Genomic DNA, 42,688 nt, shown 5'->3' with positions numbered 1-42,688 from the left:
TCCTTCAAGTGACGGACTCTACTCAAATCTGGAGGAAGTTCAGGGGCTCAGGTCATGTCGGTTGACGAAATCGTCGTAGCTCTGCCTTCTCGACAATTCGTATTTTCGTATTTGCTCCGGAATTAAGGTTTGCTTCGAAAAATCTGCGCAGGTACGACATAGGTCTTTAATCATACGCTCCGGCAAATTGAATGCGGTGCGCCCTTCGTTTACGCGTGCGTCCAGATATTCTCCGGAAACGCATCCGTGAAAGAAAAGTCCCTCCTCGCCGTTCCGATCTATTCCGGATAGTCCCAGTAGATTGTCTATCTTGCGCGACTCTACTGTGCGCCCGTTTGCAAGCAGGTGTAGTTGATGGTCGCCGTCAAGCCCGGTGCTTGCCTCAGGTTTGCAAGTAAAACCAACAACGGACAACGTGCCGAAATCATCAGTCTCAAAAGCCGCAGCTTTAAGTGAATCTCCGACCACAAGATCGGAGATTTCTTTGGGGTAGCTCGTCAGCGATCCATCAATGTCGACTAAGACCTGCGGGCTGTTTCCAACCAAGAAATCTGCAATGAAATGCGCGCTGAAGTGACGGAGGAAAGTGTCGATGCGCTTCGGGAAGTGAATGGCGTATTCATTGGGGTAAATTGCTTTGAAGCTTACGGTTGTACCAATCTCCGGCTTTCCACTGCTATGCTCCTGTGCGTGAGGAGTGATCTGGTCCTTATTGCTTAGCGCAAATGAGAATGCGCGATGAGAGACATCACCTTCTGTCAAGAAATAGCTGTCGACGTCAATTTTTTGAAAAGCGTCTAACCAGAATAGCCTTCCGATGCCTTTGCCACCCTTCGCGCTCTTAAAGTCAGTGTCGATTTCGCAGAAGGCATTATAGCGATCCTCGTCCATCCCTATGCCATTGTCGCGCACCTCTAGTTCGATCTTCTCCGGATCGCTCAGATTCTCAATGCGGATTGTTACCGAGCCTTTTTTGATTTGGTCTGACCCGAATCGATCTTCAATGGCATAGAACGCATTGCTCACGGCTTCGAACAAAGGCTGAAGCGCTTGTGTCGCGGTTGCCGGCTTGGGTAACTTGTGAACCCTGTTTTTGATATTCGGCGTAAGCGATGGCACGATTCCCCCCTATACTGCCCGGACCGAAATACTCCGCTGTCGCTTTGATTTGGGCATTTTGTAGACCTTAGCTTTCCACCTCCAAGATAGTCGTCTAGTTCCTTGTCATAAGTCTACCTACAATCAAAAACGGCGTCTTGATAGAGCGTCGTTCCAATCCGTGCCTTCGCATGATCACCTTCTCTGCGGCTCGGGGGCCGTCCACATATGTCCTCGGGATCGCCGAAGGCGATACCCGTGGGCGTGAAAATAAAAAAGCGGCAAGCACAGGGCTTGCCGCTTCTGGATTGCTTCGCTTCGCGCACAATGACGAATGCGCGTGAAGCCCGCGCGAACCTAATGCTGGCTCTTCGGCATCGACACGCGCATCCCGTCGAGTGCCGGCGCCGCCTTGATCTGGCACGACAGCCGCGAATTTGCCTCGGCGTTCTCGGCGAATTCCAGCATCGTCTCTTCCATGTCTTCCTTGGGCGGAATCTTGTCCCACCATTCTTCCGGCACGAACACCATGCAGGTGGCGCAGGCGCAGGCGCCGCCGCAATCGCCGTCGATGCCGGGCACGCTGGCCTTCACCGCCGCTTCCATCAGCGTCGTGCCGTCGGCCACCTCCAGCGTGTGTTCCTTGCCGTCATGTTCGATATAGGTGATCTTCGCCATGCGCCTCGCGCCTCCACTTGCTCTTGTTGTTGCTTGTTGTCGGGCCGTTTCCCGGCCGGTTCCCCCGCGCCGGTTCAGCCGGCGATCTCCTTGACCGCGATGCTTTCGTCGGCAATGCGCGCCGGGTCGAGCACCGCCTTTCGGGCGGTCAGCATTTTCGCCATCATGAATTCGGGCGCGCGGTTGATCGCATCGACGGCGATCAGCACGCCCTCCTTCAGATAGAACACCGCGAAGCTGCGCCCCGTCGTCGGGTCGCCGCGCACCACGGCTTGCGTGTAGCCGTTGGAAAGCCCGGTGATCTGCAGCTTGAGGTCGTACTGGTCCGACCAGAACCACGGCACCTGGTTGTAGGGCTTTTCCTTGCCCGCCAGCGTCGCCGCCGCGGTCTTGCCCTGTTCGATGGCGTTGTGCACGCTTTCGAGCCTGAGCCTGGTCCCGTAGATCCCGTTGGGATGGCTGGTGCAGTCGCCGGCGGCGCAGATATCGGGATCGCTCGTGCGGCAGAATTCGTCGACCGCGATGCCGTTCTCGACATGAAGCCCGGCCTCGGCCGCAAGCTCCGTGTTCGGAAGAATGCCGATCCCGACCACCACCACGTCGCAAGGATAGCGCCCGCCTTCGCCCGAAACCACGGCCTCGACTTTCGTATCGCCTTCGAAGCCAGCCACCGTCACGCCGGTCTCGATCTTGACGCCTTCTTCGGCATGCACGCGCTCGTAGAAATGCGAGACGATCGGATCGACGACGCGGGCCATCACCCGGTCGGCCGCCTCGAGCACCGTCACCTCGATGCCGCGTTTGGCTGCGACCGCCGCCACTTCAAGGCCGATATAGCCGCCGCCGACAACGACCATCTTGGCGCCGGGGCGGAAATGCGCCTGGATCGATTTGACGTCGTCGATATTGCGCAGGTAATGCACGCCCTCGAGGTCGAAGCCCGGCACGTTGATCTCGCGCACCCGGCTGCCGGTCGCTAGCAGCAGCTTGCCATAGGCGAATTCCTGCCCGTCGCCGGTCAGCAGCCGCTTGTTGCGGCGGTCGATTTCGGTGACCCGGGTCGACCAATGCGTGGCGACGCCCGATTGCGCATAGAAATCCTCGGCCTTGAGTTCGACCCGGTCATAGCCGATCTCGCCGGCCAGAAATTTCTTGCTGAGCGGCGGCCGCTGATAGGGCGCGTAAGGCTCGTCGCCGAACAGCCGGATCGGCCCCGCAAAACCTTCGGCGCGCAAACTCTGCACCGCCTGCGCCGCCGCCTGTCCCGCCCCGATAATGATGATCTCGTCCGTCATCGGCCTCCCGTTCCTCCGCCCACGGACCGTCTCGCGGCCCTTCTCCCTCGGGCAAAGCCCAAAAACTCAGTGTCACCCCGGCGAAAGCCGGGGTCCATGGGCGGCGCGTCGTATTCCGCCCCTTCATCTTCCTTCCCACCCGCCCCTGGGGGGTGAGGGTCGTTTTGCGTCTCGCAAACGAAAAGGTCCAGTGGACCTTTTCGAGACCCGAACGCCCGTAGCGCAGCGAAGGGCCAGTCAAACCGCTGAAAGCGGTTTGGGGAGGGGTGCTGCATTCCCCCAAAAACTCAGTGTCACCCCGGCGAAAGCCGGGGTCCATGGGCGGCGCGTCGCACTCCGCCCTTGCGTCTTCCTTCCCACCCTCCCCTCGGGGAGGGTCAAAATTCGCCAGGCGAATTTTGGGGCGGGGGCGCGGCCCCTCGAAACCGCACCACACCCCAGTTTTTACGGACTTTTACTACGCGATAAGCCGCCTGTCCCGCCCTTTATAAGGCAAAACAGCCCACAGCCGCGCGACCCGTCGCCGCGCCTCCAGCACGCCAAAAAATGACGCCTGCGTCAACTTTCTTGTGCAAGCATTTCCCGACATACTCGGCTTGATTTTATGGAGAATTCATATGAAGCTTATTTATGTCAGGTATTAACAAGGTCAGAATTTAGATGCTTGATAGTGCTGCCCTTTAATAGCATTCGAAAGTCGCTCCATATTATCGGTTGCCGTTAGCAACAAAGAAGTTTTTATTCTTATTAATGATAGTCGATAATATAAGAAGGGTAGCTTCCTATGGCCATCGATAAAGCAGATAAGGCTGAAGGTCGCGCGGGCAGATATGTCAAACAACCGACCGGCTACAAAGCCTTCATTCCGGCCGCGTTGCCGCCTGTCCCACCTGTCCGTATCGATTTGGAAATGCAGCAGCTTCTTTCCGATGCGGACAGGGCGTTGGGACGGCTCGATGGCTCCATCCAGACCCTGCCCAATCCCGACCTGTTTGTTTTCATGTATGTGAGAAAGGAGGCGGTGCTTTCGAGCCAGATCGAAGGAACGCAAGCATCGATCAACGATCTCATCAAGGCGGAGGCCGAGATTTTCGATTCACAAGGTCCGGCTGATGTTTTCGAGGTCGTCAACTACGTGGATGCTATGAACCACGGCATTGAGCGCTTGGCGGAGTTGCCGCTCTCAAGGCGTCTCATCCAGGAAATCCATGCCCGCCTTCTGAAAAATGCGCGCGGGGGTCAAATGAACCCTGGCGAACTGAGAACCAGCCAGAACTGGATTGGCCCGGCAAACTGCACACTGTCGGAGGCGACATTCATCCCGCCGCCTCATCATGTCGCGGCAGAATGCTTGGGAGATTTGGAAAAATTCCTCCATGCGGACGACCCCATTCCGCCACTCATAAAAATAGGTTTGGCTCACGCCCAGTTCGAGACCATCCATCCATTCCTGGACGGGAACGGGCGAGTTGGGAGACTTCTGATAACGTTCTTTCTGTTCAACCGCGAGCTTTTACAGAAACCCGTCCTTTATCTATCGTACTACTTCAAGCAGCATCGCGAGGAGTACTACGACAGACTGCAAAATATTCGCGACAACGGCGATTGGGAAAGCTGGCTGAAATTTTTTCTGCGCGGCGTCGCCGAAGTCTCGAATCAGGCAACCCAGACCTCCCGAGATATTGTTGCATTGAGAGAAGCGCATCGGCATCTCATTGCGGAAAGCTTCGGCAATCATGCGGGCAAGGCAATGCGTCTGCTGGAAAGATTGTACGAACGGCCGACTGTGACCGTGAACAATGTGCGGGACCTACTTGATATAAGCTTTCCAAACGCAAATCATCTGGTCGAAAAGTTTGTGGACTCGCACATGCTCTTTGAAGTGACGGGTCAGGCAAGAAACCGCGTGTTCATGTACACGCCTTATACGAGCTTGTTCTCGAGCATCTGATCTCCTGTTCCCTTCTTCGCCCTATTCCACGATCGTGCTGTCGATCTCGCCGAGAAACCGCACCGAAATCCGCACCCGCTCGCCGGGCTGCAGATAATGGCCCGCCGCCTCTTCCTGCGCGATATGCCGCTCCACCACATGCGCGCTCAGCTTGCGGTCCCAGCCGCCGGCGATCCAGTCCCAGGCCCCCAGCGCCATGGCCGATCTGTTGACGCCCTTGAAGACCGTCCCGTCCGGCGTGCCGGCCAGGATCATGGCACGTTCGGGCAGCGCGCCCGCCGTCACCGGCAGTCCCACCATCCGTCCGTCATATTCCCATTCGGTCGCCGCCCGCGCCCGGGTCTGACGCAGCAATTCGTCGAAGTCCCAGATCGCTTCGGACTGCACCGCCGACTGCTTCAATTCGCCATTGCGCCACAGCCGCAATTCGATTGCCGCCGCGAAGCCGCGCAAGTCGCGCGGAATGACGAAGAGATTGCCCACCGGCAGAAAGCCCGGCGCGCTCTTCCCCGTCGTGAAACCCTTGCCCGAGGTCACATCGTCCGGATCGATATGGCGCATCAGCGCCGCCCGGTCGGTCACATCGTTGCAGAGCACCAGCCCCATATGTGCAGGCGCCGCATCGAGGGCGAATGTTTCGAGCGCGACGAAACAGAGTTCGACCTCGTAATCGAGCAGCGCCGCGCCGGCCGGCACCGGCGCATTGAAAGCCGTCGGCGCCACTTCCTTGGGGAAGAGGAAAGGACCGTCGGTCACGGTCGCTTCCTTGCCATGCTCGGGAAAATTGGTCCCGGCCGCCACATGCGAGGCGCCGAGCCGCGCCGGCAGGGTGAGGTCGGCAAGCGCCACCTCGATCGGCGTGCCTGTCAGCGCCGCCAGCCCGTCATAGCCATGGGTGCCATAAGCCGTGATCGGATCGTCGCTGCCGGCCGCCGCCGTCACGTCGATGCCGCTGACCTTGCCGTCGGCATAGGCCGACACAAGGATCAGCCGCGCCCCGTCGCCCGCGCCCGCCCGCGCGAAAGTCAGCGCCGCGCCGGCCGGCGCGATCTCGACCGTCCCGAAATCGGCGCGTGCCGCCGTCGCTGCCGCAAGTGTCATCAGCAGAACCCCGGCAAATCGTGCAATCCGCATGTCGTGTTCCTCATTGGATCAGCAGCACCGCGCCGATCGTGTTGACGATCGTCAGCACACTGGCGCCGAAGAGATTGGTATCGACCAGATAGACCGTGCCGAGAATGTTGAACCGGAACGGCTTGATGCCGTTGACGTCCTTCAGCGCCCCGCCATAGAGCGGCATCGTCGCCAGTGTCGCAAAGAAGCTGGCGATCCAGATATAATTGAGCACCGCCGCGATCCAGATATGGACCATGTAATCGGCCGCATCGTTCCACAGCAGATAGAGAATGACCAGCGAAACGCCGGTCTGGCTCAGCACCTGCCACACCACATGAAAGCGCGCATGCGGCGTCCACAGCGGGTTGGTCGCATGCGTCTTGTTGAAGTCGGCGAAGATCGGCCCGACGCTGATCATCACCGCAACCAGCGTGAAGAGCAGCCTCGATACCAGCGTTTGATCGAATAATGTTTCCATCTTCTCGTTTCCTCAGATGAGACCGGGGTAGGAGCCCCCGTCGAGCTGCAGGTTCTGTCCGGAAATGAAGCCCGCTTGCGCGCTGCACAGAAAGGCGCAGGCATCGCCGAACTCCGAAGGCTGCCCCATGCGCCTGGCCGCAATCGACGCCTCGATCTCGGCGCGCGCTTCGGCATAGGTGATCTTCTTGAATTGCATCAGGAGCTTTGCCATCTGCTGCTGCCGCTCGGTGTCGAAGCGTTCGGGCAGCATGTTGTTGATCGTCACGTTGAAGGGCGCGACATCGACCGACAGCGCCTTCGACATGGCGGTCAGGCCCGAGCGTGCCGCCGTCGAAAGCCCCATCGCGCTGCGCGGCGCCTTGACCATCGCCGAGGTGATATTGACGATGCGGCCGAAGCGCCGTTTCTTCATGCCCTCGATCAGCGCCTTGATCATGAACACCGGCGCCAGCAGGTTGGCGTCCAGCGCCGCCTGCCAGTGGCTTTCCTCCCATTGCTGAAAGGCGCCGGGCGGCGGTCCGTCATTGTTGTTGACGAGAATGTCGGCATCGGGACAGGCGGCGACAAGCGCCGCGCGTCCCGAGGCCGTGTTGATGTCGGCGGCCACCGCCGCCACCTTGCCCGTCGCCACGCGCGAAATCTCGGCCACTGCCACGGCCAGCGTTTCTTCGTTGCGCCCGTTGATGGTCACATCGGCGCCCTCGCGCGCCAGCGCCAGCGCGCAGGCCTTGCCGAGCCCGCGCGACGACGCGCAGACAATCGCCTTGCGTCCGTCCAGTCCGAGATCCATCAGCCGTTTCCTCTGATCGTCACCACGATTTCTCCAACCTCGTCATTGCGAGAAGCGAAGCGACGAAGCAATCAACCCAACCTTGCCGTCATGGCCCGGCTTGTCCGGGCCATCCACGTCTTCCTTTCGGATGTAGCCGCAAAGACGTGGATGACCCGCATGAAGCGGGTCATGACGATCTGGAATGATCCCCAATGCCTCGATCGCACAACACCCTCACGCAACCTCGACACGCGCGCCGTCCAGCGCCAGAACCTGCGCCAGTCTCTGTCCGAGAAGCGCCGCCGGTTCGTCCGCCATGCCCGCGAAGCGGCAGGCGATATGCCGGTCGGGGCGCACCAGCAGCGCCCCGTCATCCGGCAGGCCGGTCAATCGTCCCCAGTCGGTTTCCATGTCGCTGAAATCCTGTTCGGCCAGATGCACCGCGACGCCCGCCGCTTCCGCCGCCGCGCGCCAGCCCGTTCCGGCCGGGCCGGCGATCAGCGTGAAGCGGGTCGGGTCGAGCAGCGTCAGCAGCGAGACGCGGTCGCTGCGATGGATCACCCAGCGATGCGGCAGATGCGCGCCCGCTTCCCATGACGGCACGTAATGGCTGATATCGACCTCGGGCGCCGCCGTCAGTTCGGGCGCGCCGATGGTCGCGGCCGAGGCATAGCGATAGCCGAGCTGCAGGTTGAAACTGTCGAAATGCGGCCGCTGCGCCTCGATGATTTCGGCCGGCACCGCGGCGGCCGGATCGGCCGCTGCCGCCGCATAATGCGCCGCCGCCTTGTCGGCTTCGACGCCCTGCAGCGCGAACAGCAGGTCGAAGAGCTTGGCCGAATTGGCGAGGCTCTGTTCGCAATTGACCTGCGCCACCGGCCGTCTTTCGACCTCGTAACTGTCGAGCAGCGCCGCGCCGGCCGCGCCCTTCAGCACGGCAGCGAGCTTCCAGGCCAGGTTCTGTGCATCGACCGCGCCGGTATTGAGACCGAGCCCGCCGGTCGGCGGAAAGCGATGCGCCGCGTCGCCGGCGAGGAACACCCGGCCCTTGCGATACTGCGCGGCGACCTGCGCCGACATCGTCCAGGGGCTGACATGGCGGATCGCGAGTTCGGGCGGCGTCGCGCCGATCGCGGCGGCGATCAGCCTGCGGCAACGCGCATCGTCGAAATCGTCGCGCGTTTCCCGTTCGGGATTGTAGGGATGCATCAGCACCCAGGTCGATCCGCGGTCATAGGCGATCAGCACGCCGCTGGTGGCCGGATCGAACAGGAAATAGAGCACGCCCGGCCGCGCCGCGGTCAGCGCCCTGAGATCGGCCTCGAAATGGATCATCACGTAATGCTGCAGCGCCTCGGGGCCTTCCATTTCGATGCCGAGCATTTCGCGCAGCGGCGAGGCGGCGCCGTCGGCGGCAATCGCATAGGCGCAATCGAGCGTCGAGCGCGTGCCGTCGGCGCTTTCGAGCGTGGCACGCAACCCGCCGGCCACCTCCGCAATGCCGGTGCAGGCGACGCCGCGCGTGAAGCTGATGAGCGGCGCCTCGGCAATCGCCGCCGTCAGCGCCGCCTCGAAGACAGGCTGCGGGATGTTGGTGAGCGGGTAGGGCGTGTCGGCGAGCGCCTTGTCGTCCTGGCGCTCATAGGGCAGTGCGCCGAATTCGGGGCCGGTCAGCGTGCCGACGAAACGCACCCAGCCCGCATCGTTGGCGCTGGCACCCGCTGCGCGCAGCGCCTCGGCCGGAACGCCCGCGCTCTCGCAGATTTCGAGCGTCCGCGGATTGACCGCATGGGCCTTCGGCGCCAGCAGCGGCGCGCGCCGCCGCTCGATCAGCCGCACCGCGATGCCGGCCCGCGCCAGCAGCAGCGCCGCGATCTGGCCCACAGGGCCGGCGCCGGCGATCAGGACGGGGATGCGGGAGGGGGTCAAGCGGGCCTGCTCCTGAAAATGAGAATAGTCTCATATTTGAGATACACCTCATAAACAGCTTTTGTCAAGCCGCCGGCCGCGCTATCCTCGCGCCATGCGGCAGGGACATTTCCAGGATCAGGCGACCGGCCAGGGCAAGCGCGCGCGCACCCGCGCGGCCCTGCTCGATGCCACCGTGGCCGTCGTCGCCGAAAAGGGCATGGAAGCGGCGAAGATCAGCGACATCACCACGGCCGCCGGCCTTGCCAACGGCACCTTCTACAATCACTTCACCGACAAGGACGAGATCCTGCGCGAGGCGGCCTATGGCCTCGGCCTCGAGGTCGCCCGCCAGCTCGACGCCGAGATGGTGGGCATCGACGACGCCGCCAGGCGCGTCGTCACCGCCACCTCGCGTTTCATCGCCATCTTGATGATCGAACCCGATTGGGCGGCCGTCCTTCTCGGCAGCGCCGACCATCTGCCCGGCATGCGCGAAGAGATGTTCCGCTATCTGCGCGGCGACATCGAGCTGGGTGTCGCGCAGGGGCGCTTCAATGCCGAGGTGACCGCCTTCCTGCTCGACCAGGTGGCGGCCCTGATCGCCGTCGCGATCCGCGTTCAGCTCCAGGAGGGGGCCGATCCCGCGGTCACGCGGCAGGTCTGCGAAAGTATCCTCCGCCTCCTCGGCATGCCCCCGGCCAGGGCCCGCAAGACGATCGAGAGCCTCGGACCGGCCTGACCGGCTGCAACAGGGACAGCCGGGACCGGCGCGTCCGGTCCGTCAGTCCTCTTCCTTGAGCCGCGCGAAGCAGTCCTCGCAGAAGCCATGCGAGATCAGGGCAATCTCGCTGCCGCCGCGCTGGTAATAATCGGCGGGCTCGATCCATTCCTGTGCCCCCCGCGGCGCACCGATCGGCCAGGCCACACGGGCGCAGATCGCGCAGAGCGTCAGAATGTCGTCATCGTCCTGATCCGCAACCGGTACCCCGAACAGCGGGATCGCCGGTCGCTGTTGGGCCCAGAGCAGAACCGACTGATAGAGCAGGTGGCGGACCTCGCCATCGGCGGTGACCGGCCGGACCGACAGGCGCATGTCGCGTCGCTGTGTCGGCGCATCGCAGCGATAATCGATCCGGACGACCGCACGCGTCCCGCCGAGCACGCTGTTGAAAAGTTCCGCGAACGTCGCGCGTACCGCCTCGCCGGCGATGAACTCGGTCACCGGACGGCCGAGCACGCTCTGTTTCGCCCGCGCGCGCGCGGCCGGGTCCGGCGGCGGATTGTCGTCGAGGAATTTCTGCCAGTTCGGTTCGCCGATCTGAACAATGCGCAATTCGCGGTCGAGGATCATGGCGATCCCGTCCATGGCGTCGAGCAGGCGCTGCTGCGTGACCGGCATGCCGTTCGCTCCTTCTGTCGCGGTCAAAAAGCTGGCGCATGCCCGACATTACCGCAGATCCAGGCGGCGGCAAGAACAGCGGCCGGCATTCGGGCAGGTCGAGAGTGAGGCAAAATCCACCGTAGACGGACGGAAGCGCCGGCGGAGCGTTTCGCGTGAGCGAACGCCCGGCGCGATGCGGAGGGCCGCGCGCGCCATATTATGGGAACAAAACGTCCAGAACCGGGGACAAGTTTATTTTCGGGCGGGGATAAGTGGCCTGTCGATCCGTACACGGAGCATGGTTATCCCCGGTTTGTGACAGTTTCGTGACAGTTCCGTGACAGAGGGGGGGGTCCGCTGTCGTTTTCGCTGTCGCAAACCGCCTAGGGCAGCATCGATTCGCTCGAGGCCCGGACCGACGAATAGTCGAAAACGAAGGCCGACAGGATCATGTTGCAGTTCGCGCCGTCATCGGACAGCGGCAGGTAGAGCGAATCGAAATAGTCGAACCCCTCGGCCAGCCACGCGGCCTCGCCGCGTGCCTGCACGGGCACGCAATCGCGCGCCGCCTTGCGATGCACCGCCTGCACGCCCTTGATCGCAGCATCGCCAAACGGGCGGAAAGCCGCGGAAATCGTCCGTCCGGTCGCCTCGGCGCCGAAATAGCGCGCCACCTTGGTGCCGATCAGCCGGTAGCGGAAATCGGCCAGATCCGGCAGCACATCGACCAGAATGATCCAGCCCAGATGTTCGCGCAGTTCGGGCGGGTTGATCTCGCTCCGCGCCGGCATCGCCCGCGCGCCGCGCTTGTCGTTCCAATAGGAATAAATGGCGGAAAGCGTCGGATTTTCGATGTCGGCCGGACAGATATCGACCGTCGTTTTCTGCAGCAAGGCGGTCATGATCTGTAGCTCCCCTCCATCCCGGCGGGAGTCTGGGCGCCCCGCGTTAAGATGCGCCTAAAGTCAGTTCAAATTACTATTCGGCGCCGCCGAGCCGCGCTAGAAAACCCCATGGACGCAAGCTTTTCCCGCGATTTCGACCTCCCCGATGCGGCCGCCACCGCGCGCCTTGGCGCCGCGCTGGCGCCGCTGCTGGCGGTCGGCGACCTGATCCTGCTCCGCGGCGATCTCGGTGCCGGAAAAACCGCGCTGGCCCGCGCCTTGATCGGTGCCCATCTGGCCGCCCACGGGCTTTCCGAGGACGTGCCCTCGCCGACCTTCACGCTGGTCCAGACCTATGAGAGTCCGGCCCTGCTGATCGCCCATGTCGACCTCTATCGCATTGAAAATGCAGATGAATTGCGCGAACTCGGCCTCGCCGAGATGCTCGACGAAGGCGCCGCCATTGTCGAATGGCCCGAACGCGCCGCGGCCGAACTGGCCCGTCTGGCATCGGCCCGTCTCGACATCGCCCTCGCTCTCGTGCCAGAAGGCGGGCGCCGCGCCCGCCTGACCGCCTCGGGAAGCTGGGCCGCGCGGCTGGAGGGGCTGACGATTTGACGAGCAAGCGCGAGGAGACGATCCGCGCCTTTCTGGCGGGCGCCGGCTGGGGCAAGGCAACGCGCCGCCCGCTGGCCGGCGACGCCTCGACGCGCCGCTACGAGCGCCTCGCGCTGGATGGCCGGCCGGCCGTGCTGATGGACTGGCCCTCCGGCCCCGACGCGCCGGCCGCGCCCGGCCGCGCCGCCTACAGCCGCATCGCCCATCTGGCAGAGGATGTCCGCGCTTTCGTGGCCGTCGGCACGCATCTGCGCGGCCTCGGCCTTTCGGCGCCCGAAATCCATGCCGCCGATATCGGACAGGGCCTGCTGCTGCTCGAGGATCTCGGCGACGAGGTCTATGGCACGCTGATCGAGCAGGGCAGGGGCCCGGCCGGCGAACCGCTCGACGAGCTCTACCGCGCCGGTATCGAAACCCTGCTGCGCCTGCAATCGGCGCCGGCGCCGGCGGCGCTTCCCGTCGGCAATGGCGAGGTCCATGCCGTGCCGCATTTCGATGACGGCGTCTTCCGCGCCGAGCTCGACGTCCTGCTCGACTGGCATTTTCCGGTCGTGCTGGGCCATGAGGCGACGGCGCAGCAGCGCGCCGATTTCCATGGTTTATGGAGCGATCTGCGGCCGTTGATCGACGCCGGCCCGCGAACGCTCTTCCTGCGCGACTATCACTCGCCCAACATGCTCTGGCTCGGCGCGCGGCAAGGCGTCGCCCGGGTCGGCCTGATCGACTATCAGGATGCGCTGATCGGTTCGCGCGCCTATGACGTCGTCTCCTTCCTGCAGGATGCCCGCCGCGACGTGCCGCTGGCCCGCGAGCAGGCCATGCGCGCGCTCTATGTCGACCGTGCCGCGGTCGAGCTGCCGGACTTCGATGCCGAAGGGTTTCTGGCCGCCTATGCGGCGCTGGGGGCCGAGCGCGCGCTGCGCCTGATGGGGCTCTGGCCACGCCTGCTGAAACGCGATGGCAAGCCGCACTACATGGCGCATATGCCGCGCACCGTCGATTATCTGCGCCGCAATCTCGCCCATCCCGCACTCGGGTCGCTGAAGACATGGCTCGAACGGCATCTCCTGCAGGCGCATCCATGAAGATTCGCAAGGCCATGGTGATGGCGGCCGGCCACGGCACACGCATGCGGCCCCTGACCGAGACGATACCGAAACCGTTGGTGCGGCTCGCCGGCAGGCCGCTGATCGATCATGTACTCGACCGTCTGGCTGCGGCCGGCATCGAGGAGGCGGTCGTCAATATCCATCATTTCGCCGATCTGCTTGTCGACCATCTGGCAACCCGCACGCATCCGCGCATCGTGATTTCCGACGAGCGAGCCGAACTGCTCGACACGGGCGGGGGCACGAAAAAGGCACTGTCGTTGCTGGGCACCGATCCGATCCTGACCTTCAATTCCGATTCGATCTGGGTCGAGGGCCTCGGCGCCAATCTCGCGGCCCTGATGGCCGCCTTCGATCCCGGGCGTATGGATGCCCTGCTGATGATTGCCGATGCGACCCGCACCATTGGCTATGTCGGCCGCGGCGATTTCATGATGGATCCGGACGGAAGGCTCGAGCGGCGCCTCGAATGCACGACGGCGCCCTACATGTATGCCGGCGTCCAGGTCATCAAGCCGGAACTCTTCGCCGATGGCCCCGAGGGGGCTTTCTCGACCAATCTGGTCTGGGACCGGCTGATCGGGGAGGGCCGGCTCTTTGGCCAGCGCATGGGCGGCACCTGGATGCATGTCGGTACGCCGGACGATCTGGCCGCGGCGGAGGCCTTCCTGCGGGATTTGTAGGGCCTGACCGGCTACGATGGATGCCATGCCTGTCGATTCCCGTGCCCTTTTCACCATGCCGCCCGGCTCGCCCTTTCTGGAGCGGCTCGCCGCCGCCTTGCTGGCCGATCCGTCGCTCGATGGCCGTTTCGCTGGCACCCCCGAATTGGCTGATATCACGATCCTGCTGCCGACGCGTCGCGCGGCGCGGGCGCTCGGCGAAGCTTTTCTGCGGGTCGGTGGCGGCGCGGCGTTGATCCTGCCGACCATCCGGACGCTCGGCGATGTCGACGAAGATGATCTGATTCTCGATCCGAAGGGCATGGCCGGCGATGCACTCGACCTGCCGCCTGCCATGCCGGCGCTCGAGCGGCAGTTGCGTCTGGCGCGGATGATCGTCGGCGGCCGGGGCGAGGATGAGGCCCGCGCCCTGGCGCTGGCCGCCGATCTCGGCCGTTTTCTCGACATGGGCCTGACTGAAGGGGTCGATCTCGGGGCCCTCGCCAATCTGGTGCCCGACGAATTTGCCGATCACTGGCAGATCACGCTCGAATTCCTGAAAGTTCTGACGGCCGCATGGCCGACCGAAATGGACCGTCTGGGATTCATGGAGCAGGCCGAGCGCCGCAACCGCCTGATCCGCGCGCAGGCGGATCTCTGGCGGCAAGACCCACCCCTGAAACCGGTGATCGCAGCAGGTTCCACCGGTTCGATCCCCGCGACCGCCGATCTGCTGCGGGTCGTTGCATCGCTGCCGGCCGGCGCCGTGGTGCTGCCGGGTCTCGACCTCGATCTGGACGAGGAAAGCTGGGCGGCCATCGGCGAACCGGGCACCGCCTCCCATCCGCAATACGGCATGTCGAAATTGCTGCGTCATCTGGAGGCGGGACGCGCCGATGTCGCCTTCTGGCCGGGCAGCGAGACGTCGCCGAAAATAGCCGCGCGCGGGCGCATTCTGTCGGAGGCCATGCGGCCGGCCGAGACGACCGAACGCTGGCGCACGCGCCTTGCGGAGATGAGGAAACTGGCGCCGGAGGCACTGGACGGGCTGACGCTGATTGAAGCGGCGAGCGAGCGTGACGAAGCTGGTGCGGTGGCGCTGCTGATGCGCGAAGTGCTCGAGACGCCGGCGAAGACCGCGGCGCTCGTGACGCCCGACCGCAAGCTGGCGCGCCGTGTTGCAATGGAACTGCGCCGCTGGAAAGTCGAGGTCGACGACTCGGGTGGCGAGCCGCTGGCCAGAACGCCGCCCATGGCCTTTCTGCGCCTCGTCACCGCCATGATCGCCGAAGCTTTTGCGCCGGTGCCATTGCTGGCCTGTCTGAAGCATCCGCTGGCCGCGGCGGGCGAGGATCCGGCGCGTTTCCGCGCCCGCCTACGCGCGATGGAACGTCTGATTCTTCGCGGTCCGCGTCCGGCACCGGGCATTGCGGGCCTGCGCGCGGCCTGCGAGGTCGAAAGCCGGACCCGCAGCGAATTCGGGCGGATGACCGCCGCATTCGAACGGGATGTCGCCGACACCCTCGAACTGCTCGACAGGATCGAGAAAATCACCGCACCGATGCTCGATGCCTGGCAGGCCGACATGTCGCTCGCCGGGCTGGTTGCCGCGCATGTCGAAACGGCGGAGAGACTGTCGGCGACAGCAGCCGAAGCCGGTGCCGAGCGCCTCTGGGCGCGCGAGGAAGGCGAGGCGGCGGCCGGTTTCATCCGTGAGCTGATCGAAGCGGCACCGGCTTTCGGCGTACTTGAGGCCGCTTCCTATCCGCGCTTTTTCGACCAGCTTGCGGAAGGGCGCGTGTTACGTCCACGCTGGGGGCGGCATCCGCGGCTTTTCATCTGGGGCCCGCTCGAGGCGCGGCTCCAACATGCCGACCGGATCGTTCTGGGAGGACTCAACGAAGGCACATGGCCGGCCGAAGCCGGTATCGACCCGTGGCTCAATCGCCCGATGCGCGCCGCACTCGGCATCGATCCACCGGAACGGCGGATTGGCCTTGCGGCGCATGACTTTGTCGAAGGCGCGAGCGCGCATGAGGCGGTGCTGACACGCGCGGCGAAAGTGGAAGGGGCGCCGACGGTTGCCTCGCGTTGGTGGCTGCGCCTGACAAGCGTGATCAACGGTCTTGGTGAGGGCGAGATGCCCCATGCGCCGCATTGGGCGGTTTGGGCACATGATCTCGACCGACCGGCCGCCAAGATCGATCCGATCCGCCCGCGACCGATGCCACCACTCGACGCCCGTCCCGATCGCTTCTCCGTCACCGAAATCGAAACGCTGATCCGCGATCCCTACGCGATCTATGCGAAGAAGATACTGAAACTGCGCGTGCTGGACCCGCTTGACGCCGACATTGCCGCCGCCGAACGCGGCACGATCGTTCACAAGGCACTCGAGAGATTTGTTGCGGCATTTCCCGACAATCTGCCGGAGCACGCATTGGAAAGGCTTGTCGAGATTGGCGAAGAGGTCTTCAGAAACGCCCTGGAGAGACCGGGTGTTGCGGCCTTCTGGTGGCCGCGCTTCCAGCGCCTCGCCCGCTGGATGATCGAATACGAGCGCGAACATCGTGACGATATCGTGCGCTCGCTGCCCGAAGTTGTCGGCGAAATCGAGATCGAGGGTCTTGACCGGCCCGTGCGGCTGACCGGCAAGGCCGACCGTATCGATGTGATGAGGGACGGGACGCTTGGCATTGCCGACTACAAGACGGGAAGCGTGCCGAGCAGGAAGCAGGTCGAGAGCGGGCTGGCACCGCAATTGCCGCTCGAAGCGGCGATGGCAGCACGTGGCGGCTTCGGCGATACGACCGGTCTGCCGCATGCGCATGCTTCACGTCTGGTCTATCTGCGGCTGACCGGCGGTGAGACGGCCGGCGAGGAACGGGTCATTCCCGATCCCGGCGGCGATCTTGCCGAGGAAATCTACGCCCTGCTGGTTGATCTGTTGAAACAATATGAGGATGAAGCGACTCCCTATCTTTCGCGGCCGCGCCCGATGTTCACCGGCCGCTATGGCGACTACGACCATCTGGCGCGCGTCAGGGAATGGTCGGGTTCGGGCGGCGAGGGCGAATGAGCGCGTCACCGACGAAGAATCACGGTGCCGACGAGGCACAGCGCCGCGCCTCCGATCCGCAAGCCTCGGTCTGGGTGTCGGCCAATGCCGGATCCGGCAAGACCCATGCACTGACGACGCGTGTCGCGCGTCTGCTGCTGGCCGGCAATGCGCCCGAGCATATTCTCTGTCTGACCTTCACCAAGGCGGCAGCGGCCGAAATGTCGGCGCGCCTCTACAAGCGCCTCGGCGACTGGGCCATGATGACCGACGGGGCGTTGGCTGACGAAATCGAGGGACTGGAAGGTGTTGCGCCTGATGCGGCGATGCTGCGGGAGGCGCGCAAGCTTTTCGCTCGCGCCATCGAAACGCCGGGTGGACTGAAGATCCAGACGATCCATGCTTTCTGCGAACGCCTGCTCGGACGGTTTCCGCTGGAAGCCGGCGTGCCGCCGCATTTTGATATTCTGGACGAACGCGCGGCAGCCGAACTGCTGGAGGAAGTCCGCGATGCGGTTCTGCGCCGCGCGGGCGCGGAAATCGGTACACCGTTGGCGACAGCATTGGCACATGTGGTGGCGCGCGTCGACGAGTTTGCCTTCGGCAAACTTCTGAAGGAAATTACCGCGCAGCGCGGCAATTTCGCCGAACTGATGGAAGGTCTGGGCGGTCTCGATGGAATCCGCAAGGCCCTTCGAGTGGCGCTTTCGGTCGAGGCGGATGAAACAGTCGACGGCTTGCGTACCGAGATTGCGACTCTGCCCGAGACCGAGATGCGCTCGGCTGCCCGGGTGCTTGCGGGCGGCACCAGGACAGACATCGAGCGCGCGTCGGCACTTTCGGGATTTCTCGAAGCGCCCGAAAGCCGGATCGATAATCTCGACAACTATCTCTCGGTCTTCCTGACGAAGGAAGGTGCACCGCGTGCCAGAGTGATCACTGCAAAGCTCGGCGCGGCCAATCCGGCGGCGGAGCAGGCGCTTGGCGACGAGCGGGGGCGAATTGTGAGGTTGACCGGTCGGATGCGCGCGGTTGCGGTCGCAGAGGCGACCGAGGCAGTCCTGACGCTGGCGGTCGCCATTCTCGATGCCTTCCGCGACGCCAAACGCGCTCGCGCCATGCTGGACTATGACGATCTGATTTCGGGCACACGCGAATTGCTGACGCGCAGCCGCATGGCGGCCTGGGTGCTCTACAAGCTCGACGGCGGCATTGATCACATTCTGGTCGATGAAGCACAGGATACGAGTCCCGATCAGTGGGATGTGATCGCGGCGTTGGCCGAGGAGTTCCTTTCGGGGCATGGCGCGCGTGAACGTCTGCGAACCGTTTTTGCGGTTGGCGACGAGAAGCAGTCGATCTTTTCCTTTCAGGGGGCCGATCCGGCACGTTTCGATGCAATGAAACGCTATTTCGAGAAGCGCGTGAAGGCGGCCGGACACAAATGGGATTATGTGCCGCTGACGCGGTCCTTCCGTTCGGTACCCGAGGTGCTGTCGGCGGTCGACAAGGTGTTTGCGCTGGCGCATGCCCGCAACGGGCTGACGGCGTCTGGCGAGTTTGACGATCATATCGCCTTCCGTTCTGCCGATGCCGGTCTTGTCGAGATATGGCCGTTGGAAGAGCCGGAAGAGGGCGAAGAGACGGTCGTCTGGGACGCGCCGCTCGATTACATGACCGAGACCGCGCCGATGGCGAAACTTGCCGCGCGCATTGCGCGGACCATCCGGGGCTGGCTCGACAAGGGTGAATTGCTGACCGGGCGCGGTCGTCCGATCCGGCCCGGCGACATCCTGATCCTGGTGCGCCGCCGTAACGCCTTTGTCGGCGAGATGGTGCGACATCTGAAGGAGCAGGGCGTTGCCGTTGCGGGCGCCGACCGCATGGTATTGACCGAGCAGATTGCAGTGATGGATCTGCTGGCGCTGGCGCATTTCGTACTGCTGCCCGAGGACGATCTCACCCTTGCGACGGTACTGAAGAGCCCGTTGATCGGCTTCGATGAGGATGAGCTGTTCAGGCTTGCTTACGGTCGCAAGGGAACGCTCTGGAGGGCGTTGCAGGAAAAGGCACGGGACAATATACGCGCCGCCGAAGCCGAATCATTGCTGGCGCGCCTTCTGGCGCGTGCCGATTTTGAACCGCCTTATGAATTTTTTGCTCACGTCCTTGCCGGCGAGAAGGGCCGCGAGAGGTTGCTTGCCCGACTGGGTCCCGATGCAGCCGATCCGATCGACGAATTCCTGTCCCTGGCACTCGAGTTCGAGCGTCGGCACGCACCTTCTCTCGAAGCCTTCGTGCATTGGGTCGAGCGCGGCGCCGCCGAGATCAAGCGCGACATGGATCAGGGCCGTGACGAAGTCCGCGTGATGACGGTACATGGCGCAAAGGGCCTCGAGGCCGAGATTGTCTTCATGCCCGACACCTGCGCCGCGCCGGGTGGCAGCCACGACCCGGCGCTGCTCGAACTGCCGCTGCCGAATGACGGACCGAGGCTGTTGCTTTGGCCCGTGCGCAAGAAGGACGAGGATGAAGTCAGCGCCATCGCGCGCGAGGGTCATCGCCGCATCCAGGCGGAGGAGTATCGGCGGCTTCTCTATGTGGCGATGACGCGCGCTCGAGACCGTCTATATGTGGCGGGGTATCGGGGTGCCAATCCGCCGCCACCCGACTGCTGGTACGAACTCGTCTGCGAAGCGCTGTTGCCGGAGGCGGAAGAGGCAAGACACGCTGATGGTGAGACGGTCTGGCGCATCGAGGGCAGACAGACACGCAAAGCCGCGACGTGGCAGGATTCGACGCGCCCGCACCCGCCAGACCTCCCGGATTGGGCCCGCCGCGACACCAGCCCCGAACCGCGTCCCTCGCGGCCGCTGGCGCCGTCGCGCTTGCCGCCTGAAGGACTGACGGAACCGGCGCCCGCGTCGCCACGGATCGCCGATGCACCGCGCCGCTTTCAGCGCGGCAGTCTGATTCATCGACTGCTCGAAACGCTGCCGGACATGCGACCCGAAAGCCGGGTCACAGCAGCCAGGCGCTACCTGGCACTGCCTGCACATGATCTTGACGTGGCGGCACGTGCGGAGATTGAAGAATCCGTGTTCCGTATACTGAACGATGAGGCATTTGCGGACGTCTTTGCACCCGGCAGCCGGGCCGAGGCGCCGGTCGCTGGCATGATCGATTTCGGCGGTGCTTCCTTCCCGGTGGCCGGCCAGATCGATCGGCTCTGCGTCACGGACGATTCCGTCATGATCATCGATTACAAGACGAATCGCCCGCCGCCCGCGACGCCCGCAGAGGTCGCTCCCGCCTATGTGGCGCAAATGGCGGCCTATCGTGCCGTTCTGGCGCGCATATATCCCGGCCGCCAGATACGCTGCGCTCTGTTATGGACCGAAGGCCCCCGATTGATGGAATTGCCCGCCTCGCAGTTGGAAAATGTTCTGAAACAGGCCAAGCCCGCGGCAATGCGCACGCCTTGACCTTGATGGGGTGCGTTCCTAGATTTGATGCCACGTTGAATTTGTATCCCTCGTATTCGCGCCCTGCGGCGCACAGGTCCGCCCCGGTGAAGCGGGGCTTTGGACCAGGAAAGGAAGAAGATGGCGACCAACAAAGTGACCGACCAATCCTTCGAGAGCGATGTGCTGGATGCGTCCGGCCCTGTTCTGGTCGACTTCTGGGCGGAATGGTGCGGCCCCTGCAAGCAGATCGGGCCGGCGCTGGAAGAAATCGCAAAGGACTATGGTGGAAAGCTGACGGTTGCGAAGATCAATATCGACGAAAATCCGAACGTGCCGACCAAGTACGGCGTGCGCGGGATTCCGACGTTGATGATCTTCAAAGACGGACAGGTGGCTGCGACCAAGGTTGGCGCGCTGCCGAAAGGCAAGATCGTCGAATGGATCGATAGCGCGATCTGACCGCCGTCATCCGGGAATCAGGAAAGGCCGGCTCGCGGGAGCCGGCCTTTTTCATGCGTGGTCGCGCAGGATATGGCCGGCAAGATAGAGCGAACCGCAAATCAGGATGCGCGGGCTCGCGCGGCCGGCATCGACACTGGCGCGGCCGAGGGCCTGCGCAAGCGAGATGGCGGGCGTCGCGTCGAGGCCGACGCTGCGCGCCGCCTCGGCAAGCGCATCCGCCGGAAGCGACGCAGGCGCGTCGGGTATGGTGACCGTTTCGACATGGGTGGCGAGTCCCGCAAACGGCGCAAAGAAACCGGCCGCATCCTTTGTATCGAGCATCCCGGCAACAAGAATCAGTGGTTTCGGGTCGCGCGCATCGATGTCGGCCATGGTTTCGGCCACGGCGCGGCCTGCGGCCGGATTGTGGCCGCCGTCCAGCCAGAGATCGCTATCCCCGGGCATCAGGTCGACCAATGGTCCACGCGTCAGGCGCTGCAGCCGCGCCGGCCAGTCGGTGTGTGTCAGGCCCTCGGCGATTGCCGCTCGATCGAGTGGCAGGATTCCCGATCGGCGCAGCGCGCAAATTGCGACGCCCGCATTGTCGATCTGATGGCGTCCGGCGAGTCGCGGCAGGGGCAGATCGAGAAGACCGGCTTCATCCTGGTAGACAAGTGCGCCCGCCTCTTCATGTGCCGAAAAATCCTGCCCGTGAATGAATAGTGGCGTGCCTGTCTTTTCGGCCGCCATCTCGATGGCGATCCGCGCCTCGTCCGGCTGCGGCCCGACAACGGCCGGAACGCCGCGTTTCAGGATACCGGCCTTCTCGGTTGCGATCAGTGCAATCGTGTTGCCGAGAAAGGCCTGATGGTCGAGATCGACGGGTGTGATGATCGAGACGGCAGGTCGTGCGACCACATTGGTCGTGTCGAGCCTTCCGCCCATGCCGACTTCGAGGACCAGTGCATCGGCAGGTGCGCGCGAAAAAGCCAGCAGCGCGGCGCATGTGGTGATCTCGAAAAAAGTGATCGGCTGACCGTCATTGGCGCGCTCGCATTCGTCGAGCAGGGCGGCGAGGGCTGGTTCCTCGATCAGTTTGCTGTGCGGTCGTGCAGCCAGACGAATGCGCTCGTGAAAACGGACGAGATGAGGTGAGGTGTAGCTGTGAACGGCATGGCCGCCGGCTTCAAGGCAGGCACGTAGATAGGCGGCGACCGAGCCCTTCCCATTGGTGCCGGCAATGTGGAATACGGGTGGCAGGCTGCGCTCGGGGTGACCGAGTGCTGCCAGCAGGCGCCACGTGCGGTCGAGCGAGAGATCGATCAGCTTGGGATGAAGGCCGGTCAGCCGCTCGAGAACTGCATCGCTGCTGGCGCGACCTCGTTCGCTCACGGCGTCGGCGCGGCAACCGTCGCCGGCACATTGGCGCTCTGCTGCTGCGCGCTGCGCGGGCGATGCGTCATCAACCGAATGAGACGCGAGAGCGTCTCCTTCATCTTGTGACGATGGACAATCATGTCGATCATGCCATGTTCGAACTGAAATTCGGCTGACTGGAAATCGTCGGGAAGTTTCTCCCGGATCGTCTGTTCGATGACACGGCGGCCTGAAAAGCCGATCAGCGCCTTCGGTTCCGCAAGGTGAACATCACCGAGCATGGCATAGGAGGCAAGCACGCCGCCGGTCGTCGGATCAGTGAGCACGACGATGAAGGGCAGGCCCGCCTCACGCAGGAGCTGAATCGCGACGGTCGTGCGCGGCATCTGCATCAGGGACAGAATTCCCTCCTGCATCCGCGCGCCGCCGGCTGCGGTGAAGAGGACATAAGGAGCGTTCAATTCACGCGCCTTCTCGGCACCGCGAATGATGGCCTCGCCAGCAGCCATGCCGAGCGACCCGCCCATGAAGGAAAAATCCTCGACCGCGACAACCGTCTCGACGCCATCAAGAGGCCCGTGCGCAACCGTCACCGCGTCGTCCCGGCCGGTCTTGGCGCGGGCCTCTTTCAGACGATCGGGATATTTCTTCTGATCGCGGAATTTCAGCGGATCGAGCGTCACACCATCGACGGCCACGAGCTGGTAATCCGCATTGTCGAAAACCGAGGCAAGGCGCTCCTTGGTGCCGAGCCGGAGATGATGGTCGCAGGCCGGACAGACCCGCATCGCTGCATCGAGGTCGCGATGGAAGATCATCTCGCCGCAATTGCCGCATTTGTGCCAGAGGTTGTCGGGCGTCTGTTCGCGCTTCTTGAAAACCCGCTGGATTTTCGGACGGACGACATTGTTGATCCAGTTCATGGGGCGTTTCCTCTATTCCGCAGCCGTGGCGCGCGCGCCGTGAACACCGTCGGCAAGCCGGCGCACGAAGGCAAGCACGCGGTCAGGCGCCCCCGGCCTCACCTGACCCTGCGAGTCGATCTCCGCGGCGATGGCATCGACAATCGCCGAGCCGACGACCGCACCATCCGCGTTGCGTGCAATCTCGGCGGCCTGTTCGGGCGTGCGAATACCGAAGCCGACGGCGACCGGCAGCGTGGTATGGCGCTTGATCCGGGCGACGGCGGCCGCGACGTTACGTGTCTCGGGGCTTGCCGAACCGGTGATGCCGTTGATCGAGACGTAGTAGACGAAGCCGGATGTATTGGCGAGAACCGCCGGCAGCCGCCGGTCGTCGGTGGTTGGCGTGGCGAGGCGGATGAAGTTGAGGCCGGCGCGCATGGCGGGCTCGCAAAGCTCGTCGTCCTCTTCGGGCGGCAGGTCGACGACGATCAGCCCGTCGACACCTGCTTCCTTCGCCCGGCTCAGGAACATGTCGACGCCCATGTGATAGATCGGATTGTAATAGCCCATAAGGACGATCGGCGTGTCGGCGTCGCCGGCGCGGAAACGGCGCACGAGCTCGAGCGTATTTTTCATGCTGGCGCCCGCTTTCAGCGCGCGCTGCGTCGATGCCTGGATCGCCGGTCCGTCGGCCATCGGGTCGGTGAAAGGCATGCCCAGTTCGATCACGTCGGCGCCCGCGGCCGGCAGGCCGGTCAGAATCGCAAGCGTCGTGTCGAAATCGGGATCGCCCGCCGTGATGAAAGTGACGAACGCCGCACGGGATTCCGCCTTCAGGCGCGCAAAGCGCTTGTCGAGCCGGGTCGTCACAGCGTCACCCCCAAATGGTCGGCAACCGCGAAAACATCCTTGTCGCCACGCCCGCACATGTTCATCACCAGCAGGTGATCCTTCGGCAGCGTCGGCGCAAGCCTCGAAACGAAGGCGAGTGCATGCGACGGCTCAAGCGCTGGAATGATGCCCTCGAGCCGTGAGCAGAGCTGAAAGGCATCGAGCGCTTCCCTGTCGGTTGCCGACACATATTCGGCGCGGCCCGTCTCGTGCAGCCAGGCATGCTCGGGTCCGATGCCGGGATAGTCGAGGCCGGCCGAAATCGAATGCCCGTCCTTGATCTGCCCGTCATCGTCCTGCAGCAGATAGGTGCGGTTGCCATGAAGAACGCCGGCCGAACCGCCTTTGAGCGAGGCACAATGCTCGCCGGTTTCGATGCCCTTGCCGGCCGCCTCGACGCCGTAGATCTTCACCGACGGATCGTCGAGGAAGGGATGGAACAATCCCATCGCATTGGAACCGCCGCCGATACAGGCGACCAGCGAGTCGGGCAGGCGGCCTTCGCGCGCCAGCATCTGTTCCCTGGTCTCGCGCCCGATCACCGACTGGAAGTCGCGCACCATGGCGGGGTAGGGATGGGGACCGGCGACCGTACCGATGAGATAATAGGTATCGTCGACATTGGTCACCCAGTCGCGCAATGCCTCGTTCATCGCATCCTTCAGCGTACCGGTGCCGGAGGTGACGGGAACGACTTCGGCGCCGAGAAGCTTCATGCGGAAGACGTTGGGCTTCTGTCGCTCGATGTCGGTGGTGCCCATGTAGACGACACAAGGTAGACCGAAGCGCGCACAGACGGTTGCCGTCGCAACGCCATGCTGCCCGGCACCGGTTTCGGCGATGATGCGCGTCTTGCCCATGCGCATGGCGAGCAGGATCTGGCCGAGGCAGTTGTTGATCTTGTGGCTGCCGGTATGATTGAGTTCGTCACGCTTCATGTAGATCTTGGCGCCGCCGAACTTCTCGGTCAGGCGTTCGGCGAGATAGAGCGGGCTCGGCCGGCCCACATAGTCGCGTTGCATGAAATCGATCTGGGCCTGGAAGGCCGGATCCTCCTTCGCGGCGCTGTAGGCCTTGTCGAGTTCGAGCACCAGCGGCATCAGCGTTTCGGCGACGAAGCGGCCGCCGAAAATGCCGAAGCGGCCCCGCTCGTCGGGACCGTTGCGGAAGGAATTGGCTTGCGGTGCGCTCACGCTCGAACTCTCTCTTTCAACAATTCTGCAAAGCCGTCAGGCGGCTGCTCTGGCCGCACGAATGAAGGCTTCGATCAGGGCCGGATCCTTTCGACCTGGCGCGCTCTCGACGCCCGACGAAACATCCACTGCCTCGGCACCGGTGATCCGGATGGCCTCGGCGACATTGCCAGCATCGAGTCCGCCCGAAAGCATCCATGGCATTTCAGGCCGGTGGCCCGCAATCAGCGACCAGTCGAAAACAAGGCCGTTCCCGCCAGGCAGCGCGCCTGCCATAGATTTAGGTGGTTTGGCGTCGAACAGCAACAAATCGGCGGAATCGCGGTAAATATCGCCGGCCTCCGGGTCGCCGGGCTCGGCCACGCCGATGGCCTTCATCAGCGGGATGCCGTAGCGCGCCTTGAGTTCCAGAAGCCGCTCCGGCATCTCCGCGCCATGAAGCTGCAGGATGTCCGGCCGGATTGCCTTCACCATGCTGTCGAAGGCCGCATCGTCGGCGTCGACGCTGAGCGCCACTGTGAGTACGGAGGAGGGCACACGGGCGGCAAGGGCGGCAGCCACTTCAAAGGTGACGAAGCGCGGGCTTCTGGGAATGAAGTTGAAGCCGAGGTAATCGGCTCCAGCGGCAACCGCCGCGTCCACCGTCTCCGGCGTCGACAATCCACAGATTTTCACACGCACCGTCATGGGAAACTATGCCGCCAGCGAGCGGGCGATCTCTTCGGCCGCTGCCCGCGGATCGCCCGCGCCGGTGATGGGACGGCCGATCACGAGAACATCCGCGCCCAGCGACAGCGCTTCGGTCGGTGTCATCACGCGTTTCTGGTCGCCGACGACGCTTCCGGCCGGTCGTATGCCCGGCACGATCAGCTTGAAACCCGGCCCGAGGTCACGACGAAGGACTTCGATTTCATGCGCCGAGCAGACCACGCCATCGAGCCCGGCCGCGGCCGCAAGCGCCGCAAGGCGACGCACATGTTCGGAGGTGCTGCCGCCGACGCCGGTTGCGGCGAGGTCGCTCCGGTCAAGGCTGGTGAGCAGCGTGACGCCGATGATGAGGGGACGGCTGTCGCCAGCCTCGCGCGCAGCCTCGGCCGCGGCGCGCATCATGGCACTGCCGCCCGCCGCGTGGACATTGACGATGGACGGATTGAGGGGAAGCACGGCGCGGATGCCACCGGCCACCGTATTCGGAATATCGTGGAGCTTCAGGTCGAGAAAGATCGGCAATCCCGCCGCGGCAACCGCCCGGTAGCCGGCCGGCCCATGTGCATTGAAGAATTCCATGCCGATCTTGGCGCCGCCGACGCTGCCCTTGAGGCCACGCGCCAGCGACACCGCATGGTCGATATCGGTGGTATCAAGGGCGCAGAAGATCGGGTTGTTGCGTGTCATGGGGCCTGCTCTTGTCGATTGCCGCCTTATAGCAGATCGCGGGCGGAGGGGGACCGGATTTAGTCCTGGTCGATCTGCCGCAATGCGGGCAGGCGGCCTTCGGCTGGGCCGCTGGCCTTGTGTCTTGCCGCTTTGCGCCTTGCCTGGGCCCAGGCACCCGCGCCGCCCGCCAGAATGCCGATTAGCATCGAAACGAGCACGATCAGAAACAGGGGAGCGTCGATGGCAAGGGCCGGGGTTTCGACGTCGAAGGGGTCGAAACCGAAGGTGACATAAGACCTGTTGGCGACCGCCAGCGCCATCGCCAGCACGGCGATCAGCGGCAGCAATATCCAGCGCAGGAGTTTCACGCGTTCCGTCCCGAATTCAGGGCGCCAACAGGGGTCGCCGGCGCCGGGATCAATCGTCGTCGCCGTCGTCGGCCGCCATCAGCTTGTCGTCCGAAATATCGGCATTGTTGAGGCGTTCGCGCAACTCCTTGCCCGTCTTGAAGAAGGGCACCGACTTTTCTTCGACATGAACAGGCTCGCCGGTGCGCGGATTGCGGCCGGTCCGTGCGGGCCGACTCTTGACCGAAAAGGCCCCGAAACCGCGCAATTCGACCCGGTCGCCACGGGCCAGCGCAGCACTGATCTCGTCGAAAATCGTGCTGACGATACGCTCGACGTCGCGCTGGTAGAGATGCGGATTGGCCTGAGCCAGACGCGCGACGAGTTCCGATTTGATCATGTGCTTGCGTCCCCCGGCCGTGCCTCGCGCTTCGTCCGTGACCGTCACCGGAGCCGGTCCTGACTCTCCCCTTATTGGCGGTCAGGTTGCCAAACGCTTGTCAGACCGTCAAGTGTAAGTCTTTTTGTTTGCTGTGTTTTTCCGGCCACGACTTGACCGGCTACAATGATCGTCTCGCCCAGCGCCCGGCCAGCAAAACCGGCAAAACCGAGACCGGGATAGGCCGGCTCCCAGTCCCGCACCGGCAGACCCGCATCAATGCCATGCGCTTCGGCGAGCCATGTGCGCGCCTGCGCTTCGCTGCCGATTTCGTCGACGAGCCCGTTCTCGACTGCTTGCCAGCCGGTGAAGACACGGCCATCACCGAGACGCAGGGCCGTCGCCTCGTCCATCCCCCGCCGCTCTGCGACGAGACGTAGGAACCAGCCGTAGGAACTGTCGACCAGATCCTTGGTCACCCGCAGCGCTTCCGGGCTTGGTCTATTGAACGGACCTGGTTCGGCCTTGAGCGGGGCCGATTTGACGTCATGCATCTCGATGCCGATATGCTTCAGAAGTTCATCGAGCTGCGCCCATTGGAAAATGACGCCGATCGAGCCGGTGATGGTATTTCCGCGGGCGATAATGCGGTCGGCGGACATGGCAACGATATAGCCGCCGGAGGCTGCGACCGTTCCAAGCACGGCGACGACCGGCTTCTCTTCAGCGACCTTGCGGATGGCTTCATAAAGCGCCTCGGCGCCCGTTGTTGTGCCGCCCGGACTGTCGATCGCAAGGATCACGCCTTTGACGTTCGGGTCTCGGGCGATTTTTTCCAGCATGTCGCGTTGCAGCCGGTCGTCAACGACAATACCGGCAATCTCGACGCGGGCTATGTGTGAGCGCCCGGGCCAGCCAGTCTCCGCTACCAGGACAATCAGCGCCACGGCGACGGCGAGAACGGCGCCAGCGCGCCAAAAAAACAGGCGGCGCTTCAAGCGCCGCCTGTCCGTGAGTGTATCTGCATCGAGCGACACGAGAATGATCCTCCGGACAGGACGATATCAGGGCCGGAGCTTAGCGCGGCGGGCGGGGCTTGTCGCCCCGCCCGTAGCAACCTTATTTCTCGTCGGTGCTGGCCTTGTTGAGCGCTGCACCCAGGATGTCGCCGAGCGACGCGCCGGAATCCGACGAGCCATACTGCGCCACCGCTTCCTTTTCTTCAGCGATTTCAAGTGCCTTGATCGAAAGCTGGATCTTGCGGGCGGCACGATCGAACTGTGTGACGCGAGCGTCGACCTTGTCGCCGACCGAGAAACGTTCCGGCCGCTGATCCGCACGATCGCGTGCAAGCTCGGCACGGCGAATGAACGCCGACATGTCGTCGTCGCCGACAGAAACCTCAAGTCCATTGTCGGTGACGCCCGTCACCGTGCAGGTCACGACCGCACCCTTGCGGATGTCACCCAGCGATTCCATCGGGTCGCCCGAGAGCTGCTTGATACCGAGCGAGATGCGCTCCTTCTCGGTGTCGACGTCGAGCACCACCGCCTTCACGACCTGGCCCTTCTGGTAGTCCTGCATGGCTTCTTCGCCCGGACGGTTCCAGTCGAGATCGGACATGTGCACCATGCCGTCGACATCGGCATCAAGGCCGATGAAAAGACCGAACTCGGTAATGTTCTTGATCTCGCCTTCGACGATCGTGCCGGCCGGATATTTCTCGGCGAAGGTCGCCCAGGGATTGTCCATGCAGTGCTTGAGGCCAAGCGAGATGCGGCGCTTTACCGGATCGACTTCGAGGACCATCACTTCCACTTCCTGCGAGGTGGAAACGATCTTGCCCGGATGCACGTTCTTCTTGGTCCAGCTCATTTCGGAGACATGGACGAGGCCTTCGACGCCGGGCTCGAGTTCCACAAACGCACCGTAGTCGGTGATGTTGGTGACGCGACCCTTGAAGCGCGCCTCAAGCGGATATTTCGCTTCGACGCCCTCCCACGGGTCGGCTTCAAGCTGCTTCATGCCGAGCGAGATGCGCTGCGTGTCGTGATTGACCTTGATGACCTGGACTTTCAGTGTCTGGCCGATCGACAGAACTTCGGTCGGATGGTTGACGCGCCGCCATGCGATATCGGTCACATGCAACAGACCGTCGACGCCGCCGAGATCGACGAAAGCACCATAGTCGGTGATGTTCTTGACGACGCCTTCGAGTACCTGGCCTTCCTTGAGATTCTCGACCAGTTCCTGGCGCTGTTCGGCGCGGGTCTCTTCGAGCACGGCGCGACGCGAGACGACGATGTTGCCGCGCCGCTTGTCCATCTTCAGGATCTGGAAAGGCTGCGGAATGTTCATCAGCGGCGTTACATCGCGCACCGGACGGATATCGACCTGACTGCCGGGCAGGAAGGCCACGGCGCCGTCGAGATCGACAGTGAAGCCACCCTTGACGCGACCGAAGATCTGACCCTCGACGCGATCCTGCTTCTCGAAGGCCACTTCGAGGCGGATCCAGCTTTCTTCGCGCTTGGCTTTTTCGCGGCTGAGCACCGCTTCGCCCATCGCGTTTTCAATGCGCTCGAGATAGACCTCGACGATGTCGCCGACATTGATGTTGGCGGGTTTGCCGGGCGTTGCGAATTCCTTGAGAGCGACGCGGCCTTCGGTCTTGAGGCCGACATCGACGATGGCGAGGTCGTTTTCGATGGCGACGACCGTCCCCTTGATGACGGAGCCTTCCTGCATGCTGCTTTCGGAAAAGGACTGCTCCAGCAGGGCGGCAAAATCTTCGCGGCTCGGGTTGAGCGCGCTTGTGGTGTTAGCCAATGTGAAAGTCTCCTGACGATGCTTTTGTTCCGGCCGGCGGTTGGGTCCGCGGGTCTTCCCCCGAAGTCTTGGAGCGCTCGGGAGCATGTGGATCTGGGCGGTGTCGGTTAGAGGTTGAAAAACACGACCCTGCCAGCGTGATCAAGCGTCAAATCAATGCGAAGAAAGGGCGCCGCGCCAGAGGCGAAAACGCGCTTAACCCATTGCTTTGTCAATGATCGCGACGGCTGCGTCGAATGTGGCCTCTATACTCAAATCGGAGGTATCGAGCAAGTGCGCGTCGGATGCCGGCCGCATCGGGCTGGCCGCCCGCTCGGCATCGCGGCGGTCTCTTTCCTTAACATCTTCAAGCACTTGTGCCTCGGAAAGGCTGACCCCCGAACTGTTGAGTTCGAGCCAGCGCCGGTGCGCCCGGATTTCGGGGCTGGCAGAGACGAAAAGCTTCACATCGGCCTGTGGACAGACGACCGTGCCGATGTCTCGGCCATCGAGCACGGCGCCCGGCTTCCGGGCTGCAAACCGCCGCTGCAGGTCGAGCATGGCAGCCCGAACCGCTGGCATGGCGGCGACCAGGGAGGCCGCGTGCCCGGCCTCGGCGGTACGGATTACCTTTTCGTCGATCCGGGTGGGATCCAGCGCCTTGGCTGCGGCCAGCGCGGCCCCCTCGTGTGTCGGATCGCCGCCGACCGCGAGCACTGCCTGACCGACTGCACGATAGAGGGAGCCGGTATCAAGATAGGCGAGGCCATAATGGCGCGCCAAGGCACGGGCCAGCGTACCTTTTCCTGACGCGGCGGGGCCGTCGACGGCGATGATCACTGGCCCTCTCCGCTGAAGGTCGCGCCGAGTCCCTGCATCAACGGCAGGAAATCGGGAAAGCTTGTTGCAATCATCGAGGCATCGTCGACGGTAACGGGCTTCTGGGCTGCGAGGCCCATAACCAGGAAAGACATGGCGATGCGGTGATCCATATGGGTCGCGACATGGCCGGCGCCAGCGACCTCGCCACTGCGGCCCTCGACAATCATTCCATCCTCGGTCTCGCGGACCTTGATGCCATTGGCGCGCAGGCCCGAGGCCGTGGCGGCAATGCGGTCGCTTTCCTTGACGCGCAGTTCCTGAATGCCGAGCATTCTTGTTTCACCATCGGCGAATGCGGCCGCAATGGCCAGCACCGGATACTCGTCGATCATCGATGCGGCCCGGTCGGGCGGCACTTCGACGCCTCGCAGGCGGCTTGATCGTACGCGGAGATCAGCGACCGGTTCGCCGCCTTGCTCGCGCTGGTTCATCACCTCGATATCTCCCCCCATTTCCATCAGGGTCGTATAGAGGCCGGACCGATGCGGATTGAGCATGATGCCCCGGACGACAATTTCCGAGCCGGGCGTCAGCAACGCCGCCACGACTGGAAATGCGGCCGATGAGGGGTCGCCGGGTACCGTGATCGGGCAGGGGCGCAGTTCGGGCTCGCCGGTCAGTCGAATGGCGAGAAGACCGCGCGGGCCGGCTTCCACCTGAATCTCGGCACCGAAGGCCCTGAGCATCCGTTCGGTGTGGTCGCGTGTCGGCGTCGCCTCGATGACGGTCGTCTGGCCGGGAGCATTGAGTCCGGCCAGCAGCACGGCGGATTTGACCTGGGCCGAGGCGACAGGCAATGGATAGGCGATGGGCATGGCGCGCCGCGCACCGATCAGCGTCAGCGGCAACCGGCCACCATCGCGCGTATGAAAGGTGGCACCCATGTCGCTCAGAGGTGCAATCACACGGCTCATCGGACGGCGCGACAATGATGCGTCACCGATGAAAGTGGCGGTGATCGGGTGCCCGGCAACCAGGCCCATGACCAGACGAGCGCCCGTACCGGAATTGCCGAAATCGAGCGGCTGATCGGGCTCATTGAGGCCCCCCACCCCGACGCCATGGACTGACCACGTTCCAACCCCGTGGCGTTCGACATCGGCCCCGAGGCGGCGCATGGCTTCGGCGGTCGCAAGAACGTCGGCGCCTTCCAGCAGCCCCGTAATGCGTGTCTCGCCCACGGCCAGGGCGCCGAAAATCAGCGCTCGATGCGAAATCGACTTGTCGCCAGGCACATCGATCGTGCCGGTAAGGCGGGCCGATGGCTCGGCTGTGAGGGGGGTGGCGAGAGAATGGGCCAAGGCGCTTCCGATACTGGTGTTGCCGGGAGGCGCCAAGGGGGGCGCCCCGGCCCGCGTCCGGCAGGGCGGTTGCGAGCGGGCACGGCGCGAATAGGTTTTGACAGGAGCAACTTAACGTGGCAATGGGAAAATCCTTCAAGGCCATATGCCGCGTGCCGCGATGACCGTGGGCGCGCAAAACGCGGATAGACGCGGGGGAGTGCGAGCTTGTCGAAACCGGAGTTGGGAACCAAACGCGAGTGCCCGAGCTGCGGCGCAAAATTCTACGACCTGAACAAGAATCCGGTCGTGTGTCCCAAGTGCAAGCACGAATATGTGCCGGACACCGGCGCCAAGGCCAAACGCGCCAAGCCGGTTGAGAAGCCGAAGGAGAAGCCGTTGAAGCGTGTCGTGGCCGAGGACGACGACACCGTCTCGCTCGATGCGATGCGCGATGATGAGCTGGCCGCAGATGACGATGATATTGACGTCGACGTCGACGTTGAGGTCGATGATGACGACGCCGACGACGCCTTCCTGCCGGACGACGAGGACGAGGATGACGACGTCAGCGGCATCGTTCGTGGCGGCAAGGGCGACGACGACTGAATTGACCGAAAGGCGGAACGAAGACGGGGTTGCACTCATTGCGCCATCAAGTTTTTCTTGATTGCGGGGAGGAGCGGCCCTAAGTTCCGCCACCGCTGGCGCGTGCACCCATACCGCGCCGGACCAGGGCGGGGCCATAGCTCAGTTGGGAGAGCGCTTGCATGGCATGCAAGAGGTCGGCGGTTCGATTCCGCCTGGCTCCACCAATCCTCCCCATACCGGTCTCAGGGCGTCGTTCGGTTATGAACGAGAACTCTTGTTTTCAGGACAGGCCGAACAAACCCCGTTCGCCCGGCAGCACACGAAATGCGTCCGAGATGCCGACAACGGTCTCAGCGCCGCCAAGACAGAGATAGCCCCATGGGCGCATCACCTTCGCGAGGTCTGAAAAGACGCGCCGGCGCGTCGCTTCGTCGAAGTAGATGAGAACATTCCGGCAAAAGATGATGTCGAATGGGCCCAGTCCGTGCGCATGTGCGTCATCTAGCAGATTGTACCGGCGGAAGCTGATCATGCTGCGAAGACGATCCTTGACCCGCCATCCGTCTTTCTCGGGCTCGAAATATTTCTGCAGCATCGGTTCCGGGAGGCCGCGCGAAACCTCGAAAACCGAATAGCGTCCGGCCTGCGCCCGCGCCAGCATCGCGTCGGAGATGTCGGTCGCGACAATCTCGATCTGCCAACCGGTGAGCGCTGGGTCCATCTCGGCCATGGTCATGGCGAGCGAATAGGGCTCCTGCCCGCTGGAGCATGCCGCACTCCAGATACGAATGCGCCGCGATGCCTTTGTCTTCTCCATGATTTCCGGCAGCAGGTTTGACCGGAAGCGCTCGAACGGCCATCCGTCCCGAAAGAACAGCGTTTCGTTGGTCGTCATTGCGTCGACGATCTGCACCAGCGTGTTCTCGTCCCGGGTGCGCCTGAGCTCCTCGATGAGTGTACCAACATTCTCGATGCCGCGCCGCCGCGCGATCGGCATGAGTCGGCTCTCGATGAGGTAGCCTTTCTCCGGCGTGACAACGAGTCCCGAGCGCTCATAGAGCATCTGTTTCAGATATTCGAACTCGGAGCTATTCATTTCCCTACTCCTCCGGCGATACGCACGATGGCAGGACCGATTTCAGTCAGCGGCAGAATTTCGCTGCAAAATCCGGCCTGCGCGACCGCGCCGGGCATTCCCCACACGACGCTGGATTCCTGATCCTGCGCCAGAACATTTCCGCCCTCACTAACCACCTCTTCGCACCCCCTGAGGCCGTCGCAACCCATTCCGGTGAGGATCACGGCAAGAAGCCGGTTCTTGTATATCCGCGCAAGGCTGCGCAGCATTGGATCGACAGCGGGCTTGCAGGAGTTCTCCGGAGGTCCGTCGTCAAGACGAATGATGGCGCCGCCTGCCGCGCGCGACTCGATCAAGAGGTGCTTTCCGCCGGGGGCGATATAGATATGGTCCGGTCTCAACACGTCGCCGTCGCATGCCTCGCTGGCGGGCCGGCCCGAGTAGCGCGACATGTGCTCTGCGAGCAGCGCCGTGAAGCTTGCCGGCATGTGCTGGGTCACAAGAATGGGCTGATGAACAGAGGGGGCAAGGTTCTTGAGAACCTCCGCAAGAGCCTGGGGACCGCCCGTCGAGGAACCGATTGCGATGATGTCCGGCCGCTCGATCTTGCGGCTTCTGCTCCCTGCCGTCCGCTGAGGGGCGATGGGCTTTGCGACCTTGGGTGACGGAAGAACTCTGGTGCCGGACCCTGCCCCTGCCGATGCACGCCGGGCGGCATGAAGTTTGACCTTTGCGACGAGCTCGCTCCTGAAGCTCTCGGCACCGCCGAGACCGGCAGTCGGCTTCTGGACAAAATCGACGGCGCCGATCGCCATGGCCTTCATGGCGATGTCGGCGTCGCGATGGCTGGCAGCCGATGCCATGATGATCTTCACGTCCGGATCGACGGCCAGAAGTTTCGGCAGCGCCGCCATGCCATCAAGCTCGGGCATTTCGATGTCGAGCACCACGACGTCGATCTCATGGTTCATCATCGCTTTCAGCGCCATCACGCCATTTGGCGCCGATGCCACGACCTTGATGCCGGACTCCTGCTCCAGCGTCCGTGTGACGATACCGCGGGCAACGGCGGAATCGTCGACAACCATTACACGGCATGGTCTGCTATCCACCGAAGCATCCGTCAAAGTATCGATGGTCATGTGCCCCCCCAGCTGATTTTTGATTATGATTTTTTTCCGGATGCGAGAAGCGCGTCCACCGAGTCCTGGCCGAGGCCGTTGCCGGGCAATGCCGGGCCGTTGAGCAGAGACGCTTCGTCCGACATTGCCACGCCGGCATCGCCTTCCGACATATGGTCGGTCGCAAGTGCATCGAGGCTCTTGTCAACGACACACAGCGTTTCGATCGTCTGGGAAAGGCGCTGCCCGGTGATATCCTGAAAACTGCAGGCCTCCATGATTTCACCGCAACAGTTCGCCATCTCTGTCGCGGCCGCGTCTGGGTCGGAAAAATCGATTGCCATCATGTTCTCGGCGGCACTCAGGATTCGATCGACCGCAGCCTCCATCTCGTTTCTGGCTGTGCGCTGCTCATCGATCGCGCGTTTCAACGCGCCTGTCCGGAATGACGAATCCAGAAGGGGTTGCAACTGCTGACTTCGACGGAAAACAGCGTTGTACAAGTTGAGACATTCTTCTGTCAGGCGCTCGACGAGACCGTGATTCTTCGCGTCCATCATCAAAAATCTCCGAGGACAGTCTTGAGTTTGGCCTTGAGGACTTCGGCGCTGAAGGGCTTGATGATGTAGTTGTTCACGCCGGCCTGACGTGCTGCAATGACGTTCTCCGCCTTCGACTCTGCGGTCACCATGACGAATGGCAATGAGGAAAGGCTTGCATCGCCACGCACCTCCTTCAGAAGTTCGTATCCGGTCATCGGCTGCATGTTCCAGTCCGAAATGACCAGCCCATAGGTCCGTTTGCGCAGTTTCTCCAGCGCTTCCTTGCCGTCGGTCGCCTCATCAATATCGGAAAACCCGATCTTGTTGAGCAGGTTGCGTACGATCCGCAACATGGTGCGATAGTCATCCACAATCAGGACCGGCATTTTCAGGTCGACCGCCATCGTGTTTCTCCCTTGAACGGATTGTATGTCTCTTCGACTATGCGTCGGCGCGAATGGAGCCCAGCACATCGGCAACGCTCAGTACGATCAGAAGGCGTTCGTCGAGACGATAGATGCCCTGTGCCACTTCACGCCATCGCGCGTCCAGCGTTGCCGGCACCGATTCGCGTCGTGACGCTGGCAGGCTCAGCACCTCGCCGACTTCATCGACAAGCAGGCTGAAGGGTTCGTCGTCGTGCTCGACCACAACAGCCATAGCGTTGGCAACGAAATCGTCGGCGGGCAGCCCGAGACGTTTTCTCATGTTGATCGCCGTTACAATTCGGCCGCGCAGATTGAGTGAACCTGCAACTTCACCCGGCGCAAGCGGCACCCGGGTGATGTTCTGCGGCCCGAGAACGTCGCGAACGCTGAGAACGGGAATGCCGAAGGCCTGCCCACCCACGCTCATGGTTACGTAGTCTTCCCTGGCACCGCCCCCGGCGGCGTCGGATGAGCTGCGGGACGTCTTGTCGTCGACCATGTTTCTCATGCTGCAATATCCTTCCCGGACTCATCGGCTGAGAGAACGCGGGAGAGCGCCCCCAGCAGCGCCTTGGGGTCGAGTTTGGTTACGTAGTCGGTGAAGCCCGCGCTCATGCCGCGCTCGATGTCTTTCGGATTGGCGTGGGATGAAAGCGCAATGATCGGCACTTGCTTCATGTGCGCGTCGTTCTTCAGCAAGCGCGCAAGATCGAAGCCCGACAGACCCGGCATTTCGATATCGGACACGATGATGTCGAAATGCGTGTTGTTCTTGCAGACCTCGAGCGCAGCCTCGCCATGTTCGGCCACTGTCACGTGATAGCCGGCCAGGGTCAGCATCGGCATCAGCAGGTTGCGGAAAAAGGCGCTGTCCTCGACAAGAAGCACATTCCGGTTTTCGTCTTCGCCGAAGGCCTTGTCGGTCTTGACATCGAACCAGTCGGCATCGCTTTGGCGAAGATAGTGAACCGTATCGATGACATCGGTCGTCACATTGGCGATGACGGCGCTGCCGAGAATACCGGCACGACTCCCACCCGTGAGCTGGAGGTCGAGAGGCGCTTCGATGATATCGATGACGCGGTCGACAACCAGGCCGAGCATCCGTGATCCATCGACAAATACCAGTATCGGATGCTTGCCCGCTCGTGCGGCGGGTTGTCCATCGAGCCCGATCAACGGCATCAGTCCGCCGCGATATTGCAATACCGTTCTCGCGCCAGCCTGTTCGGCGGCCGACAAGTCGGCCTCCTCAAGCCGAGCCACGAGCGACAATGGAACGGCCTTGGGGCCGCCGTCGTCGGCCTGGAAGACAAGCATTGAGACAAGATCGCGGCTGTGCGTGCCGTGATCGCCCGTCTTCGACTGCGTGGTTTCGACATGAGGAACGGCGGATACGGCGGAAGCAAGACCGTTCGGATCGAGAATCATGATGACTTGCCCGTCGCCCAGTATCGTGGTGCCGGAGAAGCTGGAAATATGGCGGATGGTGCGCGAGACGGGCTTGACGACGATTTCTTCGGTATCGAAGACCTTGTCCACGATGATACCGAAAACGAATGCACCTACCTGCGAAACAACGACATATGTGCTTTCCGCGGCATCGTCATCGTCTCTGGTGTCCGGCGCCGGTCGCGGCAGATCGAGAATCTCGGCCAGCGAAACGAGCGGCAGAAGCCGGTCGCGCAACCGGTAGACCGGACGACCATTGATCTGCTCGAGGCCTTTCTCCGATGTGTGACTGATGCGCACGAGCTCGACGACGCTGTTTTGCGGCATGGCAAATCGCTCGCCGGCACATTCGACGATGATTGCCGAGACGATTGCCAGCGTCAGCGGAATCTTGATGGTAAAGCGCGAACCGACGCCTTCCGTCGACTGAAACTCGATGATGCCGCCGATCTTCTCGATATTGCTCCGAACCACATCCATGCCGACGCCACGGCCTGAAACGCTGGTAACCGAAGCGGCCGTGGAGAAGCCGGGCCGGAAGATGAACTGCTGGATCTGCTGCTCGGTCATGGACTCGAGCTGCGTCTCCGTCGTCAGACCGTTCGCGATCGCCTTTTCCCGGATGCGTGCCGTCGGCAGGCCTCGTCCATTGTCCGACACCTGGACGATGATATGCCCGCCTTCGTGGCGTGCCGAGAGTTCGATTGTTCCGTGTTCCGGTTTGCCGGCTGCAAGCCGTTCGCCGACGGTTTCGATACCGTGATCGGCGGAGTTCCGGACCATATGGGTCAGCGGATCGCGAATTGATTCGAGAATCTGGCGATCAAGCTCGGTGTCGGCGCCTGTCATCACCAATTCGATCTTCTTGTCGAGCTCCTGCGTCAGATCCCGAACCAGCCGCGGAAGCTTGCCCCAGGCATTTCCGATCGGCTGCATCCGCGTCATCATGACGTTTTCCTGCAGCTCGGTCGTGATCTGGTTCAGCCTCTGCAACGGGGCACCGAAAGGGCTTTCGCTATAGCCGCGCAGAATCTGAAGAAGCTGGTTCCGCGTCAGTACCAGCTCGCTGACCATGGTCATCAGATCTTCGAGCACATTGATGTTGACGCGCAACGTTTCGGCCGGGCCGGCTGCCGCGGCATCGCGACGCTCCGTCGGAACGGGATTCGCTTCGGCCGCCCTGGGCGGATTTGGTTTTTCTGCCGCGGCTGGTTCTGTGACCGCTTGCGGCTCTTCGCGCGTCAAGTGGCGCAGCAGTGCTGCAACATCGTCGGCGTCGACATCAAGAGAAACAAATGCCTTGCCAATTTCGTTGCGCAAGGTGGCAAGATCGGTCTCTGTCCAGCCATTGTCCGCAAGACACGTCAGAACATCGACGATGTCGATTCCAGGCGTCTTCTGCAGGGCGGCCGTCAGGCCGCCTGCGAGTGCGAATTGGAGCTTCAGCATGTCGGGCTCAAGCGCCTCGCGTTCCGCGGATTGCTCGAGAAACGCCATGCAGGCCAGTTCGCAGGCAGTATCGATGCCTGAGGCGCCGCCAGCCCGATCGTAGAGCGTGCCGGGTTTGGCGGATTCAGGGGAACTGTTCGCCTTGGATGTTTCGGTCACGGCTTCGCCCGCCGCAAGCCGCCGCAGCGCGTCGGTCAGTTCATCGTCGCTGCCGGCCGGCTCGCTGCCGCTGGCGCTGAGCGCGGCCACAAGTTCCTTGATCCGGTCGAGGGCGGCGAGAACCAGGGAGACGGCCTCGGGAGACACCTGAAGACCACCGTCTCGCACGCGCCCCAGGACGTCTTCGGCGGCATGGGCAACCGTTTCGAGGCGCGACAGGCCGAGAAAGCCGCACGTCCCCTTGATGGTGTGCATGATGCGGAAAATGCTGCCGAGGAGCGCCGGATCCTCCGGCCGCTGCTCGAGTTCCACCAGTTCGCTATCCAGTATGTCGAGCGACTCGCGTGCCTCGGCGAGAAACTCTTGAAGGAGATCGTCCATGTTGGAATGCCCCGTTTCCTGTCCCATCACGGCGATGGTAAAGAAGGGCAATTAACGAGTAATAAAATCAGAAAATATTCTAATTATAATGTTATAAATAGTAATTAATAGAAACTATACAGAATAGATTGTGATGAGGCCGCAATTTGTTAGTACAATGACGGTCTGTTTTATCCGCCGTTCGCTGCGCGTTGCAGCATTGCGGAGGAACCCGCGCCCGCGCCTGTGCGTGTGGCCGGGAAGCGGATAATGACGCGCGTGCCGCGTCCGGGCTCGCTGTCGATTGCGAGTGTCGCATCGTGCAGGCGGGCAAACTGCTTGACGAGAGCAAGCCCGAGGCCCACGCCGTCGAAGCGCCGTGAAAGACTTCCTTCCACCTGCGCGAACGGCTCCATGACGCGCTCGATATCGGTGGCGGCAATGCCAATACCATTGTCCGCGACCTCCAGGATCATGCAGCCTTCGGCGTCGAGCCTGCCCACGAGCCGAACTGTACCGCCGGCCGGCGTGAACTTGATCGCATTTGACAGCAGATTGAGAAGTATCTGCTTGAGGAGGCGTTCATCGGCAAGGAGTGTCGGAAAGACGGAGGGAATATCCCGTTCGAGCGAAAGTCCCGTCTGCACGGCGCGACCGTCGACCGTACGCAGGCAGGCAGAAGCCACGCTGTCGACATCGAGTACGGATTCGTCGAGTTCAGCCGCGCCGACCTCGATTCGGCTGAGATCCAGAATATCATTGACGACGGCCAGAAGGTGATTGCCGCTGTCGTTGATGTCCTTGGCGTATGAGCGATACTGTGAAACCTTGAGCGGGCCCAGAACGTCACCTGCCATCAGTTCGGAAAAGCCGATGATGGCATTGAGCGGCGTTCGGAGTTCGTGGCTCATATTGGCAAGGAACTGCGACTTTGCCTGATTGGCAAGCTCGGCCCGGTTGAGGGCGTCACGCAGGTTTTCGGTCACGCGGTTGATGATTGTCGTGTCGAGAACGGTTCCACGCATGCGCGCCGGTGTGCCAGCGGCATCGCGCTCGATTTCGGCCTGCTCGCGAACGACTCTGATCGAACCGTCCGGCATGACAATGCGATGCTCGATTCGGTAAGGCTCGCCGCTCTCGAGCGCCTGCGAAACCGCTTGCTCGACGAACGCGCGGTCCTCCGGATGAACGGCGTTGAGGAAGACGGGATAGGTCATTTCAAGCGATTGCGGTTCAAGCCCGAATATCCGATACGCTTCGTCTGACCAGTGAAGTGTGTTGGTCGCGATGTTCCAGATCCAGTTTCCCAGATGAGCAATTCGCTCGGCCTCGGCAAGATTGTAGGCGCTTTCGCGCAGGGCGCTGACGGCACGATGCCGATCTGTTACATCGTAACAGCCGACAAGTGTGACGTCTTCGCCGGCCATGCTCATTGCGACGGCCGACAACATGCACCAGACGGTATCGCCCGAATCGGTTTTGATCCGGGCTTCGATTCCGGTGACCTTGCCGTCGGCGCTTGAACCGCCCGACAGTGCCGCGACCATCTCGTCGTCAAGGAATTCGACAATGTTTCGCCCCGTCATACCCGTCATCGTGGCATCGACAAGTGCCGACAAGGCGCCGTTGGAGAAAAGGATCTCGCCGTCGCTCCGACGTATGATCGCAAGCCCGAATGGCATGGCCTCGACAATCATGCGCAGCTGCATTTCGCGTGCCTGCAATGCCTCCTCGGCCTTCCGCAAAGTGGTCAGATCGCGCACGACGGCAGTGTAGGTCACTTCATTGTCGATCATCATGCGCGAGACGGATGCTTCCGCGGGGAACTCGAAGCCGTCCTTACGGCGTCCGCGCACTTCCGGGCGCGCCGCCATATGCTTCGTCGACTCGCTGCTCTTCCCGAAGCGGGCCATCTGCGCCTTGTGGCGCGTTCGCGCTTCGGGCGGCAGCAGAAGGTCGAGCGACTGACCGATGATCTCGTCGGCCGCGTAGCCAAAGATACGCTCGGCTTGCCGGTTGAAGATTGTGATCCTGTAGGCGCTGTCGGTTGCCACAATGGCGTCGCCGGCCGTCGAAAGAAGTTCATCGAGTTGTCGGCGGGCGCCCTTCGCCTCTTCGCCACTGACGCGGCACTTCAGCGCCATACCGAGGCGCTCGGAGACGCCGTCCAGGACTTCAAGTGTCAGTTGGTCACGGGGATGCGATCTTTCGAAACCGAACACCAGAACGGCGATGGTCTCGTCATTGGCTTTCAGCGGGATGGCAACATGTCCATGGGTTCCTCCCGGACTGTCGCTCTTTGTGCGGTAGATGATTTGCCCCGATCGCCATGCCTCGGCGGCAGTTCCGCTGGTGCCTGATTCGGCGTTGTCTTCTTGTGTACCGGGCCATACCCGCGCGGCCTTGCGTGTCAGGCGTCCGCTCCGCGGCAGCCATGCCTCCGCATAGGGCCAGCCGGAATAGAGAGAAACGATGTGCAGCAGAACATCGAGTGCGCCGCCGAGCGTGGTCGACTTCATCAGGCGGTCGATGATCGCCTGCGCGAACCGGAGCTGCCGATCCTCGCGAACGGACTCGGTGATGTCCGCAGCGATCAGAATCGTGTTCGACCCAGGTCCCCATACACGCGTCAGCGCCAACTCGGTGCCGTCCGGACGGCGGCAGCGCCGGCGAAGCTCGTGGTTGTCGTCGCCGGATTCGGACGCACTAGGCAAGGTTACGGCCTTGCCGCCGGCGATGAGTAACCGCTCCACCATGGAGAGGGTCATGCGCTCGCTCGAGCTGTCGCCGGCATTCGCCAGCCACGCAACAGCGGTGGCATTGCGCGACACCAGTTGCCCCGTATCCGGATCGAAGACGAAGACGGCGGGCAAGTGCGTCTGAACGAGCGCACGATCTATCATACGCAGACCCTCGCTTGGTGGCCCGTCAGGCCGCCCGTGCGCGGGTAAGGAACTTGTCGACCTGCTCGCGGAGCGTCTCCGCCTGGCGGGCGAGGATGTCGGACGATCCGGATATCTGGGCGGCGGCGGATCCGGTTTCCGCTGCGGCTTCGGCGACGGCGACAATGTTCGACGAGACATCCTGGGTGCCGCGTGCGGCTTCCTGGACGTTGCGCGCGATTTCGTTTGTCGCCGCATCCTGCTCA

Annotated in this window: 38 protein-coding genes and 1 tRNA gene (1 of these 39 only partly in view); 10 read left to right on the top strand and 29 right to left on the bottom strand. The window is 62.9% G+C overall.

Going from position 1 to position 42,688, the window contains the following annotated elements; genetic code table 11:
- Positions 1–39 precede the first annotated feature (39 nt).
- From AAC071_RS08595 to AAC071_RS08585, 3 genes are all read right to left on the bottom strand, one after another.
- Positions 40–1,119 carry an ATP-binding protein gene (locus AAC071_RS08595; protein WP_339831685.1) on the bottom strand — a complete coding sequence of 360 codons (1,080 nt, stop codon included), beginning with the start codon at positions 1,117–1,119 and terminating at the stop codon, positions 40–42.
- Positions 1,120–1,455: 336 nt separating this feature from the next.
- A complete protein-coding gene (locus tag AAC071_RS08590; RefSeq protein ID WP_339831683.1) occupies positions 1,456–1,776 on the bottom strand; it encodes a 2Fe-2S iron-sulfur cluster-binding protein in 321 nt (106 codons plus the stop codon).
- 74 nt (positions 1,777–1,850) lie between these two features.
- The gene (locus tag AAC071_RS08585; protein ID WP_339831681.1) at positions 1,851–3,071 is read right to left on the bottom strand and encodes an FAD-dependent oxidoreductase; all 1,221 of its coding nucleotides are present in this window, start codon (positions 3,069–3,071) and stop codon (positions 1,851–1,853) included.
- A gap of 784 nt (positions 3,072–3,855) precedes the next feature.
- Between AAC071_RS08585 and AAC071_RS08580 the strand changes: the two genes are divergently transcribed.
- Positions 3,856–5,022 carry a Fic family protein gene (locus tag AAC071_RS08580; protein ID WP_339831678.1) on the top strand — a complete coding sequence of 389 codons (1,167 nt, stop codon included), beginning with the start codon at positions 3,856–3,858 and terminating at the stop codon, positions 5,020–5,022.
- A gap of 21 nt (positions 5,023–5,043) precedes the next feature.
- On the opposite strand, the gene AAC071_RS08575 is transcribed toward AAC071_RS08580, so the two are convergent.
- From AAC071_RS08575 to AAC071_RS08560, 4 genes are all read right to left on the bottom strand, one after another.
- Complete coding sequence (locus AAC071_RS08575; protein WP_339831677.1) at positions 5,044–6,156, bottom strand: fumarylacetoacetate hydrolase family protein; 1,113 nt, start codon at positions 6,154–6,156, stop codon at positions 5,044–5,046.
- Between the two features lie 10 nt (positions 6,157–6,166).
- Positions 6,167–6,616, bottom strand: coding sequence for a DUF6640 family protein (locus tag AAC071_RS08570; RefSeq protein ID WP_339831676.1), 450 nt, complete (start codon positions 6,614–6,616; stop codon positions 6,167–6,169).
- Between the two features lie 12 nt (positions 6,617–6,628).
- A complete protein-coding gene (locus AAC071_RS08565) occupies positions 6,629–7,408 on the bottom strand; it encodes an SDR family oxidoreductase (RefSeq protein ID WP_339831674.1) in 780 nt (259 codons plus the stop codon).
- 216 nt (positions 7,409–7,624) lie between these two features.
- The gene (locus AAC071_RS08560) at positions 7,625–9,319 is read right to left on the bottom strand and encodes an FAD-dependent monooxygenase (protein WP_339831671.1); all 1,695 of its coding nucleotides are present in this window, start codon (positions 9,317–9,319) and stop codon (positions 7,625–7,627) included.
- Between the two features lie 94 nt (positions 9,320–9,413).
- Here AAC071_RS08560 and AAC071_RS08555 point away from each other — a divergent pair, with 94 nt between their 5' ends.
- A complete protein-coding gene (locus tag AAC071_RS08555; RefSeq protein WP_339831670.1) occupies positions 9,414–10,040 on the top strand; it encodes a TetR/AcrR family transcriptional regulator in 627 nt (208 codons plus the stop codon).
- A gap of 42 nt (positions 10,041–10,082) precedes the next feature.
- Here the strand turns inward: AAC071_RS08555 and AAC071_RS08550 are convergent, their stop codons facing one another.
- A complete protein-coding gene (locus AAC071_RS08550) occupies positions 10,083–10,700 on the bottom strand; it encodes a hypothetical protein (protein WP_339831668.1) in 618 nt (205 codons plus the stop codon).
- Positions 10,701–11,065: 365 nt separating this feature from the next.
- A complete protein-coding gene (locus AAC071_RS08545; RefSeq protein ID WP_339831667.1) occupies positions 11,066–11,584 on the bottom strand; it encodes a PAS domain-containing protein in 519 nt (172 codons plus the stop codon).
- Between the two features lie 111 nt (positions 11,585–11,695).
- On the opposite strand from AAC071_RS08545, the gene tsaE reads away from it, so the two are divergent.
- The 6 genes from tsaE to trxA all read left to right on the top strand — a co-directional run bounded on the left by tsaE (position 11,696) and on the right by trxA (position 20,939).
- Complete coding sequence (gene tsaE, locus AAC071_RS08540; RefSeq protein ID WP_339831666.1) at positions 11,696–12,184, top strand: tRNA (adenosine(37)-N6)-threonylcarbamoyltransferase complex ATPase subunit type 1 TsaE; 489 nt, start codon at positions 11,696–11,698, stop codon at positions 12,182–12,184.
- Positions 12,181–13,269, top strand: coding sequence for a phosphotransferase (locus AAC071_RS08535; RefSeq protein ID WP_339831664.1), 1,089 nt, complete (start codon positions 12,181–12,183; stop codon positions 13,267–13,269). Before tsaE ends, AAC071_RS08535 begins: the two co-directional genes overlap by 4 nt.
- A complete protein-coding gene (locus tag AAC071_RS08530; protein WP_339831663.1) occupies positions 13,266–13,976 on the top strand; it encodes a nucleotidyltransferase family protein in 711 nt (236 codons plus the stop codon). Before AAC071_RS08535 ends, AAC071_RS08530 begins: the two co-directional genes overlap by 4 nt.
- Positions 13,977–14,001: 25 nt before the next feature.
- Positions 14,002–17,034 (top strand): double-strand break repair protein AddB, encoded by a 3,033-nt coding sequence (gene addB, locus AAC071_RS08525; RefSeq protein ID WP_339831662.1) that lies wholly within the window; start codon positions 14,002–14,004, stop codon positions 17,032–17,034.
- The gene (gene addA, locus AAC071_RS08520) at positions 17,031–20,498 is read left to right on the top strand and encodes a double-strand break repair helicase AddA (protein WP_339831661.1); all 3,468 of its coding nucleotides are present in this window, start codon (positions 17,031–17,033) and stop codon (positions 20,496–20,498) included. The genes addB and addA overlap by 4 nt, the downstream gene beginning before the upstream one ends.
- Positions 20,499–20,618: 120 nt before the next feature.
- Positions 20,619–20,939 (top strand): thioredoxin TrxA, encoded by a 321-nt coding sequence (gene trxA, locus AAC071_RS08515; RefSeq protein ID WP_339831660.1) that lies wholly within the window; start codon positions 20,619–20,621, stop codon positions 20,937–20,939.
- A gap of 51 nt (positions 20,940–20,990) precedes the next feature.
- On the opposite strand, the gene AAC071_RS08510 is transcribed toward trxA, so the two are convergent.
- The 12 genes from AAC071_RS08510 to aroA all read right to left on the bottom strand — a co-directional run bounded on the left by AAC071_RS08510 (position 20,991) and on the right by aroA (position 32,381).
- Complete coding sequence (locus AAC071_RS08510; RefSeq protein WP_339831659.1) at positions 20,991–22,313, bottom strand: folylpolyglutamate synthase/dihydrofolate synthase family protein; 1,323 nt, start codon at positions 22,311–22,313, stop codon at positions 20,991–20,993.
- Positions 22,310–23,221, bottom strand: coding sequence for an acetyl-CoA carboxylase, carboxyltransferase subunit beta (gene accD, locus AAC071_RS08505; protein WP_339831658.1), 912 nt, complete (start codon positions 23,219–23,221; stop codon positions 22,310–22,312). The genes AAC071_RS08510 and accD overlap by 4 nt, the downstream gene beginning before the upstream one ends.
- 12 nt (positions 23,222–23,233) lie before the next feature.
- The gene (gene trpA, locus AAC071_RS08500; RefSeq protein WP_339831656.1) at positions 23,234–24,073 is read right to left on the bottom strand and encodes a tryptophan synthase subunit alpha; all 840 of its coding nucleotides are present in this window, start codon (positions 24,071–24,073) and stop codon (positions 23,234–23,236) included.
- The gene (gene trpB / locus AAC071_RS08495; protein ID WP_339831655.1) at positions 24,070–25,287 is read right to left on the bottom strand and encodes a tryptophan synthase subunit beta; all 1,218 of its coding nucleotides are present in this window, start codon (positions 25,285–25,287) and stop codon (positions 24,070–24,072) included. Before trpB ends, trpA begins: the two co-directional genes overlap by 4 nt.
- Before the next feature lie 36 nt (positions 25,288–25,323).
- Positions 25,324–25,974: a phosphoribosylanthranilate isomerase gene (locus AAC071_RS08490; protein WP_339831654.1), complete on the bottom strand. Its 651-nt coding sequence runs from the start codon at positions 25,972–25,974 to the stop codon at positions 25,324–25,326.
- A 6-nt stretch (positions 25,975–25,980) separates the two neighbouring features.
- Positions 25,981–26,682 carry an orotidine-5'-phosphate decarboxylase gene (gene pyrF / locus AAC071_RS08485; protein WP_339831653.1) on the bottom strand — a complete coding sequence of 234 codons (702 nt, stop codon included), beginning with the start codon at positions 26,680–26,682 and terminating at the stop codon, positions 25,981–25,983.
- 59 nt (positions 26,683–26,741) lie between these two features.
- Positions 26,742–27,032 (bottom strand): DUF1049 domain-containing protein, encoded by a 291-nt coding sequence (locus AAC071_RS08480; RefSeq protein ID WP_339831652.1) that lies wholly within the window; start codon positions 27,030–27,032, stop codon positions 26,742–26,744.
- Between the two features lie 49 nt (positions 27,033–27,081).
- Positions 27,082–27,411 (bottom strand): integration host factor subunit beta, encoded by a 330-nt coding sequence (locus AAC071_RS08475; RefSeq protein WP_293508813.1) that lies wholly within the window; start codon positions 27,409–27,411, stop codon positions 27,082–27,084.
- Between the two features lie 71 nt (positions 27,412–27,482).
- Positions 27,483–28,427: a signal peptide peptidase SppA gene (gene sppA / locus AAC071_RS08470; protein ID WP_339831649.1), complete on the bottom strand. Its 945-nt coding sequence runs from the start codon at positions 28,425–28,427 to the stop codon at positions 27,483–27,485.
- An 82-nt stretch (positions 28,428–28,509) separates the two neighbouring features.
- Complete coding sequence (rpsA, locus tag AAC071_RS08465) at positions 28,510–30,306, bottom strand: 30S ribosomal protein S1 (RefSeq protein ID WP_339831648.1); 1,797 nt, start codon at positions 30,304–30,306, stop codon at positions 28,510–28,512.
- Positions 30,307–30,414: 108 nt separating this feature from the next.
- Positions 30,415–31,038: a (d)CMP kinase gene (gene cmk / locus AAC071_RS08460; protein WP_339831646.1), complete on the bottom strand. Its 624-nt coding sequence runs from the start codon at positions 31,036–31,038 to the stop codon at positions 30,415–30,417.
- Entirely contained in the window at positions 31,035–32,381 is a 1,347-nt protein-coding gene (aroA, locus tag AAC071_RS08455; protein ID WP_339831643.1) for a 3-phosphoshikimate 1-carboxyvinyltransferase, read from the bottom strand. Before aroA ends, cmk begins: the two co-directional genes overlap by 4 nt.
- 207 nt (positions 32,382–32,588) lie before the next feature.
- On the opposite strand from aroA, the gene AAC071_RS08450 reads away from it, so the two are divergent.
- Positions 32,589–32,969 carry a TIGR02300 family protein gene (locus AAC071_RS08450; protein ID WP_339831641.1) on the top strand — a complete coding sequence of 127 codons (381 nt, stop codon included), beginning with the start codon at positions 32,589–32,591 and terminating at the stop codon, positions 32,967–32,969.
- Positions 32,970–33,099: 130 nt separating this feature from the next.
- Positions 33,100–33,175 (top strand) — tRNA-Ala (locus AAC071_RS08445).
- 56 nt (positions 33,176–33,231) lie between these two features.
- Here the strand turns inward: AAC071_RS08445 and AAC071_RS08440 are convergent.
- From AAC071_RS08440 to AAC071_RS08405, 8 genes are all read right to left on the bottom strand, one after another.
- Positions 33,232–34,047, bottom strand: a complete 816-nt coding sequence (locus tag AAC071_RS08440; RefSeq protein WP_339831638.1) for a protein-glutamate O-methyltransferase — start codon at positions 34,045–34,047, stop codon at positions 33,232–33,234.
- The gene (locus AAC071_RS08435; RefSeq protein ID WP_339831636.1) at positions 34,044–35,141 is read right to left on the bottom strand and encodes a chemotaxis response regulator protein-glutamate methylesterase; all 1,098 of its coding nucleotides are present in this window, start codon (positions 35,139–35,141) and stop codon (positions 34,044–34,046) included. The genes AAC071_RS08440 and AAC071_RS08435 overlap by 4 nt, the downstream gene beginning before the upstream one ends.
- Before the next feature lie 53 nt (positions 35,142–35,194).
- Positions 35,195–35,710 carry a protein phosphatase CheZ gene (locus tag AAC071_RS08430; RefSeq protein ID WP_339831633.1) on the bottom strand — a complete coding sequence of 172 codons (516 nt, stop codon included), beginning with the start codon at positions 35,708–35,710 and terminating at the stop codon, positions 35,195–35,197.
- A complete protein-coding gene (locus tag AAC071_RS08425; RefSeq protein ID WP_339831630.1) occupies positions 35,710–36,096 on the bottom strand; it encodes a response regulator in 387 nt (128 codons plus the stop codon). The genes AAC071_RS08430 and AAC071_RS08425 overlap by 1 nt, the downstream gene beginning before the upstream one ends.
- Positions 36,097–36,133: 37 nt before the next feature.
- Positions 36,134–36,628 (bottom strand): chemotaxis protein CheW, encoded by a 495-nt coding sequence (locus tag AAC071_RS08420; RefSeq protein WP_339831627.1) that lies wholly within the window; start codon positions 36,626–36,628, stop codon positions 36,134–36,136.
- Positions 36,625–39,561: a chemotaxis protein CheW gene (locus AAC071_RS08415; protein ID WP_339831624.1), complete on the bottom strand. Its 2,937-nt coding sequence runs from the start codon at positions 39,559–39,561 to the stop codon at positions 36,625–36,627. The genes AAC071_RS08420 and AAC071_RS08415 overlap by 4 nt, the downstream gene beginning before the upstream one ends.
- A gap of 170 nt (positions 39,562–39,731) precedes the next feature.
- Positions 39,732–42,443: a PAS domain S-box protein gene (locus AAC071_RS08410; RefSeq protein WP_339831623.1), complete on the bottom strand. Its 2,712-nt coding sequence runs from the start codon at positions 42,441–42,443 to the stop codon at positions 39,732–39,734.
- A gap of 25 nt (positions 42,444–42,468) precedes the next feature.
- Positions 42,469–42,688 carry the final stretch of a globin-coupled sensor protein gene (locus AAC071_RS08405; RefSeq protein ID WP_339831622.1) on the bottom strand. Its footprint extends 1,127 nt past the window's final position, so only the last 220 of its 1,347 coding nucleotides appear in the window; the start codon falls outside the window, past its right edge; it ends in the stop codon at positions 42,469–42,471.

Source organism: uncultured Parvibaculum sp. (genome assembly GCF_963975745.1).
Taxonomy (GTDB): Bacteria; Pseudomonadota; Alphaproteobacteria; order Parvibaculales; family Parvibaculaceae; genus Parvibaculum.
Note: the sequence above shows the minus strand (reverse complement) of the source record. Positions and strands in the feature narration are given on the sequence as shown.

Bases quoted from the DNA above. Each gene is read 5' to 3' on its own strand.
- AAC071_RS08490 (WP_339831654.1), bottom strand. From the start codon at position 25,974: ATGACGGTGCGTGTGAAAATCTGTGGATTGTCGACGCCGGAGACGGTG.
- AAC071_RS08550 (WP_339831668.1), bottom strand. From the start codon at position 10,700: ATGCCGGTCACGCAGCAGCGCCTGCTCGACGCCATGGACGGGATCGCC.
- AAC071_RS08410 (WP_339831623.1), bottom strand. From the start codon at position 42,443: ATGATAGATCGTGCGCTCGTTCAGACGCACTTGCCCGCCGTCTTCGTC.
- pyrF (WP_339831653.1), bottom strand. From the start codon at position 26,682: ATGACACGCAACAACCCGATCTTCTGCGCCCTTGATACCACCGATATC.
- AAC071_RS08440 (WP_339831638.1), bottom strand. From the start codon at position 34,047: ATGAATAGCTCCGAGTTCGAATATCTGAAACAGATGCTCTATGAGCGC.
- tsaE (WP_339831666.1), top strand. From the start codon at position 11,696: ATGGACGCAAGCTTTTCCCGCGATTTCGACCTCCCCGATGCGGCCGCC.
- AAC071_RS08415 (WP_339831624.1), bottom strand. From the start codon at position 39,561: ATGGACGATCTCCTTCAAGAGTTTCTCGCCGAGGCACGCGAGTCGCTC.
- AAC071_RS08475 (WP_293508813.1), bottom strand. From the start codon at position 27,411: ATGATCAAATCGGAACTCGTCGCGCGTCTGGCTCAGGCCAATCCGCAT.
- AAC071_RS08430 (WP_339831633.1), bottom strand. From the start codon at position 35,710: ATGATGGACGCGAAGAATCACGGTCTCGTCGAGCGCCTGACAGAAGAA.
- AAC071_RS08585 (WP_339831681.1), bottom strand. From the start codon at position 3,071: ATGACGGACGAGATCATCATTATCGGGGCGGGACAGGCGGCGGCGCAG.
- trxA (WP_339831660.1), top strand. From the start codon at position 20,619: ATGGCGACCAACAAAGTGACCGACCAATCCTTCGAGAGCGATGTGCTG.
- AAC071_RS08530 (WP_339831663.1), top strand. From the start codon at position 13,266: ATGAAGATTCGCAAGGCCATGGTGATGGCGGCCGGCCACGGCACACGC.
- AAC071_RS08555 (WP_339831670.1), top strand. From the start codon at position 9,414: ATGCGGCAGGGACATTTCCAGGATCAGGCGACCGGCCAGGGCAAGCGC.
- AAC071_RS08565 (WP_339831674.1), bottom strand. From the start codon at position 7,408: ATGGATCTCGGACTGGACGGACGCAAGGCGATTGTCTGCGCGTCGTCG.
- AAC071_RS08425 (WP_339831630.1), bottom strand. From the start codon at position 36,096: ATGGCGGTCGACCTGAAAATGCCGGTCCTGATTGTGGATGACTATCGC.
- AAC071_RS08590 (WP_339831683.1), bottom strand. From the start codon at position 1,776: ATGGCGAAGATCACCTATATCGAACATGACGGCAAGGAACACACGCTG.
- accD (WP_339831658.1), bottom strand. From the start codon at position 23,221: ATGAACTGGATCAACAATGTCGTCCGTCCGAAAATCCAGCGGGTTTTC.
- AAC071_RS08545 (WP_339831667.1), bottom strand. From the start codon at position 11,584: ATGACCGCCTTGCTGCAGAAAACGACGGTCGATATCTGTCCGGCCGAC.
- AAC071_RS08420 (WP_339831627.1), bottom strand. From the start codon at position 36,628: ATGAGAAACATGGTCGACGACAAGACGTCCCGCAGCTCATCCGACGCC.
- AAC071_RS08575 (WP_339831677.1), bottom strand. From the start codon at position 6,156: ATGCGGATTGCACGATTTGCCGGGGTTCTGCTGATGACACTTGCGGCA.
- addB (WP_339831662.1), top strand. From the start codon at position 14,002: ATGCCTGTCGATTCCCGTGCCCTTTTCACCATGCCGCCCGGCTCGCCC.
- AAC071_RS08580 (WP_339831678.1), top strand. From the start codon at position 3,856: ATGGCCATCGATAAAGCAGATAAGGCTGAAGGTCGCGCGGGCAGATAT.
- rpsA (WP_339831648.1), bottom strand. From the start codon at position 30,306: ATGCTCCCGAGCGCTCCAAGACTTCGGGGGAAGACCCGCGGACCCAAC.
- AAC071_RS08570 (WP_339831676.1), bottom strand. From the start codon at position 6,616: ATGGAAACATTATTCGATCAAACGCTGGTATCGAGGCTGCTCTTCACG.
- addA (WP_339831661.1), top strand. From the start codon at position 17,031: ATGAGCGCGTCACCGACGAAGAATCACGGTGCCGACGAGGCACAGCGC.